This window comes from [Bacteroides] pectinophilus, assembly GCA_025146925.1.
GTDB classification, from domain to species: Bacteria; Bacillota; Clostridia; order Lachnospirales; family Lachnospiraceae; genus Bacteroides_F; species Bacteroides_F pectinophilus.
Map to the genome: position 1 here is coordinate 1,805,344 of CP102260.1, position 57,671 is coordinate 1,863,014.

Consider the following 57,671-nt stretch of genomic DNA (forward strand, 5'->3'; position numbering starts at 1 on the left):
ACAACATCAGTAACCTCATCCTCTATCTTGACGTTCTCCAGTTCTTTTTCGGCCGCCTTAACCGATTCATCAAGATCCGGATAAAAATTACGTATTACCGTCTTCCAGTCTACTGTTCCCTCTTCAACACTGTCAAGAAGTGCTTCCATAGTGGCAGTAAAATTAACATCAACAATAGTAGGGAATGCCTTAAGCATTATGTTGTTGACTGCTTCGCCAAGCTCTGTCACATAAAGGTTCTTATTCTCCTTGGCAACGTATCTTCTTGCAATTATTGTTGTTATTGTAGGTGCATAAGTACTTGGACGTCCTATTCCAAGTTCTTCAAGTGTCTTAACAAGAGATGCCTCCGTATAATGAGCCGGCGGCTGCGTAAAATGCTGCTTCTTATCGAGATTATCAAGCTTGAGCTCTGAGTTCTCATCTATACCGCTTATAAGCTTATTACCTGTCTGTACATCATCATCTTCATCTTTGTATACAGACATAAATCCATCAAACTTAAGCTTGGATGCAGAAACATTAAATCTGTATTCACCGGCCTTAATCCTGACTGCCGTTGTTTCGTATACAGCATCGCTCATCCTGCTTGCAGTAAATCTCTTCCAGATAAGCTGATAAAGCCTGAACTGATCTCTTGACAGAGATTCCTTAACATCTGCCGGAGTAAGTGATATGTCAGTAGGACGGATTGCCTCATGTGCATCCTGTATCTTCTTTTTGCTTCCGTTCTTCTTGTCACTCTGCATAAGATACTTGTCGCCATACTTTGATTCAATATAATCATGCGCCATTACCTGGGCTTCTTCGGCTACACGTGTAGAATCCGTACGCAGATATGTGATTATACCGATTGTTCCCTGCCCCGCAATATCAACACCTTCATAAAGCTGCTGTGCAAGACGCATCGTCTTCTGTGTGGAAAAGTTAAGCAGCTTGGAGGCTTCCTGCTGGAGTGTACTTGTTGTAAACGGAAGCGGTGCCTTCTTTGACTTCTCGCCCTTCTTCACAGACTCAACAGCGAACTGCTCCTTCTCAAGCTTTGCGACAACCGCATCCATTTCTGCGGCGCTTTTTATATCCATCCTGCCATCTGCATTACCATAAAAATGTGCAACAACCGGCTTCTTCTCACCTTTTACATTAAGTACTGCATCAAGCGTCCAGTACTCTTCCGGAATAAATGAATTAATCTCGTCTTCCCTGTCACATATTATTCTGAGTGCGACAGACTGTACTCGTCCCGCACTCAATCCCCTCTTAACCTTCGCCCAGAGAAGCGGACTTATCTTATAGCCTACCATTCTGTCAAGAATTCTTCTTGACTGCTGTGCATTAACAAGATTCATGTCAATCTTGCGTGGTTCCTTAATTGATGCCTTAACAGCATTCTTTGTAATCTCATTAAAACTGATTCTGTTAATGTGCTTATCATCTAACTTCAGTGCCTGGGAAAGATGCCATGAGATTGCTTCTCCCTCACGGTCGGGGTCAGTTGCAAGATATACTTTATCTGCTTTCTTTACCTGCTTCTTGAGGTTAGCAAGAATGTCCCCTTTTCCCCTGATAGTGATGTACTTCGGCTCAAAATCATTCTCTATATCAATGCCCATCTGGCTCTTGGGAAGATCTCTTATATGTCCGTTAGATGCACATACCTCATAATTACTTCCCAAGAACTTCTTAATTGTCTTAACCTTAGCCGGTGACTCCACTATAACAAGATTTTTTCCCATCGCCTATACTTCCTCTCAAATGCTTTGTAGCTGTCCGCTCCGTATTAATCCCCATTATCGCACATCTTCCTCACATAATAATTATGTGACACCTGCTCAATCATATCCTTCAATTCAAGATTAAGCAATATCTCACATACCTTTAATGGTGTAAGATGTGTTTCTTCTATAATAATGTCTATGCTTTTAGGAATTAAACAGATACTACCATACACCTTTTCTTCCTCGCTTGCAAGTACAATATTATTTTTTTCTTTTTTATTAATAATATTAATTCCAAGTATTTCCAGAATATCTCTCGTCTGTGTAACAACATGTGCTCCCTGCTTAAGCAGGTAATTACAGCCTTCACTAAGTACATCCCCTACACGCCCCGGCACTGCCATGATGTCCTTATTCTGTTCCAATGCAGCATCAACGGTTATAAGTGTCCCACTCCGCCTGCGCGCCTCAACAACCACAACGACATCGGCAAGTGCACTTATTATCCTGTTTCTTACCGGAAAATTCCCCGCTGACGGCTTCGTACCTGGCGGATATTCAGATAATATACCGCCATGAATCATTGTATCTGCATATAAGCCTATATTACTACGCGGATAACAGACATCCACTCCGCTTCCAAGAACCGCAAATGTTCTTCCTCCGGCTTCAGCCGATGCCCTCTGTCCGAACGTATCAATCCCTGTTGCAAGACCGCTCACAATCTGTACACCCGCCCTGGCAAGCTCCCGCCCAAACATCTCTGCAATCTGCCTTCCGTATGCAGAACATGCTCTTGCACCAATTATGGCAACACTCGGAGCAGCATCCGGAAGATGTCCCTTATAGTACAGAATATGAGGCGCATCATATATCATTCCAAGTCTTACAGGATAATCTGCCCTGCCGGGATAAGTAAACGCTATCTGCTTTGCCACAAGACTCTCATACTCTCTTCTGACCCATTCAGCATTCCTGCATGCAATAAGATTATCAAAATCACCATGCGAAAATCTTACATTACTTCCCGACATTGCATCCTTAAGCTCCTGCTCTCCGGCATTGTACACTCCGCAGGCACTTCCAAATATTGCCATAAGTTCCGATATCTTGGTGTTACCTATTCCCCTGATATTATTCAGCCAGTATACACAGAATTCTTCATCAACCATTGCGATATGCCACCGCCTCTCCTATGTGTGGACATCTTACGCTGCTGCTTCCTTCCAGATCAGCAATCGTTCTTGCCACTCTTAATATCCTGTAATATCCGCGGGCTGTAAGTCCCATCTTATCCCATATTCTTCCGGCAAGCTCCCTCTCCTCACTTCCAAGTCCGCAGTATCTCTCAAGCTCTCCTGCCGTAAGCTGTGAATTAAGCACTCCTCTTTGTCCCTGAATCTGTCTTGCCTGTATTACTCTTTCGCGCATATCTTCGGAACTCATAACACAATTATGTCCACGCCATACATTCCCGGAATCACTCCTGCCCCGGCTGTTATTATTAAGTGTTATCGCTTCGTGCCTTACAGGCGATACATGCACGCACATATCAAATCTGTCAAGCAGCGGGCGGCTTATCCTCGCCCTGTAATTAAGGATCTGTGCCTCCGTACAGGTGCATCTGCTCCTGTCAGGGTAAAATCCGCACTTACACGGATTCATCGCAGCAACCAGCATAAAGCGTGCCGGGAATCTGTACGTTCCCGAATTACGCACAATAACTACCTCTCCGTCCTCAAGCGGCTGCCGCATAGCGTCAAGTGTGGCACTTCTGAATTCCGTCAGTTCATCAAGAAAAAGAACACCATGTCCCGCAAGTGTTATCTCTCCCGGAGACAGTCTGCTTCCGCCGCCTATCAGTCCGACTGTTGTTATCGTATGGTGTGGACTTCTGTAAGGCGGTTGAGTTATAAGTCCTTCTGATGAATCAAGCAGCCCGGCTATGCTGTATATCTGAGTAACCTCAAGGCTCTCCTCCTCTGTAAGTCCCGGCAGAATCCCTGCAATTCTCCTTGCCATCATTGTCTTACCGCTTCCGGGAGCACCCATATACAGGATATTGTGCATTCCGGCAGCTGCTATCAAAGATGCCCTGACCGCGGCTTCCTGACCGCATACATCAGAATAATCATCATATCCTGCTTCCGCCGCCGTACTGTTATAAGGAACATATTCCCCCTTGTGCAGTGCCGTGTAATCTCCGCTAAGATAATCTATAACAGCCTTCAGCGAATCCGCACCAAGAATATCTATTCCATCAACCACTCTGCACTCCGGCATATTATCAGATGGGATTATACATCTCTTAAGTCCTCTGCGTCTTGCCTCCAGCACGCATGGCAGTATTCCTCTTACTGCCCTCACCGAACCGTCAAGACTCAGCTCCCCCATAATCATCATGTCATTAACCGATGTGCTGTCAAACATATCTTCCGCACACAATGTTCCCACAGCAATTGCAAGGTCATACCCTGTCCCCTGCTTAGGCATATTAGCCGGTGATATATTCACTGTCACACGCCTTGGTCTCGGATTAAGCCCCGAATTCTTAAGTGCAACTCTTACTCGTTCCTTAGACTCCCTGACCTCAGCAGCCAGGATTCCTCCCATATCAAATCCCGGCAGACCATTCTGCACATCTACCTCAACCGCTACAATATCAGGAACAACTCCTCTCACATTCCCACATAAAATCCTGCTAAACAAAAAAACTCCCTTCTTACCATATTCCACTGACAGAAAGCCAATTCACTATGGTAACAAAAGGAAGTCATACAGATACCCGGTTAATATAATTCATGACATCTTAATCCGCCCTGATTGCAATGTCATTTTTATAAGATTAGCATATTCCACGCATTGCGTCAATAAGAAAATAGAAAATGAGACAGCTTATAACAAACATAAACTGTCCCACTCCATTGAAATCAATCATGACCATCTGATTAGTCAAGTTCAAAATAATTACGTCTTATATACAATCCAAACGCCTGACCTACAGCCTTTGAAGAATCCATTACCTCAATTCCTATCTTAAGCCGGTTGGATGTATACAGATTAAGTACCTCTGTCTGTACACCTGCTGCCGTTGCAAGCACAAGAAGGTCTTCATCATACTCCATCTCATTCTGGAGAGTTCTGCCATAATCCTTAAGAATTGTCTCGCCTGCATCATATGTGCCATTGTCATTGGCATCAATATATATCTTAGCCTTTGCAAATGTATCACCTGCTGCAATATCTTCATCAGTAACCTTGAACTTAAGAGGGATTGTATTATCCAGTGATACCGTTCCATCCTCTGCTGTCTTCACTGAGCGTCCGATAATATCATACTTATTATCCTCAACCTCGATACCGTTAAGTATCTTAACCTCAGGAGGTGTTGTAGCTACGATTATCGAACGCACAAGCGTATTAACGAACAGCTGCATCTCCGGTCCGTCAGATTCAATCTTACTGTGTCCCGCACTGGTATATGTCACATTACCCTTTGAATAGATGTAGTAATTGTTAACTGCATCCTGACCGCAGTTATTGAAGTATCTGGCATTACTTCCGCCGTCAGCTCCAAGGGTATACCATACAGTAACATCATTATTATATGCACCGGCAACTTCATTACCATCCAGATCGTACGTAGGGATATGCTCAAGATTGAGCTGGTAGAACTGTCCGTGCGTTGTCTCTACCTGGATAGAATCATCTATCTTGTACGGATATTCTGTTACCTGCCCCCAGTTAAGCTTATTAACCCGCGTAGTATCCTTAGTGCTTCCACTCTTACTTACATCATTGAATGCCGTATATTGACCGCTAACCTTGGATATAAGACTGTTGGTGAATATTCCCGGTCCTTTCATACCGATAGGCTGCGTGAGATTCGTAGTCATGATAGGCTCATTATAATCACTGTTAGATGCCTGATAAGCCATTGTATCATGCGTGAACAATACCGAGTTACCTGCATCTATGTATGCATTAAGGGCATCTATCGCCGGCTGTGTCCTGAAAGGTGTTCCTGCCTTGCCATATGAATCACGGAAACCAACTACTACGATTGAATACTGTGACAGATAATCCTTATTCTTATCATCTGCCATAAGATCCTCAAACTCATACACCTTCATAGGAGTTACATCAAGCCTCATTCCCGTTACACTGCTTGCTGCTCTGAATGAATCGGAGAATGCACTGCCCTTAAGGTTCATGGTTGTCGTGCCTTCATATGTCTCTGCAGCTGTTGCATTATATATCTGCAGAACCTTAACTGTCCTTGTCTCCTGAGCCTTCAGTGCGAAGGAGCTTTCCTGAGCCTCAGTAAATCCGGCTCTTGTCACCTCAATCTTGAACTTAAAGTAACCAAACCATTTTTCAGGAATAGCACCGTTAAGTGTAATAGTGTACTCACTTCCGCTGTTTATCGTGTCAGGTATATCATAATCCGCAAATACCTCTCTCTTTCCTCTTACGGAAACTTCATTGTAAAGAGCATCGGCATTACTGTCAATGTAGAGCTTAATATGACTTCCTGCCGGAATCTTGCTGTCAGCCCTGATTGTAAACCTGATACTATTAACATCCTGCGGTGCGCGGTTAGTGTCATAATCGTACGCTGCCGGTGAAACTATTGTAAATCTCGGTCTTGAAGGATACGTAAGCATCTTCTTAACCTTGAAGTCTGAAGCAGTTGAATCAGAAGCCTCGGATGTAATATTGCTGCTTGCCTTACCCTCGGCGTTAAGTCTTTCATTAAGCTTAACCCTGCTCATCTTATAAATGTTAGAATCCGAGCCATCCCTCTTAGTCCTATCAATTGTGCTTCCGGCATTGTATACATCTGACATCTCGAGAAGCGGAAGCCCTGCCTTAACATATTCATAAAGCTTCTCATACGCCTTATCGGTAAAGTCATTACCTGATGTCTGCTTATTACCGAACTTACTTGTAGAAACTATTGCACCATCCTCTGTTATGACAGTTCCGTTATTCTCTGCATTTCTGCCGTAGTTAGTATTAACGTAATCAGACGGATTGTATGTTCCGATGATAACAAGATCTACGCTTGACACAATATCATCGCTCAGGCCATTAAACGCATTGACTGACATTGACCTGATGTTAATTGTGAAGTCCTTTGACTTCTTATTAATAACATAAGTTCCCTTGCCTGTTCCTTCATCAAATGACTTACTCTTAACTGTGTAATCACCATTAATGCCGAATGTCCTGAGAATCTTGTCAGCGCCGGCTTCGTTGTTAAACTCATTCCTGCCCCATGGCTGAATCTCTATAACTTCGATTGTACTCATAAGGTCATTCAGTGAATACTTACCCATGATATATCTTAATACTTCACGGTATCCATGTTTGCCAAACAAATCATCAATCTTATTAATATCACATGTCGGCCAGTCAGGACTGGCAATACTTTCCTTGTTCTTGAGTGACTGGTCCATAACATTAGTTCCGTGATATGTAAAGAAGTTATTATGAACATACTCAGGTGTTGTTGTTGCATTAAAATAAGGTGCCTGTGGTGCACTTCCGTCTGTTGGATGAAGCGCTCTCCAGAACATCTCTGTTCCCCATTCAACAACAGTTCCGTCATGGCGCTTAACTGTCATTGAGGTCTTAGTCGTCTCAATCGTACCGCCTGAACCTTCATACTGGAACACACCTGCACGGTTCTCATTCTCATCATTAATAAGATCCTCTGCTCCGTATTCCTCCATGAACTGTTCCTGTGATATTGCAAGCTCAAGCATAAGGAACTGATAGAAGCCATTAGTCCTGTCAGCAGGAATACCCGACCAGTCAGTAACAACTGCAAGATTGTCATTAACATTGCGCATGTAAAGATATAACGCAAGGTCATTACTTATATTAAGCGTAGTTGATGTTCCGCTTGTTGAAGTCCAGATATAGTCCTGTGAAAGACCTGTTGCCCTGCCGAGATTATACTGTTTACAGAACTCCGACATCTTCTGGTATGCCCTCAAGTTGCTTGAATCATGTGTCTTGGGATTAAGATATACAAAGTTGGCATTCTTAACATCATCATATGTAAGGTCTGATGCCTTAACCGTCTTAACAACAAGCTTATCGGTCATATCCGAAAACTTAGTCATCATATCGGTATCATCATTATCAGAGAAAATCATATGTGCAAGTACGTTACGGTCTTCAAAATCTCTCAGATTACCATATTCGTCACATATAAAATGTCCGTTAACATAATTCTGTCCGCCATAGAGCTGCGCAGCACTGAAACTGAATGCCTCTCCCATCTGTCTCTTTACATCGGCATTCTCACCACACGCTGCATAGAGCTTGCGCACATCACTTTCCTTGACAGGCATTGAATCACCGCCAACCCAGTATCCGAACTGTCCCATGCATATCTCAGGCACAACCTCAAGCACTACATAAGGATTATCCTTTGTATAATACTTATCATTGAATTCTACAACAGTCGGAATCTCATCCCTGCTGTCATAGCTGTCAGCACGTGCCTGTATCATTCTGCCTACTCCGATTGCAGATACAACAGTGACAAGTGCCATTAATGCTGCACAATATTTTTTTAATTTGATATTCTTCAGCTTTTTACCTAATCTGGACATCTATAACCTCTCATTCCGCTACAAGTATTACCGTAACAGCTATATTAATCATTTACAATGTACTCCGCAAACTGCTCAAGGAACGGGGCATTATCGAATCTGAATCCCTGCATTGTCATCTCGTCAAGGTCGAGAAGATTTCTTACGGATGTAACTCTTGATACAGATCTTGTATACCCGTTAAGTTCCAAAGTAAGTGTAACCTTAATCTGAACCGGATTATTAATCCCGACAACCTTATGCTGCATGGTTCCTTCACGTTCCGCAAGCTCTGTCTTAAGACTCGACTGGACAATCTCAATCTTCATCTCATCCACATTCTTGCAGAGGATACCCATTGTATCCATATTGGCGGTATTATCACCAAGATACAGACAATGATCCCTGACCATATATATTACATTTTTTCCGTCATGAGCAACGTCCTGTGTCTGGAATGTTGCAGCAGGTCTTGAATTGGAAATAACAAGATAGTTACCTTCCATGATGGAATCACTGATGTTGTTCAGCGCAATGTTGGCATCTTCCTGAAGCTGTGTCATTATCGTTGTCTTATTATATTGCTTGATTCCCTGTGAAACAAGCAGTGTAAGTGCAGACATAACTATTGCACCGACTGCAAGTGATATCAGAAGTTCAACCAGCGATATACCCTTGTTATTACCCTTATAACATTTTCTAATCATCCTCATAATGCACATCTCCATATATTACTCAGTGGCAATCTTACCTGTATTCGTCCACAATATCAGTTTGTATGTAAGACCATTGTTTGAAGCAATGTTAAACGTAAACTTAATGGATGTTGAGTCAAGCATGCTTGCGTTAGTTACGCCGCTGACAACCTTGTCAACCGTGCCGCTGCCCGGCTTAAAATATACGAGCACCGAATCCGTATCCGTCACAGTCGTTGTGCCATTCCCCGTAACACTGATTGTTAACTTGGAGCCAAGCTGCTGTTTATCTTTTTCAACAACATTGCCATCAGTATCCCTTCGGTATATCGTAAATGTATACTGTCCGTTTCCTGACGTTCTTTTAAGTTCTCCCCACCATTCACCTGTCTGCGACAATGTATCATTACGCAGCTCTGACACTGCCTGATAGAGATTCTTTGAAGCCTTCTTGGCATCCGCACTTACAAGCATTGTAATCCCATACGTGGCACTCGCAGCCATAATTGCAAGAATTGCGACAACAACCACTAACTCAATAAATGTTACGCCTTTGTTGTTATCTCTCAATTTTCCCTTACTTTTCCTACAAGTCATAATCTTCACTCACCCATCAGCCAATAATTAGTCTACATCCGTTTTCTTCCAGTTATTAAAGTATACAAGCTGGTTATATTTGATACTCTCAATTGATATCTTATCATTGATTGAACCGCCGCTGCCTCCTGAACCGCCTCCGGTTCTTGTGCCTCTGAATACTTTAATGAGCTTATCTGCATTCTCATCCGAGACCTGCTCACATATGCTCTCTATAAGACTTGCCGCACTGATTGTATTAATAACATTTACATCTGACTTAATATTAATATTACCGTTAGATGCATCTGTTGCAAGCGCAATTACAAGTCCGTCAAAATCAGCATTAATATTAACATTACCTATTGAAACAATTATACCGCCCTTGAATCCGCTTGAAGCTGTATATGTATATCCGCCGTTGGCAATGACAATTGCATACTCATTGTTGCCGTATTTTCTTATATTACCGCCAAGACTGGATACACCCTCGCCTGCCGTTGCCTGTGACGCCGTTACTATATCCGGACGGCTTACAACTCTTTCACCTACACTGCTTCCGTAACCCAGTACAGTATTATAGTTAACTGTTCTTCCTGACTGTCCTGTAAACGGAATCGGAATACCTCCCGCAAAATCTGTTGCATTCGTGCTGTAGGATGACATATCAAGTACTGTCGTAAGTGATTTGAATCTGTTCTTAAGGTCATTAGTAACAAGCTGCTGTGCATCATCTGACAAAGGTGCCATAGATACTGCAGCTCCTACAGAAGCATTAGATCCTGTGACCTCCGCACTTACGATAACACCTGATGTTGTTACACTGCCTGAAGCATTGACAAAACCTGTTGTCTGCTGGTCAAGGTCTTTGAGGTTAACCTTTATAAGATTCTGCATATAATTCTTCTGTGCAGTTGCTTTATCTGCATCTGTACCGGAGATTCCGAGACCTGTCAGCTTTGTTTCAAAGTCAGTATCTGAACTCAGAATAAGATACATATAATCCGAAGCCGCCTTGGCATCCTTGAAATTAAGATAGATAAAATACTGTCCGTTAACAGCCTTCGTCACATATGGCATTGAGTCATCAAGAAGTGACTTGGCAAAATACTCATTCTTAAGATAAGTAGCAAGTGTTGTTCCGTTAACTCTTGAAATATCCGAACATGGGTTACCGACAACTGATCCTGCCGCATTATTCACTACTGTAGGCGGAACAAGATAAGCTTCCTGGTCGCCCTTGAATGAAAGTGACTCACCTGTCCTGTAAGGCTCCTCCGTTGTTCCGTCATACACGATATATGAACGTCCCGCAAGATATATGTAAGATGTTCTGAGTGTAAGATTAGAATGTGCCCCATTAACTATGATAGCACTACTCTCATCCTTGTTAAGATCGCTTATACCGCTGTTACTGTATCCGCTGTACTGGCCACCGATACTTACCTTGCTTGATGCACCGTTAATCTTAAGGTCGTTCTTTACAAATGTCTGGCCTTCAAGATTAAGTTCAACGCCATGGCATGGCTGCTCATATCCGCCAACTCTGTAATTCTTTGGAATAATAATATTATTGCACCACAGCTGTGTCGAACCTGAGAATGTAATCTGTGTCTGCTTCTCCGTTGTGACATCACTGTTAGTAATTACCTGCTCTCCGATAAATCTTGTACGGCTGCTGTCACCGAATACGATTCCGCCGCCGCCTGCATATACATTACCGTCGATAAGCACCTGCTTATTGTTATCAATTATAATTCCGTTGTCTGCAATAAGGCTGAATGAACCCATTGCCGGAACATTATTGATGGACTGTGCGCTGGAACTGAAATTAATATCTGATATAGGAAGCATAATACCTATATCATATGTAAGCTCTGACTTATATCCGTCATCTGTAATATATTCAACCTTCACATCATCGGCGTTGAATATATACAGTGATGTACTGCTGTAATCTATAGTATAGCTGCAGGTTCCGACTGATGCCACATAAGGATGTCTGTAAGTTCCTGCCGTGATTGCACTGTTAACCGCATCAATAGTTATATCAACACCAATATATGAATTAATAAGCTTCCTGAACTTGTTAGAGTCAAGAGGCATAGGAGATGTCTCGTTAAAGCTTCCGTCAGTAAGGTCATTTACAACCTTAGCCATATATTTTTTACGGAGTTCAACATCGGCATTGGAAAGTCCGGGGAACGAACTTGGATCCCTGCTGACCGAATAGTTGGTCCATGAAGGGTCGTCAGAGCCGGGAACATCGTTCTTCTGTGAACGTACCATTGTATCCATGACATCCTTATATGCAGCTTCAAGTGCATCCATGCTGACCATTCCAAGTTCTGAATAAATCTCATCAACGGCCTCTTCACATGAGTAAAATGTCTTCTTGGCTTTCTTATCAACTACCTTCATCTTAAGGTTAACCATTGCACCTGCTATCGCAACACTTCCGAGCACAGCGATAAATGCAACGACAATAAGCACAACAACAAGTGTTGCGCCTGAATTGTTTTTATGGAATTTCTTAAAAAAAGAATTATTGCTAAACTTTGATTCTCTCATGGGCTAATTCTCCTTCGTTGAAGTTAGAGTCATATAAGGAGTAGTTCCCGCTGCCGGTTTTCTGCCATTCTCCTCGGCCCAGATATTAACTGTTACTGTGTACAGATATCTCTCTTCGTCCTCATCATAATTCTGTGTTATGCCGTTAGGTTCACTTGAGCCGTCCCAACCGTCAACATCAGAGAACACATTAAGACCATTGTTACGAAGCTTTGTCGTACCCGATGACTGCACACCATTAATAAATATATTAGCTGTATCGAGCTTAATCTGTACATTAGTTCTGAAAGCATCACGATCCGCAATGTCTGAATCATTGGATGCAACGTACTGCTCAATAAGGAATACATTGGCTTCCTTGCCTGCCGGAAGCATTCCTCCGCCATTCTTATGCATATTTATATATACTGAGTCGGTTGAAGTATTACCGCTTGAACCATACTTACGGTCATATGATGTGTAGAAAATATATACATCCTTAAAGCTGTCAGATGCAATATCTATTCCGTTCTGTTCAGGAAGCGTGTATTGTTTGATGAATACATCCCCCTGTGTGCTCTCAACCTTGCTGCCGCTGCTTAGATCAATTATATCGCCATCATTATTAACCCTGTACTGGTCATTGCCATAAGCATCCTTCTCTCTGTAATACTTAACATAGAGTACGGGCTGCTCATTATACTTTGAAGTCGTTGCGTCATATGTGATATTTACATCAACAACAACAACTTTCTTGATACCTGAGAGCTTAGATACATTAGTCTCTGTAGATGTCTGTTCTCTTGCAACCAGATTACCATGTGCGTCAGTTGAAGCCGGATTCACTATTGAAGAACGGCTTGGAAGGATAGTCTTAATACTTGTGTCATATCTGTATATCTCTTCCATAAGCACATAATTTTTCGTATCCCTGACTTCAGCGAATGCAGGCATACTGTAATCATTTACATTCCATGCTGAACCCGCACCTGTTCCTGCAATATCACCTTTGTTAGGGCTAAGAATTGTCTGGACATAATAGTTAATATTATTAGAGCCCTTATAGCATGCAAGACCGTCTGAATCCTTATTAACAGAAGTTCCTGTATATGTAGCCATTGTCAGATCATAGGAATAATGATTATTCGACAGCTTTGATGCCCTGGCATCATACACGCCTGTCGTAGAATCGTTGATAGTAAGCGGGGTAACAATACCGGCATCCGCATTAGCCGCTATTGTATCCCCATTACCTTTGAGAAGCTCATCAATACTAAGAGCTTTGCAGCGCTCGATGACCTTCTGGCCTATTGCATTGGCCTCTTCGACCTTACGGGCGTTAGCATTAATCTTAGATGATGTTGCAAATGTAGTAAGCATTGGCAGCGTCATTATAGCGAGTATAATCATCGCTACCAATACCTCTACGAGTGAAAATCCCTTATTATTCTTATTATTCCTATTACCGGCTTTTAACCTCCGCATTACACGGCTTAATTGTCCGTTAATATGGTGTCTCATACATACTCCCTTGTCTTACTTACTGAAATATTGTTACATTACCTGTTCTGTTAGCAATCTTGACACGGCTGCTCTTTGTATCATCATTGCATACCTTGATATTAAGAGGCATATCAGTATCATTGGTTACGCTGAGGTTAATGCTTCCCGTATCCTGTGAATCAATACGAGGTGAGCTCATGATAAGCATATCCAGAGTATTGCCCGGTTCAAATGACGTACCAGCGTCATAATTAGTAAGTGGGTATGTCTTCTCACCAATCTTATACTGAACCTTATATGCTCCCGCTGTGCCAGAGAATCTTACCGATACATCAAGCTGTGCATTACTGTTGGCAGTAAGTACAGATTCTCTTGTCATATCATTCTTCTTACCCATTATTACAGAATCAACATCTGAGTTAGCTGAGTTAAGGAGAATGTAGTAGTCATAATTACTGAGAATGTAATCGCCGTTATTATCAGCCACATCAATTCTTGTTGAATCAAATACACTTGAATTGAAAATGTTATCAGTTCCAACCGGAAGGCTGAATGTAGGACTTACATGCTTACGCTCACTTCCGACAATTGCATATGTTGCAATTGATGCTGTTCCGGTAACAAGACCGTCTTCTACATTGTATGACATCGATATTGACTCGATTGAATTCTTGCTATAGTAATTATTGATATAATCAATCATCTGCTTCCACTGTGAATATTTGGCCTGATAAGATATCGTCAGTGTAGTCTTGTAACCCTTCAGGTCAGTCTTATATACATTACCGCCTGATGTATTGGATGGGTTAGATGACCTTACCTTCCCGAATGTATACACATTAGCAGCGTCTGAGAATGTAACACCCTTAACCCATGCACCTGTAATCTTCTCTACCTTATTAAGGAAGTCAAGCTGGTCATCCTGATTAGTACTGCTGCTGTAGTTAGCAAATACTGAATTATATATCTTCTTATAATTAGCTGTATCATTCTCGTATTTGGTACGATTCTTAGTCTTCTCGATAAGATCCTTCTGCACCGAATGAAGCTTAGTAGCCTCTGTCTGATACTGTACTCTCATATCAGCGAGCTTCTGATATCCGAGAAGATATGATGCTGCAATAATTCCCGCAGCAACAACAATCATTATAAGCTTTTTATCTCTGTCGCTTATCTCAAGTGACATATTCATATTGCTTAAAAATTTGAATTTATTCTTCATTACCGCACTCCCCCTTATCTGGCTTTAGTTGCACCGGCTGCCTGTGTTGCCGCAGGTGTTGCAGCCGAACCGGTCTGTCTCTGTGCTGACTGTGTTGCTGCTGCCACACTCGGAGATGTTACAGTCTTCTTCTGGCTGGACGCCTTATCTGACTGTGTTGCTGACTGTGTCGGATTGAGTGACGCATCAAGTGTGAATGTACATGTCATTGAGAATGTAATTGACTTAACGCCCTCGTTATCTTCTACTTCTGCTTCACTTCCTATCAGTACATCCTGAACATTCTTAACCGACTTCAATCTCTGGACAAGGAGTGCAAGTGAACTCTTGCTGCTTGTTACACCTGACATTGTAACCTCACCGCTGTTAGAGCTCATACTCTTAATCGTAACATCTGATGGAAGGTTCTGCTCAAGTGAAGTGATAAATCCTGCAAGAGAATCGTTATTGTTATATGTAAGAATCTGGAATGCAAGAGCATCTGCAGCCGTATCCTTAGCTTCATAATATGAATTAACAACACTCTCTATGCCCTTAACCTGATTAACACTTGACTGTGCCGAATCTCTCTCTGCCTTGGCAGACATCATCATTGCAAATGAGCTTACGATAAGAACTACCGAACCGACAATCGATGCACCCAGAATAACCTTGAATATTCTGATATCATCCTTACTCTTAACTTCATCCTGTACCGAACGTGGAACAAAATTAACAGGCTTAAGAAATGCACCTATATTGATGATATATGTTGGAATAGTTACTGCTTCTACATATGTCTTCTTATCCGTAACTATGCCGGCAAGCTCATCAATTGATTCAATAGGAAGCTTAAGTTCATTAGTGAACAGTTCCTTGAATCCAAGCATTGTTGTAGCATTACCGATTATATATGCTTTTTCTATAGGACGGTTGGAATTACGTGTAACATAGTAATCGAGAATACGGTTTACGTTAGTTACAAGATAATTAAGTGACTCCGTTACAGGGTCTCCGTCAAAGCTTGCATGAATAAGCTGCTGATCCTGAAGCATCTTAAGTGCAGGGTCATACTTTATCCTCATGCTGTCCATAAGTGCATTAACGACAACCGACTTACCGTAAGGTATCGTTCTCTGTAACTGAAGTACATTATTATCAAGAATATTAACTATAGTCGCGTCATTCTCGACCTGAATAACGATACTTGGCGAATTATCTACCTGAAGCTTAAGTGTCTGATATGTTGAGTTACCTACATAGTCAATCGCCTTAACTTCAAGTCCGAGTGAACCGGCAAGATCGTAATATGCATTAATCATTGCCTCAGGCATCGCCATTACAAGCACTTTTATCTTAGTATCCTGATTCTCATATTCTAACTTCTCAAGGACTTCAAAGTTGATAATATATTCATCAAGATTAACCGGGAAATATTCTGACGCATTCGTCATAATAATATCTGCAATCTTATTATTCTTAACATTAGGAATAATTACCTCTTTGGTTGCCACCTTAGAAGATGCGATTGAAAATATTGCCTTCGTACTCTCCATTCTGTTCGAGTCAATAGCAACCTTGATAGCCTTTGCAAGTTCTGCTCTGTCTCGTATCGTACCATCATTGTAACATCTCGGTGGTGTTGGAACTGTAACTGCCTTATGAATCGTAGTCAGCTTATTGTTCTTTCTGGACAACTCACAGATTTTGATATATTCATTGTTAATGGATATACTGAGAGTCCTATTCCCTTTATTGGCCATTATGTATCCTCCCTCGCCACTTATAATCAGTGTGGCATATTATTATGTCGGACTTGCGCCCATATTTTTTATATTAACTGTCCGTCCGGACTGCAAAAGATGCTTACTTATAACACATCAGTGCTTAATCCTGACTTATTAATGACAGTATATTTCAGATTCATATACGGAAAATATTCTAAAGACATCTTAACTAGAATATCAGGTTAATATACCATTGTATAAATGTATTTCCCCACAATGCCGCAATCATAATCCCCGCAGCAAGATAAGGTCCGAATGCAAGCATGTGATTATCCCCGCTCATGCGCATTCTCACAGAATGAATAACTGCACCGAGTATGCAGCCAGCCAGAAATGCCAATATAATGCATTTCCATCCAAGAAACAGACCTGCCGCCGCCATAAGCTTAATATCACCGCCGCCAAAACAGTCAGCGCCAATTATAAGTCTTCCGGCATACAGACAAATCAGCATAAATATACTTACAGCAAAAAATCCGATTATGTGTTCCCACAATCCCATCGGATAATCTATTATTGTCTTAATCAGACCCAGCACTCCGATTGTAACATTAAGTCCAAACGGAATCTCATATGTGCGCCAGTCAATAACAGCTATTGCCAGCAGAATAGTGAACAAAAGGCAAGTTAATATGCTGGTCCAAGTTAACCCCAGATTAGCGAATATAAACACATACCCGAACCCATTGGCCGCCTCGACCAAAGGATATTGTGCCGATATTCCGGCACCGCAGTGCCTGCATCTCCCCCTCAGAATAATGTAGCTTACCAGTGGTATGAGATCATACCACTGGATTTGGCTGCCACATGTCATGCAGTGAGACCTGTGTGTTGCGATATTCTCTTTTAACGGAAGTCGGCATATAAGCACATTAGAGAAACTTCCTATGACTATTCCGTAGAGGAATATTATTACATACAGGATAAACTCTGCCAGCATATTATTGTTACCTTTTAATAGAATTTATTACTTAGATACCATAGATACCTTGTTCTTTGCAGCTGATACAGTAGAACCACCAGCATTGTATACACCTACTTCAACTGCACCTGTTGAAAGGACATGAATCTCAAGTGTTCCTGAAGTACCTGACTTTGATGTCATCTTTGTATCACTTGTGATAATTGTACCAAACTCTGTTGAAAGTGAGCCATATGTTCCATTAAATGCAAGATTAGCACCATTTGCGCCAGAAGCAACTGTTACTGAACCTGTTGTAGGAACTGTTGATGAATATACATTCTCATCTGACATTGCTGTTACTACTGCCTGACGGATTGAATCAAGGTTCTGAAGATCCTTTGACTCTCTTGACTTCTCAATGTTGCCAATAAGTGTAGGAGCAAGCACACCTACAAGTACTGCCATGATGGCAATAACTACGATAAGCTCTACAAGTGAGAAACCTTTGTTGTTCTTCTTTGCTTTCTTGAATCTCTTCATAATTAAAATCCTCCATATACCCTTATGTATTTGTTATTTATTATAATCCCCTCACAGGCCGCCGGGTAAACGTCCGGGGAATATAATCTGAATTATCTGAGTGCGAACAGCTTACGCCTGCCCGACTCATCCGTGTAAGTATATGTGCTGTCTCCGGTCACATATTCACACACTATCGGATGACCTCCCTGAGTCTTGGTCACAAGAGTCTCAACCGTGCCATTCCTGCTTATTCTTACGTACACTTCCGCATTCCCTGCCACCCTGCTTACAGGTCTGAATGCGTGGTGTGTGGCAAATCCCAGGGATGTATTAAGATATCCGCTCAAAGCAGAACATCTCTCATCACGTCCTGTCATAAGGTCTTCAAGTGTAATGTCAATTGCATCATCACCGTCCCTTATCTGATTCTCTATCGTGAAGTCATTGTCCATGGCTTCTTTGATAATATCGGCAGCTTCATTGAGCATGTCTATATCCCGCAGTTCTCTTTTATATTCAAGTGAACGCCACCAGAATGTCCCTGCTGCCATAACACACATTAATATAATAAGCAGTACCGCCAATATTGTTCCTATAGCTGATAACTTTCTGTTACCGTGAACATCTTTCATATATTATCCAAGTGTTGAATACAGAGTAATCATCGGCTGGTAGATTGCAAGTACAAGTGCGCCGACTACTACTGCCATTACAATAATAATCATAGGCTCCATAAGTGCCGTTACAGACTGTGTTGCCAGTTCAACTTCCTCATCATAATAATTGGCAACATTGGTAAGCATATCCTCAATGTTACCTGTCTCCTCACCTATACCTACCATATGTACAAGCATAGCAGGAAAAAGTCTTGTAACACCTATCTGCTGTGAGAATCCCATACCGAGTGCAACACCGCTACGGACCTTCTGTAATGCATCCTTGAATAACACATTATCCATAGTTCCGGCTGCTATCTCTATTGCACTGATCATTGGCATACCTGCTGAAAGAAGCGTTGACATTATACGTGAGAATCTCGCACATGCTGTCTTAACTGTAAGGACACCGAATACAGGTATCTTAATCTTAATCCTGTCAATCACATGCCGTCCGGCATCAGTCTTATAGTATGACTTATACGCAAATACAATACCTACTACTATAAGAATCAGCAGCCACCACCTGTCAAGTATAAAGTTACTCATGTTAATTACCATAACTGTCATAAAAGGCATCTCAGCATCAAGGCCTTCAAACATATCCATGAAGTTAGGAATTACGAACATCATCATTGCTATAACAACACCAATCATAACTACAATAAGTATGATAGGATATATCATGGCCTTCTTAACCATGCCCGATATCTTGGCATCCTTCTCGAACTGGATAGCCATTCGCTCAATTGCAGTTTCAAGACTTCCTGATGCCTCACCGGCAGCAACCATGCTGACAAGCAGTGATGGGAATATATCCCCCTCTGACCTCATTGCACTTGAGAGTGTCTCACCCTTCTCAACATTACTCTGTACATTCTTGATTGCAGCCTTAAGCTTCTTATTCTCAGTCTGCTCACTCATCATGCTGAGTGCATTGATAACATTAACACCTGCCTTGATGATACTGGAAAACTGGCGGCAGAACACGCTTAAGTCTCGTACCTTAACACCTTTTTTACCAAATGAGAAATTGATATCCTTATCAAGAGCACTCTGCTTGCCTATGGACATAGGTAACAGCCCCTGGTCCTTAAGGCTCCTGGCAGCGTCTTCTCTTGTCTCGGCTACAATACTACCCTTTTTCTCTTTGCCATCAGCGCCAACGGCTGTATATGAAAAAGTCTCCATTACCTCTCTCCCCTTAACTTATTGAATACTATATCAGACATATAACATAATATTCACAGATTGTTCATAAAAGTATATTAACACACAGCTATTGTTATTTCTAGTACTTTTTATCAAAAAGATGAATATTTTGTTAATTTTTTTGTATCTAATTCACAAACAGTTATTTATTTTCAAATCTCTCACTCTGTGCCTTAATCAGTTCAACATCGTCAAAGTAATTAATCTTCATCGCATCCCTTACTTCATGAAGTGTCTGTGCAGCAGTCTCACGTGCAGCCTCACTGCCCTTCTTAAGGACTTCATATACATATGGTATATCCTTCTGGAATTCCTTGCGGCGGTTTCTTATCGGTTCAAGCTCCTCCTGCATAACATTATTAAGGAACTTCTTAACCTTAACATCTCCAAGCCCGCCTCTCCTGTAATGTTCTTTCATCTCCTCAAGATCGGCATAGTCTGTGCAGTATCTTGCAAAATGTTCAGGTCTGCTGAACGCATCAAGATATGTGAACACTGTATTACCCTCAATCTTACCCGGGTCTTCGATTCTGATATGCTCAGGATCAGTATACATGCTCATTACCTTCTTCTTAATATCCTCAGGCTCTTCTGAAAGATAGATGCAGTTGCCCAGTGACTTGCTCATCTTAGCCTTGCCATCTATGCCCGGAAGTCTTAAGCATGCTTCATTATCAGGAAGGAGGATGTCAGGATCTGTAAGCACTTCTCCATACGTAGAATTAAACTTATGAACAATCTCCTTTGTCTGCTCAACCATAGGCATCTGATCCTCGCCTGCCGGCACCGTTGTTGCTTTAAAAGCTGTTATGTCTGATGCCTGGCTTATCGGATAGCAGAAGAAGCCTGTCGGTATACTCGCCTCAAAATTACGCATCTTAATCTCATTCTTAACCGTAGGATTACGCTGTAATCTTGACACAGTAACAAGATTCATATAGTACATCGTAAGCTCACACAGCTCAGGTATCTGTGACTGGATAAATATTATGGACTTAGCCGGGTCAAGACCACATGCCATATAATCCAGTGCAACCTCAACAATATTCTGTCTTACTTTTTCAGGGTTATCTGCATTGTCTGTAAGAGCCTGTGCATCAGCAATCATTATATATACCTTGTCATAATCTCCTGAATTCTGCAGTTCAACTCTTCTTCTAAGTGAGCCTGCATAATGCCCCACATGAAGTCTTCCTGTCGGTCTGTCACCTGTTAGAATAATCTTGCCCATATCTGTCCTCATTTCTATATATTATTGTATTACATTAACCGGTTTAAGATAACTTCCATATACAAATCCGGTACATCCCCTGTACCTAATAAGAACCCATCCGCCTATATTATCCGCCAGCACTTCACATTCACTGCCTTCCGGAAGCCACCCAGCAATACTGCCGCGGTTGTCCGGAGCTTTTCTTATTGTAAGTGTCGGCTTTGTGCCAACTGCCATGTACAGCGTATTGTAATCCTGATTAAGCATTGGCGAATCCGTAATCTTTTCAGCCACGACTGACGCAGCTGTTGTTGCAGCCTGCTCTTTTGTGTGCTGTGTTTCCTGTGTCTGTCTGGCAGATATCTGTTGCGAAGCGTCGTTCTTAACAGCATCTGTTTCTATTAAAACCTTAATATTGGCATCTGTCGTATTCTCTGATACTACAATATCTTCCACATGTGAGCTTTCTTCCTGAATATATACATCAGCCTGAACCGTCATCTCCTGCTTTGGCATAGTAACAGTCTCATTCTTCAGGAATACAGCTATAGCTGTAATTGCTGCCACAATGTACACAGCGCCTGTCATTGTAAGCAGTGTCTTTCTTCCCATCAGGCATTATCCCTTCGCTGCCTGATCTCATCATGTGTCTTTTCAATCTCTTCCTTAAGGCATCCTTTTCTTTCTCTCAGGCGTTCTTTGCGCTGTATCTGCATATATTCTTCTCTCTCATTAATAAGAGACTGTATGCTGTCCGCCTGTATCATCATAACACGGAGCATTAGAATGCCATGTATGAGAAGAAGCACTATTGCTATCAGTGTCCACTCTCTTCCTGCCCCGAGCATTATTAACCCTGCCACAAAACACACTGCTGCAATCAGAAGTGTTATTCGTTCAGACTTTTCAAACCCCTTAAGCTGCTTCATTATTATCTGAGTGATAACCTCCCATATTTTTTACGAAATTCTTTTCTGGCTCTGCTTCTTGCCGGCGTGCGGTATACAGTACCTACTTTGTTGTATACCCAGTATCCGCCTATTCCACACTTTTCAATAAACTTAGTATAGAAATGGTACAGTTTTATGTATGCCTGTCCACCAACCTCTGTCTTCTTTCCGGCAAGGATGTAATCTATGAGGTCATTATTACTTCTTATATCCTCTTCAAATATTGTATATACCGTGCCCATATCTTTAGCCACATGGGAATCAGAGCCTGCGATTCCCGGCTTATTAAACTTCATTGCAAGAATCCCTGCAAGATTATTACTGAGCAGATTTGTTTTCCCGTTAAATGTCTCTACGAAATCAAAATTCTCCATTAAGTGAGGGTTCTTCTTGCCCTTATGTGTCTTCATGAAAGCATAATATCCGTTACCATAAGGATGTGCCGGTCCTATTATCCCTCCCATTTCATGAACAGCTTTCTGCAGATGCTCAACAGATAAGCCTCTCGCTTCAAATATTCTTGACTTTGCCCCGTCCGGAAGCACAATCAGCATATGACCGCCATTATGTGTATCATACTCAATTCCCCTGAGTACAGTAAAATGCCTGTCCGGTCCCAGGCTTGCTTCTATCTTGTCTCTGACTGTAAGCCAGTTATCATAGCCTCTATATGAATTATGATCTGTAATCATCATACCATCGTAGCCCAGTTCCATAAGCCTGCTGACGTATTCTTCCATCGTAGCAAAAGCATCCAGAGAGCCTTCCTTAGTATGACAATGCATGTCCATCTTCATTATGCCATCCCCTTTGCCTTACAAGCCTTAGCTTGTGTAAAACAAATCCGGACCTGCAACGCAGGTCCGAATCCGTATGTAAATCTGCCTGAAATAAGCAATTACTGTGGCTGCTTGCCAATGTAAGCAAGGATACCACCGTCAACATAAAGAATGTGGCCGTTAACCGCATCTGAAGCTTCTGAAGCAAGGAATACTGCAGGACCTGCAAGTTCTTCCGGCTTAAGCCATCTGTTAGCCGGTGTCTTAGCACAGATAAACTGATCAAATGGATGTCTTGAGCCATCAGCCTGACGCTCTCTAAGAGGTGCTGTCTGAGGTGTCTCGATGTATCCAGGTCCAATACCGTTACACTGAATGTTGTACTGGCCGTACTCTGAACAGATGTTACGTGTAAGCATCTTAAGACCACCCTTAGCTGCTGCATATGCAGATACTGTCTCACGGCCAAGCTCTGACATCATTGAGCAGATGTTGATAATCTTACCATGTCCTCTTTCGATCATTGAAGGAATAACTGCCTTTGATACGATGAATGGAGCGTTAAGGTCAACATCGATAACCTGTCTGAACTGCTCTGCTGTCATCTCGATCATTGGGATTCTCTTAATGATACCGGCATTGTTAACAAGGATATCAATAGGACCGACTTCCTTAGTAATCTTCTCAACGAGTTCATTAACAGCTGCCTCGTTAGTAACATCACATACATATCCGTGAGCATCAATACCTGCTTCCTTGTATGCTGCAATTCCCTTATCAACAAGTTCCTGCTTAATATCGTTGAATACGATTGTTGCGCCTGCCTTTGCCATGCCTGAAGCGATAGCAAAACCGATACCGTAAGATGCACCTGTTACAAGAGCAATCTTACCCTCAAGTGAAAAATTAACTGACATTTTTCAAATCTCCTTTTCTTAATTTTATAAATGAATTCCAATGTATGTACATCAGAAAAACATTATCTTAAGTCCTTAATATCTACTCCGTCCATATCATCGAAGTCCTGATTCTCGCCAACCATACCCCAGATGAATGAGTATGCATGTGTAGCTGAAGCTGAATGAATTGACCAGCTAGGTGAGATTACTGCCTCTTCATTGTGCATAATGATATGACGTGTCTCTGTCGGCTCACCCATATAGTGGAATACTGCTGCATTCTCAGGTACTTCAAAATACAGATATACTTCCATTCTTCTGTCATGTGTATGACATGGCATTGTATTCCATACACTTCCCGGCTCAAGAGATGTAATACCCATCTCAAGCTGGCAGCTTTCTACCTGTCCCGGAAGGATATACTTGCGGAGGATTCTGTGGTTAGCATCCTCAAGTGTACCAAGCTCAAGCTTATTCTGAGGAAGGATGTCCTTCTCAGGGTCAATGAATACTGTAGGGTATGTCTTATGTGCCGGAGCACTGTTGAAATAGAACTTAGCAGGATCTGAAGCATCTGCACTTGCAAATGTAATCTCCTTAGCTCCCATTCCTACATACATACCGTCTCTGTACTTGAACTCATAAGCCTTGCCGTCTACTGTCACAGTACCCTTGCCGCCGATATTGATGATACCCATCTCACGTCTCTCAAGGAAATACTTAGCTCTGAGCTCGGCACCTGCCTCAAGTGTCAGTACCTTATCTGTTGGCATTGCTGCACCAATTATAATTCTGTCAATCTGACTGTAGATTGTCTTAATCTCGTTAGCATTAAAGAGATCCTGCACAAGGAAATCATGTCTCAAGCGTGCAGTATCATATGTCTTCACATCTACGGGATTAGCTCCTGGTCTTACTTCCATCGTATCTTCCTCCTAATAATTTACATTACTTTAAGAATAGCATATTTGAGCAATATTTTCAAGAGTATGCCATTCTTCATTAACCTCATGTCATTATCTATTCCTGTTAATTAAGTCTGTATATCTTAACATCTCTTCCAAATACGGAATCGCATCCGACATACTCTGCCTTATCTGCACCATCTATGCCAGAAAAAAATTCTTCATAGTCACTGCTTTTGTAATCCTTCGTATATTTTCTGTCATCAAAAACTGTTGTTCCAAACAGATTTATCGTGCGGTCATTGCCATCCATCATAGATACATCAAGTATAAGATAAAGTGGATCATTCTTATTGACAGAATCAGAATTATAGTTGCCCTTAAGCGCCGATTCATAATCAGCCAGATAATAATGCTGCGTATTATAAAGTTCACACGTATAGCAAGTAAGAGTCCATGGCTCATTTGTTACAATAATGCAATTTGCATTATTCTCAATTTTTGTTAATGTAACTCCCTCTTCCTGATGTTTAAAATAATACGCATCGGACGCAAGTGCTATACTAAGCACGATAAACACTGCACTCACTGCAACACCTATTATATTTCTAAGTTTTTCCCGCTTTACAAAATATGTAATAATATGCCATACTGCTGTCACTGCAAACACAGCCATAACAGGATATGCCATGAATATATACCTTGTGCAGGTTCTTCCCATCGAGTAAACAGATGTTTTAAAAGCCGCAATCAGAATTACAAATATAACTGTTGTTATAAGTACGACGAGCGTGTACTGAAGGTTCTTAATGCCTTTCGCAATATCAAGCACAATTTTTTTCACCTTGGAAAATATGCTCTTCAACCATTTTTCGTTACGGAACACAAAGCACAGCGGAACTGTTATAAATAAAATTATCCCAGCTGCATAAAGCGCATATACACCTGTCATTGTTTCCCATATTGAATTATGTATTCCAAACAAATCATTAGTCATATATGACCAGTACATCTTGTTCTGCCACATAGCAGGGTACTGCTTATAAGAATAGCTCATAGAACTATAATACTGCGAATCTCCAAACATATGTCTTATCGTTGCCGGGAATATTGCTATTGACATGCCAACGCTCACCGCCATCGTAATCCCATATACCAAAAATCTCTTAAAACGCTTTGAAAAAAGATAATACAGACAGTACATTAACGTAACTATAAATGCAAACGGCAGAAAAAAATGCACCGTAAAACAGCCCAGTAGATTCACAACAAACATTTTAATATATATATACCTGCAGTTTTTTTCCGAATTACAATTTGCATACAATTCATGTGCATAGTAAATAAGCATAATGCCAAACATCGTTGCCGGTGAATATATTCTCAGAAATATTGTTATATTCTGTGCTGCCATTGTAAAACCAAAGAAAAAGCACGCTATAATCCCTGCATTTTCATCCTTAGTCAAACTTTTCGTAAGCTTATATACATATATCTGCATTATTACAAAACATATAATATTAAGTGCAAAGCAATACCACTTCGACCATTTACCGGGAAACATTGCACATATAAAATGCAGCATCATATATCCAAGCGGCGGATTATAATCCTGTGTTGCATTATAATATATTGCCGAATAATTAAATATTTCACTCTTATCAACTGTTATATAATCTCTGAGTAATTGTGATGACTGCCATGAATCCGTATTTTTAGGAACATCACCTATGTCTTCTTTAAATATATGTGTACCTGCAGTACTGTTGGCAAATCCATAATTCCACAACTCATCAGAGTGAAATCCCTGCTTATTGATTCCAAACATTAATGTTATGTATATACATTGCACAAATATAACAGCTGCCAGTATAAGCATGCGTTTGTTTATTTTATTATTAAGCATCACGTTCCTCCCACCATGCATATAATACAGTTTCACAATAATCATATGAATGATGTCTTACAGCAAATTTGTAATTGTCATCATACTTTTTTATAATACGCATTATTTTGTACATATCAATTGCACTGTGATATATACATACTGCAATAAGAGGATGGTTCTTTTGTATTACTTTTTTGGCTCCATATAGCATATTTTTTTCAAAGCCTTCTATATCAGCTTTAATAAAATCAACTTTTGCATCACCAAAGAACTCATCTAATGCATATATTTTGACATTGCCTTCACCATATCTTCCTATCCTGCTCGTCGTTGAAGCAACAGCTGCCGTATTTTCAACAGACACACACCCTGTTATATCTCCCACGCCCGCATTAACAGCAGTTATTCTGTCTTCTGACAGCCCCCACTCTCTATTAAGTCTTCCTATTCTTTCTATTAATGCATTGTAATTTTGTGCATTAGGTTCAAACCCATATATTTCAGAAAAAACCGCTGTCTTTTCCCATATATATTTTTCTATTGAATCCCCAACGAATGCCCCGCAATCAACAAAGACCTCCCCGGGTCTGTTCCTTCTAAACTGTGGAATACCAAAATACTGTCTTTCGCTGTATATATTTTCATCAACAGGTATTCCTTCCATTCTGCATTCAATAATTGTACTGTACACATCCTTGGAACGGGCATCATTAAGATTTTCGTAAACGTCATATATATCCCTGCAATGCTTGCCAAATAAATATTCATCAAACATACTGCATTCAAGATTCTTGTTCCTGCATTGTTTCTTCAGCTTATCACATACATCAGGATTCATTGATAATACCAAAACAACAGGATTATGTGTCATTTCATTGATGCTGTCCGGTGCTACTACTTTTTTCCCCATAAAGCATGTATTCTGCTTACTCGCATTATTATCGCAAAAGCATGCTATATCGACATCCTCACTCTCAATGCACTCTTTGTACAAAACTGCTGTATTCCCCGCTCCAAAAATCACAATGTCCCTGTCTTTAGTTCTCTGAAAAAAATCATACGCCCCTTTTAACTTTCTGCAAAATTCTTCAAAACTGCTCATACTTTCTCCCTCCATGCCTTCTACGGTCATGTATTTCAAATATTCATTTTATCATAGCGCAGTGTCAAAATCCATAAAAATATTTCATCTGTATACACATCTGAACAAGCACTACTAAATGCCTATTATGAATCTCTAGCCATTTTCATGCGGAAGTCTAAGCCTGAACAGCTTTCTCTTAAGCCTCTTCCACCTGAACGGTACAAGCGGATAAAGATAACTCTTGCCTGATATAGTATTGTTAAATGCAAGCATGAGAATCCATATGACAATCCCCGCAGCAAAGCCCCACAGGTCGAAGAATGCCGTAAGAATGAGCGTTACTATTCTCACAAACTTAAGTGCATACCCCATCTCAAAGCTTGCCTGTGAATAAGTTGCAACCGTCACAACCGCCATGTAAAGCATTGCCTCAGGGCAGAACCAGCCGGATGATACGGCATACTCTCCCACAACGATACCGGCAACAATACTCAGCGGTGTTGACATAATTGTCGGCGTATTCACCGCCGCAAGACGCAGACCGTCTATACAGAACTCAAGAAGCAGCAGCTGCAGAAGAACAGGCACCTCTACATTTGCAGAAATCTTAATAAAATCAAGCCATTCCGGTATCCATGACGGATTATTGATAAGAAGGAGCCAGAATGGCGTAAGCAGAACTGTGGCAATTGTAACGATGAATCTCGACCACCTCAGATAAGTTCCCACTACCGGAGGAAAATAGAAGTCATCCGCCTCTTCAAGGACATCAAAGACGCTCGTCGGAAGTATCATTGCCGCAGGCGAATTATCAACGAACACAACCACGTTGCCGTCAAGCACTGCCGCAGCCGCTGTGTCCGGTCTTTCCGAATATTTGAACTTAGGAAATGGATTTATCCAGCTTTTTTCCAAAAGACATTCCGCAAGGCTCTGGACATTCATAGTAAGCGATTCAACCTTTATAGACTCAATACGTTTTTTGAGCTGCTTTACAAATCTTTTATCAACCTTATCCTCTATATAGCAAAGCACAATATCTGAACGTGAGCGTTCCCCAACACCAAGTATCTCCGCCGAGAATAGCGGGTCTCTTATTCTTCTCCTCACCAGCGCCACATTAAATACAAGTGTCTCAACGAAGCCATCCCTTGAGCCTCTCATCACACGGTCTTTCCATGGCTCATCCACACTTCTTGCGGGATATGTTCTCCCATCAATGGCAATCCCGACATCAAAGCCATCTATAAATACACACGTTATTCCCGACAGTATTGCTGTCACAGCCTTGCCAGCGTCATCAATCTTCTCAACTTCCGCATATGGCATTCCGACCTTGAGGAATGTATACACATCCTTTACATCATTCTCTTTCAGTCCCATAAAAAACTGCATAAGCTTATGCATAAGATCTTCCTGCAGGAAGCCGTCAACAAAGAAAAATCCCGCCATCTTCCCACCAATATCGACAGTCCTGTACAGAATATCAAAATTGTAGTCCATTCTCAGCTTTTGCTGCATAAGCTTCACATTATCTGCTGCATTTATGCTAAAATCCCTCATTGTGCCATTCTCCATTTCACTATATGAACTATGTTCATTATATGAACACTGCATGAATTGACGGCATCAGCCGTCTGTGCCGTTTTATATAGAGCTAGTATGCACAATGTCTGTCATTAATATACAAAAAAACAGGCACCATACAAGTGTATATATCTATCACCTGTACAGTGCCTGTAATTCATCATGCAATCATATCAGACTGCACAACAATGTTATTATCATAACAATGTTATTATTATAACAATGTCATATATTACTGCTGGCTCTTCTTAAGGAGTGTCTCGTACTTCTTCTTAGCATTAGCTTCTGCCTCTGAGAACAGCTTCTCTGCTCTCTCAGGATTCTGCTTCTTAAGGTTGATGTAACGGTTCTCTCCCATGATGAAGTCTCTGTATTCCATTGTTGGAGCCTTGCTGTCAAGAACGAATGGATTCTGTCCTTCTGCTTCCCTACGTGGGTCGAATCTGAACAGGTTCCAATATCCTGACTGAACTGCAAGCTTCTCTTCCTCAATCGCCTTAGCCATACCCTTACGGATACCATGGTTGATACATGGAGCATAACCAATTATGATTGAAGGTCCGTTGTAGCTCTCAGCTTCCTTGATTGCCTTAACACACTGAGCCATATCAGCACCCATAGCAACCTGTGCAACATAGATGTAACCATAGCTCATTGCAATTGCAGCAAGATCTTTCTTCTTAACATCCTTACCTGCAGCAGCGAACTGTGCAATAGCACCAAGGTTAGTAGACTTAGAAGCCTGTCCGCCTGTGTTAGAATAAACCTCTGTATCGAATACGAACACATTGACATCCTTATGAGCTGCAAGAACATGATCAAGTCCGCCGTAGCCGATATCATAAGCCCATCCGTCACCACCGAGAATCCACTGTGACTTCTTTGAAAGGAATTCCTTCTCTGCAAGAACTTCCTTAGCCTTATCGCATCCGCACTTCTCAAGTGCAGCAACAAGCTTATCTGTAGCTGCTGAGTTAGCTTCGCCGTCTTCGTATGTTGCATAGTACTCTTCGATAGCTGCCTTAATATCAGTATCATCTGTATTAGCAAGAATATCATCAAGCTTATTCTTAAGTGAGCTGCGGAGTGCATCAGCGCCGAGCTTCATACCAAATCCAAACTCTGCATTATCCTCGAATAATGAGTTAGCCCATGCAGGTCCCTTGCCGGCCTTATTAACCGTATATGGAGTTGAAGGTGATGAACCTGCCCAGATTGAAGAACAACCTGTTGCATTGGCAATCATCATTCTGTCACCACAAACCTGTGTGATAAGCTTAGCATAAGGTGTCTCACCACATCCTGCACATGCACCTGAGTACTCAAGCAATGGCTGTCTGAACTGTGATCCCTTAACTGTAGCAACCTTGAACTTCTCAAGCACATCCGGCTTATCTGATACAGTAAGTCCGTAATCAAAGAACTTCTGCTCATCCATCTGTGACTCAAGTGGAGCCATCTTAAGTGTATCAGCCTTGTTATTGCCAGGGCAGACATTAGTACATGAACCGCATCCTGTACAGTCAAGAACTGATACTGTCATTGCAAAGTAATATCCAGGCATACCTGTCATTGCATGAACCTTCATGCCTGCAGGAGCTGCATTCTTCTCTTCCTCATTCATAACAACAGGACGGATTACAGCATGTGGACATACATATGCACACTGGTTACACTGAATACATGATTCTGAATTCCAGCATGGAACATCTACTGCAACGCCACGCTTCTCATAAGCTGCTGTACCCTGTGGGAATGTACCGTCGATAACATTCTTGAATGTAGATACAGGAAGCTTATTACCCTCACATGCATTGATTGGCTTTTGGATATTGTTAACGAAGTCAAGAACCTCAGGTCTTCCTTCTGTTGCAACAGTAGAAAGATTCTCATCCGTAGCGTTCTTCCACTCTTCAGGAACAGGTACTTCAACAACTTCTCCGGCACCTCTCTCGATAGCCTCAAAGTTCATTCTTACAACATCTTCACCCTTCTTAGCATATGAATGCTCTGCTGCTGACTTCATGTAGCCAATAGCCTCATCCTCAGGAATGATGTTAGCAAGCTTGAAGAATGCTGACTGAAGAATTGTATTGATACGTCCGCCAAGTCCGATCTCCTTACCAAGCTTAATACCATCGATGATATAGAACTTAACATTATGCTCAGCCATATATCTCTTAGCCTGTCCAGGAATGTGATCTGCAACCTCTTCAGGTGACCACTCACAGTTAAGAAGGAATGTACCGCCATCCTTAACATCCTGAACCATGTTATACTTGCTCATGTATGCAGGGCAGTGACATGCAACAAAGTCAGCCTTATCAATCAGGTATGTAGACTTAATAGGTGACTTACCAAAACGAAGGTGTGATGTTGTAACACCACCTGACTTCTTAGAATCATAATCAAAATATGCCTGTGCATACATATCTGTATGGTCACCGATAATCTTGATTGAGTTCTTATTGGCACCTACTGTACCATCTGCACCAAGTCCCCAGAACTTACATGATGTTGTTCCGGCTGGAGCAGTATTAGGATTCTCTGTACGTGGAAGTGAAAGGTTAGTAACATCATCCACAATACCGATTGTAAAGTTCTTCTTCTCTGTATTGTTGTATACAGCGATGATGTCTGCAGGAGTTGTATCCTTAGAACCAAGTCCGTAACGTCCGTTAAGAACTGTAACATTAGCGAACTTAGAATCCTTAAGTGCTGCAAGAACATCAAGATAAAGTGGCTCACCGATTGAACCAGGCTCCTTAGTTCTGTCAAGAACATTGATTACCTGTACTGTCTCAGGCATTACTGCAAGCAGATGCTTAGCTGAGAATGGACGATACAGACGAACCTTGATAGCACCAACCTTCTCACCCTTTGATACAAGATACTCAATTGTCTCATCGATAGTATCACAAACTGAACCCATAGCGATGATAACCTTTGTTGCATCAGGAGCACCAACATAGTTGAATGGCTTGTAATCTGTGCCAATCTTGGCATTAACCTTGTTCATGTACTCTTCTACGATATCAGGGATTGCTTCATAATATGGGTTAGAAGCTTCTCTTACCTGGAAGAAGATATCAGGGTTCTGAGCTGAACCGTGAAGTACAGGATGCTCCGGATTAAGAGCTCTCTTCTTGAATGCAGCAACTGCATCCATATCACACATTTCCTTAAGGTCTTCGTAGTCCCACATCTCAATCTTCTGAATCTCATGTGATGTACGGAAACCATCGAAGAAGTGAACGAATGGAACACGTCCCTTGATAGCTGCAAGATGTGCAACTGCACCAAGGTCCATTACTTCCTGAACACTTGAGCTGCAAAGCATTGCAAAACCTGTCTGACGACATGCATAGATATCCTGGTGATCACCAAAGATTGAAAGTGCATGGCTTGCAAGTGCTCTGGCTGATACATCAATAACGCCAGGGAGCAGCTCACCTGCTACCTTATACATATTAGGGATCATAAGAAGAAGTCCCTGTGAAGCTGTATAAGTTGTTGTAAGTGCACCTGCTGCAAGAGCACCATGGAATGCACCTGAAGCACCACCTTCTGACTCAAGCTCGAATAACTTAACAGTGTCTCCGAAGATGTTCTTTCTTCCCTGTGTTGCCCACTGATCTGTATAATCAGCCATTGGTGAAGAAGGTGTGATAGGATAGATGGCAGCTACTTCTGTGAACGCATAAGATACGTGAGCGGCAGCTGTGTTACCATCCATAGTTTTCATTTTTCTTGCCATGAATGAATACCTCTTTCTTTCTTTATTAATAGAAATTATTCATTTCCGTTAACCTTATTTTATTATCAATAGCCTAAAAAGTAAAGCACATAATGAAAATTTTCGTCAATTTTAATAAATACGTGTCGTATACAAAAAACTTGTTAAACCTTTGTCAAATTTTCCGTTCTTTCTGCATCATTCCGTTTACCAAAACACGTCATGCAGTATACAAAAAAAGCCCGGCCGGCGGACTGCACAATATCCGCCAGCTGAGCCTTCATTATCAATCATTCAGCATTTTTATTATTTATTATCAGCACTTTGTAGTCATCAGAACTACATTTTAGAAATCATCCGCACCCTGAAGAGCATCATATCCTGTCTCGCCTGTACGAATCTTAACAACATCCTCGATGTCATGTACGAAGATCTTGCCATCACCGATGTGTCCTGTGTAGAGAACCTTTCTGGCTGTATTGATTACATCAAGCACAGGAACCTTGGCAACTACCATCTCAACCTTAATCTTAGGAAGAAGGTTCATCTCAACCTCAACACCACGATAGTACTCTGTAGCACCCTTCTGGACACCACATCCAAGAACCTGTGTTACCGTCATACCTGTTACACCAAGGTCGTTCATCGCCTTCTTGAGAGCCTCGAACTTAGCCTGCTTCATGATAATCTCAACCTCAGTAATCTTAGCGTCACTGTTGTTGAGTGAAGCCTTCATAGTAACAGGAACTGACTTTTCAACTGTCTCTGAGCCAAGCTCAATTGTCTCACCGCCATCATCAAGGTCATTTGTTGAGAATGCAAATCCTGCATATGCACTTGCCAGTCCATGCTCTGTTGCATCAAGACCTTCAATCTCTTCCTTGGCTGATACACGAAGACCGACTGTGTTCTTAAGCACTGTAAATATAATTACCATACATACTGTTACCCATGCAAGTACTGATACAACACCAAGTATCTGGATTCCAAGGAATCTGAAGCCGCCACCGTAGAAGAGACCGCCATCTGTTGCAAAAAGGCCGACAGCTATTGTACCCCAGACACCGTTACCACAGTGAACTGCTACAGCACCGACAGGGTCATCAATCTTAAGGACCTTATCAAGAAGTTCTACTATAAGTACTACTATAATACCTGCAACTATGCCTGTTACGGCTGCACCGAACGGATCCATCACATCACATCCGGCTGTGATTGCTACAAGACCTGCAAGTGTACCGTTAAGTGACATTGAAACATCAGGCTTCTTATAACGGATCCATGTAAATATCATTGTTGTACATGTTGCAACTGCTGCTGCAAGGTTTGTATTGTAGAAGATAAGACCTGCGCTTACCATAGCTTCATCTGTATCCATTGCAACTGTTGAACATCCGTTGAATCCAAACCAGCAGAACCAGAGAATAAATACACCAAGTGCTGCCATTGTAAGGTTATGTCCGAGAATTGCCTTAGGCTTGCCGTCCTTTGTGAACTTGCCGATACGAGGTCCAAGGAATGCCGCACCGATAAGTGCTGCACATCCGCCTACCATATGTACTGCCGTAGAGCCTGCAAAATCATGGAAGCCAAGCTGTGCAAGCCAGCCGCCGCCCCATATCCAGTGACCTGATACAGGATATACAATAAGTGAAATCAGAAAACTGTAAATGCAGTATGCACTGAACTTTGTTCTCTCTGCCATAGCTCCTGACACGATAGTTGCTGCTGTTGCGCAGAATACTGTCTGGAAGATAACATATGCATACTTTGGAACTCCTGAAGGAAGAACATCTGCATAACTGCCAAGAGTGAACAGATCAATTGAACCAAACAACGGAGATGTACTTCCGAACATAATACCAAATCCAATTATCCAATATACCGGAGTACCGATACAGAAATCCATAAGGTTTTTCATAATGATGTTACCGGCATTCTTAGCTCTTGTCAGACCTGACTCAAGAATTGCGAATCCTGCCTGCATAAAGAATACTAATGCGGCGCCTACAAGCACCCAGATTGTGTTTACTGAACTAAATTCCATAACATAATCCTCCCTGTTTCATATTTATTTGAATGCTGCTCACACATCACTCTCCCACCCTTGGCCTTCAGGCTTCTGGAAATGCACACCTGCCGCGTAGCAGCCGCGGTCATAATCTGCATAAAAAAATGCGTGCAACTTTCCGAAGAAAATTACACGCATTTGTGTTCGCTTTATTCATGTTTATGCACATATAATACATATCCATTTTTAAAAAATATTGAAAAAATCGGACATCATTTTATTGACTTTTAATAAAGTGTTTAGTATTCTTAATAAAACTTCATTTTATAATCACAAAAGCCACATAGACTTGCACTTATGCATTATTCCGCCAAACCGCATATTGCATGGACGCTGTCCGTGTGCAGAAAGCAGTGCATGTATTGAAACAGGAATTAAAATCAGAAGCAGTCATTGAATTCATGGCTTCACAGCCATTCGTCTTCTATCAGCTCAGCCCTATTGCAGATATCACATTTTCAGATGAAGCATTGGAATGTTACGTTGATTTCCGCAGCTCAGATGCATCTGCAATTGCCGGTTCTGTTATACGTTTTATCCCGGATGAGCATGTCATACGCATAACAGCTGATAATCACAGAGAACCCGTATTTATACATACGCTCAGCTCGCCGTCTGATATCAGTCTTGCAGAACTAATGCCGGGTTCCCATATCACAATAACACTGATAAAGCCAGAACATTTCTTCACATCAGATGCTGCCGGGCCTTTGTGCGATATGATGTCGATAATACGTGACAGCCGCGGTGCAGCTTCAGTGGCATTCCTTGCAGATGAATTCGTATACTCAACACGCCATATAACGCGTCTGTTCGACAGGTATCTCGGATACAGTCCCAAGTCCTACTGCCGCATGACCCGCCTGCACTGTGCACTTCGTGAGATACAAAAAAATCCCGGTCAGAGTAATTCTTCATTCATTGAGAATCTCAATTACTCAGACCAGGCTCATTTTCAGAGGGACTTTAAATATTATATGGGAATTACACCCCGCCAGTACATTCACATATTGCGCTTGTCTATATACTGAATCATTCCGGGTCCCAGCTTCTCTGTAGGCCGTGCAATAAATCCGTGTCCTGTATAGAACGTCTCACGTCCCTTGGCACACATAAGATCAAACATCATCTCTGTGCCGTCAGCTGTTATTCCGGCAACATACTCCTTAAGCATACCGAGTATAGTGCTTCCGACTCCGTTATGCTGCGTATTGGGAACTACTATCAGATCCTGCACATAACATATTACTGCTCCGTCACCTACAATTCTTCCCATTCCTGCAGGCTCCCCGTCAATATATGCCGTCACAATGTACAGACTGTTATCAATCGCTTTCTGCGCCTGAGCCCTTGTGAGCTTCTTCCATCCGACACGCTCCCTTAGTCCCAGATATGTGTCCACATCAAGCGTATTCTCTCTATATTCTGTCATTATATATACAAATCCTTGTCATTATATTATTTGAGTGTAATCTTAACCGGGCTCACTCCCTGTCCGCTTAATGACAATGTAAGACTCGATATCTCTTCTGCATTCTTCTCTGATATCATGAATAATACAACAGCCTTATAGTCTTCTCCGGGTGCTATTGTAACATCCGAAAGCGTGTTAAGGTCATTCTTAAGCATAGTTGCGTATTCTGCCACGCCTGCGCCGCCATTAACCGAAAGCTTCATCACGACACCAAGCGGTGCAGTATTGCAGACAATATTACTTCCCGTTGTATTCTTAAGATTGAATTCAACAGCCACAATGTCCTTTCCTGAAATTGCCCTTACAGACAGTGTATCGCTTTCCTCAGGATAATTCTTACCTACAGTGTAACCCGAATATGATATTGTAATCCCGTCAAGATTCATCGCAGCTGCAAGATCTGACATAGACCCCGTTGTCGCAGAGGATGTCGGCTTCTGTCCATGCTGTGTGGCAGACTGTGTAGCTTTCTGTCCTGACTGCGTTGTCTGCTGGCTTCCCGTTGCTGCGCTTCCGGTCGGTCTCTCAAAATTAGTTATATTGTCATTAACTTTTATGTACTTCCATTCATTCTCATAAGAATACTTCATCAGCGTTCCGCCGATATATTCTGCAATAAGGTCATTCTGTTCGGATGTTACCTTCACACTGCTGCCACAGCCGCCGAGCATAAGAGCTGCTGCCGTAAGCGGTATAACCGATGCCTTAAGTGCGGCTTTTTTAATTGTATTTGTTTTCATACAGGAATCCTCATTCTAATCCGTAAAGCTTAATAACCATACTATAATACAAATCTTTCCATACTTTAAATATTATACCATCAGTTATTCATTTTTGCAATCCAGTTCAAACCAGAACTCAACTCCGTTAGAATGGTTAATCACCCCGTATCCGCTGTTGTTTGACTCCATTATTGCCTTTACGATAGAAAGTCCGATTCCGTTACCGCCGTATTCTCTTGTTCTCGCTTTGTCGACCTTATAGAACTTGTCCCATATCTTAGGTATATCCTCTTCCGGAATATTCTTTCCGGTATTAAATACAGATACTCTTACGGCATCCTCATTCTTTTCTATAGCAACCTTTATAACCTTATCAAACTCGCAATGATTAATGGCATTGCTGAAATAATTAGTTACGACCTCCTCAATTTTGTACTCATCCCCCCACACATATACAGGTTCCTTCTGGTCAAATATGACATTTATCCCATTCTGTGATGTTCTTATGCCATTATTGCTGATAACCGACTGTATAAGCTCCGTCACATTGAATCTTTCAATAACAGGCTCCTCATTCCACTCCATCTGGTTAAGTGTAAGAAGCTTCCTGACCATGTCATTCATCTTCGATGCCTCATCCATAATTACATCACAGTAAAAATCCATACTCTCAGGATCGTCGCTTATCCCCTCCTTAAGTCCTTCAGCATACCCCTGTATCAGTGCTATAGGTGTCTTAAGTTCATGTGAAATGTTAGACAGAAATTCCCTTCTGCTCTCGTCTATCTTATTCTTATTCTCTATATCTTTCTGCAGCTCAATATTAGCGCTCTTAAGCTGTGATATGTTGCGCTCAAGCTTCTCTGACATTGCATTAATGCTGTTCCCCAGAAGCCCTATCTCACTCTTATCGTTGCCTGTATATCTGGCTGTAAAATCCATCTCAGCCACCCGCTCAGCAATATTGCTTAGCTCTTTTACAGGCTTTGTTATATAACTTGAAAATACATACGCAACCACTATGCTTGTGCAGCCCACCGCAAGTCCTACATATGCAATAAATCTGTTTGATATCGCAATGCTCTCTTTTATGCTCTGCACAGGCATTCTGAGCATCGCAATATAGTTCTCCGAATTACATCCGGCATAGCTTCCCCATATTTCAATATAATAGTCTCCCATCTTCTTGTCATATGCCTTCTGCACGGTATAATTCTCTTTTTTCTCGATTATATCGATTTTTTCTGAAGGCTTGGCAAAGATACTGTCAACCATTCTGTCCCTGTCATCTACTCCGCCCTGATTCTTTGATGAGTATATGGTATTCCATCCACTGTCAACTATAAAAAGCGATACACCAACAGGATTAGTCACCTTCTCTATTCTGTTACTCATCTCTGATGCATCAATCTCACAATTCTCATACTTTGCAAGAATCTCTCCCACTTCATTATACGCATGCACAATATCACGTTTCTTCTCGTTACTGTAAAATCTCGTTATAAATGTGCTATTTATCGCAAGTATGAGCAGCACAAGTCCTGTGACCATCGCTGCCAGCAGAATCATTATCTTAGTCTTAAGTGAATGATGCATATTATCCGTAACCTCCGTGTCCGCTTTATGCTTATATTTATCCTGATTTTTCACACTATACGGATATAATATTCCCCCGATGTGAACTTAATGTGAATAATGCTGACAGGGAGAACGGAATTCATTCCGCCTCCCTGTCAGCATTAACATTAATTATGTATCTACTTATAATCCATAACCAAAAACATCGGTTTAATTGCTACAACCTCGTCATACTCTTCCTGTTCAACAACCACACTTGAATTAAGTGCCTTAAGGTCTTCCTTAAGGATCCTGAGTGCCTCAGGAATCGTATCAGCCCTGCCTTCCCTAAGTATCTCCTGCATTCTCTTAAGCACTACAGGATGTGCGTAACATGCAGGGACCGGAAAATCAGGATACTTTTTAATATATGATTCCATGTCATCGACTGCTTTTAACAGACGTCCTTCAATATACCTTCTGTTATTATGTGATGTTGGAAGAACACTGGCACCGGAAAACAGGAATATCGCTGCAAGTCCGAACAACAGAAAATATACTCCGAGCCCGGCCTGTGTTGCCATGGCATATATTCCATATACAAATGCTGCCACTCCCATAATGGTTATCGCAAGTGCCACCCACTTATATGCCGGATTACTTCTTTCATATACTCTCTTTTTCTTTGCTGACTGGCTGAGATTAAGATACAGATCAGACTTTCCATGCAGATATTTTTCAGCTTTTTCGAGCATTGCTATATCAGCCTTTGCCTCATCCGATATATCTCTTTCCTGCTGTTTAAGAGCAAGCCTTCTCGCCTTCTCATCAAGCTTTCTCTGCGCTTCGACACTATGTACCGGGATATCCGGGAATTCCTGTTCAATATAAGCAATCAGTCTGTCGACATCTTCCTCATGCTTAAAATTGCACTGTTTTTCCCTGCCGTCATCATATTCAACCACAAGGTAGGGCAGAGAGCCGAACACTCCCTTGCCTGTGAATCCTCCTTTGCTCATAGCAACTCTCTTAAAGATCCTCGATACAGAACTGATAGGTACATAATACTGTCTGTCTATATAGAAACTGTTAAGATATATTGCCTTCTTTCCTACTCCGCATGGTCCGAACTTTCTGCATGCTTTCTTATCACTGACAAGTTCTTCTTCCCGGAGGGCGGTGCTGCCCAGCCTCTGTGGTTTAAATATCATACACTCATCTCCATTCTGCCAACGCTGTTATGTAAATTAATGTAAATAATTATTGATTCATCTCAAATCAGTTCTTAGCAGGCTTTGGCTGCTTCTTTGTTGCATATATGAATATTCCGAGGAACAAAGCAGCAAGAACAAGTCCTACCGGATAAGCTATTGTTGTTGAAAGATGGAGACATTCAGGTGCGCAGAAGAAATATGTCATTGAAACTGCACTCATGAATGTTGCAGGAACCGCTGTAATCCAGTAGTTCTTCTTCTCACGGAACAGATACATGCTGGCTGTCCAGAGAACTATCATTGCAAGTGTCTGGTTAGTCCAGCTGAAATATCTCCATACAATTGAATAATCCAGATGTCCTACAAATGCGCCGACTGCAAGAAGAGGAACGCAGAGGATAAGTCTCTTGGAGAACTTATTCTGGTCAATCTTGAACCAGTCTGCAAGAACAAGTCTTGCACTTCTGAATGCCGTATCACCTGATGTTATAGGGCATACAATAACACCAATCATTGCAAGTGCAACACCAACGCTGCCCATCGTCTTGATGCAGACATCATATATAGCTGCTGACTGTCCGCTTGCAAGAACTGCACTAAGTCCTGTGCTCAAGCCGCCGCTTACTTCATAGATTGCGCATCCTGCTGCTGCCCAGATAAGAGCTATAACACCTTCTGCAACCATTGCACCGTAGAATACGAAGTGACCCTGCTTCTCAGACTTCATACAACGTGCCATAAGAGGTGACTGTGTTGAATGGAAACCTGATATAGCACCACAGGCAACCGTTATGAACATGAAGCTCCATACAGGAGTTCCCTTTGGATGCATGTTGTAGAAATGTGACCATATCTCAGGTATTGTGAATTCCGGATGAATGAATATACCGAATATAACACCTACCGCCATAATGATAAGGCAGATACCAAACAAAGGATATATACGTCCGATAATCTTATCAATTGAGATAAATGTTGCAATGAAGTAGTAAGCAAGTATTATCCAGAGCCACATCTCTGAACTTGTTAACATTCCTGTCACTCCGCCATTCTTAAGAAGAGTAACTATAAGTCCCGCAGGTCCGACAGCGAATACCGTACCAACCATAACCAGAAGCACGACACTGAATACACGCATTACATTCTTCATTACTCCTCCGAGATAGATACCACATACCTCAGAGATGGATGCACCATCATTACGTTCCGAAAGCATACCTGAGAAGTAATCATGCACACCACCTGCAAATATTGTACCAAATGTAATCCATAAGAATACTACAGGTCCCCAAAGTGCACCCTGCATTGCACCAAATATTGGTCCAAGGCCTGCGATGTTAAGCAGCTGTACAAGGAACAGCTTCCACTTTGGCATTACTACATAGTCTACGCCATCATTAATTCTTACTGCCGGGGTCTCTCTGTCATCCGGTGCGAATGTATTTTCTACAATCTTACCATAGACAAAATACCCTCCAATAAGTAAAGCAAGACAAATAAAGAAACTAATCATAAGAAACACCTCCGATCGAGTATTTTATTTATGCACACATTATAGTACAATTATAAAAATTTTCAATACTTTTTCGACATTTTTTGGTAATTTTTGCGATTTTTTTCTTTACTTGTCCTGTTTCTTTATCCAAACCACACAATTATTATATTTTACACCATTTATCTTACAATTATTTTACAAATATCATACAAATCAAAGCTTTATACTTCAAATTTGTAGCCCATACCCCAGATTGTCTTAATGTATTCTCCCTTCTCTCCCATCTTCTTGCGGAGCTTTTTGACATGTGTATCTATTGTTCTTGCATCTCCAAAATAATCATAATTCCACACATTATTAAGAATCTTCTCTCTTGAAAGTGCGATTCCCTTATTATCTATAAAATACTCAAGCAGCTCAAATTCCTTGAAACTCAGGTCAATCTTCTGACCGTCTATCTTAACTACATGAGCCGACTTATCCATCTCAATTCCGCCAATCTCAATAATCTCTCCGGCATCCTTGGAATATACTCTTCGTATTATTGCATCAACTCTTGCAGTAAGAATCTTCGGGCTGAACGGCTTGGAAATATATTCATCAACTCCGAGTTCAAAGCCCTGAAGTTCGTCACGTTCCTCACCTTTGGCTGTAAGCATTATTATAGGCACTTTTGAATTACGCCTTATCTCCGCGCAGACTTCCCATCCATCCATCTTAGGCATCATCACATCAAGTATTATAAGCGCAATATCTTTGTCTTCGTAAAATATATCAAGCGCTTCCTCTCCGTTGGCTGCCTCTATAACATCATAATTGTTCCTTGCAAGGAAATCATGAACAAGCTTCCTCATTCTGCTCTCGTCATCCACAACAAGTATCTTCATCTTATCCATATCTAACTCCATTCCAATTTTTTAATTGTTCTGTATTTTTGAATTTTACTTCATATTATTGTCGGAAATGTGAAGTTCCTTCTCTTTTTGTTCAATTACTTTCTGTCTCCGGTCAAGTTCTTCCTGCCATGACGAATATTTGTCCTGAAGCTTTGTCTCATAATTGAGTATATTGGGATTGGAGCTTGTCGCAGTTATAGCAATCATAACAATTATAATAATAACAAGTGCGACATTAATTATTACTGACTTGTTAAAACGGCTCTTATACATGAACACTTCACGCTGAAGTTCCTTAACTTTTCCTCTGCTGCTAAGCGCTTCCCTTCTGTCATCCATTGCCTGCTGTGTCTCAACATTAATCGGTATCGGTCTTATCTGTCCATTAGGCACTGCCTTGCTCTTGTAAAGCTGCTGCTGGAGCTTCTTAATGTAATCCATCCCGACAGGAGACCTGAATAACTGCTTATCCAGTATATTGTTATAAAGCCTGTACACCTGTCCTATATCATTATAGTCAGCCTTTGATGAAAGATACTTTATTGCCTCAAGTTCTTCCTTTGCAGCATCAGCCTCTTCTTTTGTCTCGAATGTATATCCGCCAACCACAAAGCCCTTTGAATTCTGTTTAACGTCCGTGTTTCCCATAGCTGTACCCTCCATCCGGCATTGCATCATCACATATCAGCATTGCATCATCACATATTATAAACCCACACATAGTCACATATAAAAAATACCGGGCAAATAAGCGTCTGCAGACCATCCTTTTGGTCATGCATCCGTTGTCTTCGCCCGGTCTCCCACAAATGAACAACAGCCTGCTAAGACTGCCTAACCCCTTTGGTTATTCTATTGTTCTTTTGTAAATACAATTTTAACATTTTTCAGGAGTAAAATCAATGCTCATTTGTGCAGTTTTTATAAATTAAGTATTAATTAAACAGTAATTTTGTGGAAAGTCTTCTTACCCTTCTTAAGTACAAGTCCTTCACCTGCGAATCTGTCCTTTGCAATTACCGCGTTAATGTCTGCAATCTTCTCTCCATCGAGAGTAATACCGCCCTGTTCAACCGCTCTTCTTGCTTCTGAACGTGATGCAACAATTCCTGTCTTGTGAACAAGTGTAACAATATTAATTGCGCCGTCCTCAAAGTCAGCATCCTCAAGCTTTGTAGAAGGCATATTAGATGTGTCACCACCGCCTGCGAACAGTGCCTTGGCAGCAGCGTCAGCCTTCTGTGCCTCTTCCTCGCCATGTACAAGCTTTGTAAGCTCATATGCAAGAATCTCCTTAGCCTTGTTAAGCTGTGAGCCTTCCCAGCTCTCCATCTTCTCAATCTCCTCAAGAGGAAGGAATGTAAGCATCTTGAGACACTTGATTACATCAGCATCGGCTACATTTCTCCAGTACTGGTAGAACTCATAAGGTGTTGTCTTATTGGCATCAAGCCATACTGCGCCTGACTGCGTCTTACCCATCTTCTTGCCCTCTGAATTAAGGAGCAGATTAATTGTCATTGCATATGTGTCTTTACCAAGCTTTCTTCTGATAAGCTCTGTTCCGCCAAGCATATTGCTCCACTGGTCATCTCCGCCGAATTCCATATTACATCCGTACTTCTGGTACAGCATATAGAAATCATAACTCTGCATTATCATGTAGTTGAACTCAAGGAAGCTTAAACCTCTCTCCATTCTCTGCTTATAACATTCTGCCGTAAGCATTCTGTTTACGCTGAAATGCGGTCCAACCTCACGAAGCACATCAACATAGTTCAGGTTCATAAGCCAGTCTGCGTTATTTACAAGAAGCGCCTTGCCGTCTGAGAAATCAATAAATCTTGCCATCTGCTTCTTAAAGCATTCAACATTGTGGTTAATCGTCTCAACCGTCATCATCTGGCGCATATCAGTACGTCCCGAAGGGTCACCTATCATGGCTGTACCTCCGCCAATCAGTGCTATCGGCTTATTGCCTGCCATCTGAAGTCTCTTCATAAGGCAGAGTGCCATAAAGTGTCCTACATGGAGGCTGTCCGCCGTAGGGTCAAAGCCAATGTAGAATGTTGCCTTACCGTTATTGATAAGTTCCTTAATCTCATCCTCATCTGTTACCTGCGCGATAAGTCCGCGCGCTACAAGTTCATCATAGATTGTCATGTCTTAGTCCTCTTCCTTTTTTAATTCTAAAAAGAGCCCTATCCAAAAGGACGAGGGCTCTTCCCGTGTTACCACCTTTATTCACATACAGCTCACGCTGCATATCTTATCAAGTATTGATTGATGTACATTCATACTCAAAGCAGGTTAACGTCTGCCATTCCGTCTTTACCTAGTTAGTATATACTGATATCGCCACCGTTATTGTCGGTTATTATCAGCTATCATCCAATACTGTTCAGTAAAGCTGCTCAGGGAGGTATTCATTCCGTACTTTCACTGCGCCTCTCATCAACCGGCTGCTTTCTGTTGCTTCCGATGCGAAATTACTTATTCCCTTCATTGCATTTGTTTATTCAGATATTTTGCATTATACATAATAGGGCTGATTTCGTCAATAGATTTTTACATATCACTTTCAAGCAATAATCTCTTCCAATTATCAGGAAATCCCATTGTTACAATATTAACACATTCATATTTATCAAATAACAGCTCAATATCATCAACAAATGCCTTCCAATGCGCATCTGTTATCAATAAATGCTTGAGACACAAAAGCACTCCATATATTCTGTTATTACTTATCCCTGACTGTGTATATTCTTTGTATAAGATTGGTGTCTTAGTTAACTTTGCATTATACAGCCGTCCATAATGCGCACAAATATTTCTTACATATGCAATGCTTTCAAGCCAGCTTTCAAAATATGTATATCCAACACCAAATGTCTTTGCAACAGCCTTCTTATCCTTGTTAATCATATTTTTATAAAACTTTGATAATGTTCCAAAGCTAAATAACTCTACAATTGCATAAATTGGTAATTTGCCACCCTCATAATGTTCTCGAAAGTTTCTGACAAATGGTGACTTTGAATTTCTTCCAATTTCCAATCTCATATCATTCAAAAATTCAGAATGATATATATCATCTGCGAAATTTTCACATTGTAAATATCCCAACGCTCCATACTGCTCTGCAAAATAATTTGATACACGGCATCTGACGTTTATTTCAACTTTTTCAATTTGAGGAAATACAAGCTGCCTAAAATTCGCATTAAACAAATATAAGCTGACTATTTCTTCAAATGTTGTATCTTGATTATAGCATCCGTTTTTTTGTTTCAAATTAAGACTATACGCTTTTATTAATCTGAAATATGAAATATCGTTAAGTATTTTCCTTGCATATGCCTCATCACTGACAATCAATCCAATGTTTTTTAAATTTGCAATCTGTTCATCAATTGTCATAGGCGGCTGATGTTTCTTCAAATCCCCCATGCATTATCCCCTCATAATTAAAAGACCCAACATGGTCCGCATCGTTGAGAGGCGTGTTGGGTTCTGTTAATAATTATTATATGCAATTTTACAGATAAAATCAACATAATTTTATATCTAAATATTTCATCTAAATATTTCATCCTAAATATTTTATTTACATGCTTTACAAATGGTCAGTCTCATTTTCCTTCTCATCTGATCTGCGCAGCAGATATTTCCTCGTTGCAAACAGACATGCAATTGCAACCACACTTATAAGTGTCTCAACAGGTGAATAATGCTCAACTATCATCTGACGTGCCGTTGCAAACAGAAGTACCTCGATAACAGAGCTTGCTGTATGTCTGCAAAGCATCTTAATAAACTCCGTCGCAACCGCAAGCATAAGAAGCCTGTTAAGGAAATATCCGAGTGCATCAGCATTATTCCACGAAATGTCCGGATTAATGAGATCCATTGCAACACGTGCAATTCCAAGTGCAATAATAATAAATATTATAAGTGATATTACTATCTCTGCAATATACGAAAAATTATATATTCTGTCCTGTATTTTTTTACGCATGGCAATCCTCCGTTCATATATTAAGTATTCATATCATTATGCTTTCTTATTCGTGCCGCAGCAGCCATTACAACAAGGATTGCCGCAAGCCCTCCTGAAGTATCTATCAGAACATCTGTAAACTGTCCGCTCCTTCCCGGAATAAACAGCTGATGTATCTCATCTGAGGACGCATATAAAAATGTTACCGCAAGCCCCATAACATACAGCATTGCGCCCCGCTGCCCCCATGCATAAAAGCCAATCAGCACAAAACAGGTAAATACCGCATACTCTGTCATATGTGCGCATTTTCTTATCGGGAACTGTAAATCCTCTATCATCCTCTGCCGTTCATAATCATCCTCCGGCGAAACTATATTAACTTTTTCAGCAGTCAGGACAATGCATTCAGCCACACGGTTACTCAGCCCCTGTGATTCATTGCCGTCCTGTCCCGAAAAGCTGCCAATCATGACCGCCATTACTATTGCAGGAATCCATGCTGCAATTCTGATTAACCACTTCATATATATCCCCATCCCACAGGCATAATCCGGCTGCAGGCATATCTGCAATCCGGTCCTCTGCCTGCGTAAAAAAATGTGCATAAAACATGTATCTGCATGCTTTATGCACATTCTGTATCGTTATACCGGTCAGATATTATACTGACTGTACTCTTATCATGTTAGTAAGACCGCGTCTTGAAGATGTAGGTGATGTAGCAACACCGCCTGTCATAACTACTGTATCGCCCTCTTCAATGTAACCAGCATTCTCAGCAACATCAATTGCATGCTGGAAAATCATGTCTGATGAACGTTCCTGAGCAGTCTTAAGCGGACGTACACCCCAGTAAAGCTGCATCTTACGAAGTACATCCTCATTAGGTGATGCACCGATGATTGTCTGTGCAGGCTTAAGCTTTGAGATAAGTCTTGCTGTGAAGCCTGACATTGTAGGACAGATAATTGCCTTAGCATTAAGGCTTGCCGCCGTACTTACTGCTGCATTGCTGACAGCGCTTGAGATTCCTCTTCTGCTGTGAAGCTTTGCATTCTCAAGAAGATGGAGGTCAAGATGCTGCTCTGTTGTCTCAGCAACCTGTGCCATCATCTTAACAGCCTCAAGAGGATACTTACCCTGAGCAGTCTCACCTGAAAGCATTACTGCATCTGTTCCGTCATAGATAGCATTGGCAACATCAGTCACCTCAGCTCTTGTAGGACGTGGATTACGCATCATTGAGTCAAGCATCTGTGTAGCTGTGATAACAGGCTTATAAGCTGCGTTACACTTCTTAATAATCATCTTCTGGATATGAGGAACATCCTGTGCAGGAATCTCAACACCCATATCACCACGGGCAACCATGATGCCATCGCTGACCTTGATAATCTCATCGATATTGGCAATACCCTCTGCATTCTCAATCTTGGCAATTACAGGAATGTCACAGTCATGTGACCAGAGAATCTCCTTAATCTCCTGAATACATGCAGCATTACGAACAAATGATGCTGCGATGAAATCATAACCCTGCTCGATTGCAAATAAGATATCATCCTTATCCTTATCTGTGATAGCAGGAAGGCGTATGCTTACGTTAGGTACGTTAACACCCTTCTTCTGTCCGAGAAGTCCGCCATTTATAACCTTACATACAATATCTGTTCCGTTAACTACTTCCTCAACATGAAGTTCGATAAGACCATCATCAATAAGTATTACGTTGCCCTTGCTTACATCAGCAGGAAGACCCGAATAAGTAATAGATACTTCATTCTCATTACCGACAATATTTCTTGTTGTAAGTGTGAACTTCTGACCATCCTTGATATCAAGCTTAATATCGTCCTTAAGGACACCTGTACGGATCTCAGGTCCCTTTGTATCAAGAAGCATAGCGATTGGAATTCCAAGCTCGTCTCTTACGCTCTTGATTATGTCCACTCTGCCCTTCTGCTCCTCATGATCACCGTGTGAAAAATTGAATCTTGCGATATCCATTCCGGCAAGAGCCATCTGCTTAACAAGCTCTCTGTCATTGGTGTTCGGACCCATTGTACAAATGATCTTTGTCTTTTTCATGTTATATAATTCCTCCAAACAGATATAATTTCTTGTAATTTGTAACATATTTAGAACATACCAAATACTTATATATGTTATACGTTGAATACGTTCCCTGTCAACTCATTTTTGAAAAAATTTGCTGATTATAAACCGATTTTCTAATTATTGCCATTCCTGACATGCACATGTGTGTAAAGATGGTCACTGCAATACTCGTAATTGCCATCGCACTTTGAGCAGAATCTGAACTCGAGATTCGGCGCATCCAGTTCGGTTCTGTGACATACCGCACAGTAGTGCCTTGCCTTCACCGGATTTATCTTCTCAAATCTTCCGTTCTGACTGTCACCTGCCGTACCATGTCCCTGCTGTACCTTCATTGCCTTGCGGAAGGCCTTCTGTCCTCTTGTTCTTGATGACTTTCTTGTCATAAGCCAGAATACAAGGAAATTAAGCATAGAAACAAGTGCTGCCGTTGCATTCACATAAGCGCTGCTGCATATTGATGCAAATGTTGACGAATACGGCAGAAGTCCGAGTGAAACAAACCCGCGCAGCAGCGACTGTGCCAATGCCGGACTCGTCTGTGCAAGCACTCCGAGAAGCGGTGACAGATATCCTATGATAATCGTAAGCCCGATATATATTCCATCAAAATACGCCAGCCACTTTATCTTTATCGGAATTATAAAGAACAAAAGTACCTGTGTATCCGGAGCTATCATTGCAAATGCCATAAAAAGCGCAAGATTGATATAATATGTGCTCAATGTAAGATTAACACCGAATATAAGGTATATAATGATTGCCGCAGCCACATTAAGAAGTACACCCATAAAGAAATATACATTAAATCTGAATGAACCCCATACATTCTCAAGGACGGTTCCTATCATGTAGTACATATACAGTGAGAAGAATATCCAGAAAAAGCTTGTCGACGGCGGCTGAATGATAAATGTTACTATACGCCATATCTGCCCGTGAAGTATCGCCTGTGCATTAAGTGAAAGATATGCATCATATACATTAGGGAAGAATGCTTCAAGGATAAATCCGAATGCATAAAGTGCAATGATATAATACATCAGGTTCTTTATTGCGTACCTGCCGTATTTGCGTTCCAGTTTGTCAAACCAATTCATACTGTTATTGTCTCCCATTTATAAAATAATAGTCATTTTAATATTATACGACCTGCATGCTGCTACGTCAATAAAGGGCAGGCAGGCAATAATTTCAAAATTTCAATAAACTAATAAACATTTGATAAACATTTGACTTTAACTTGCTAATTTCGACACCGAGTAATATAATGAGAAATATTGCATAAATCAGGATTTCGTTTCCTATTTATTATGGGAGGTTATTTAATGAATTCAATCAGCAAAACATACAGACTCGGTATCGACATCGGTTCAACTACCGTCAAGATTGCCGTAATCGATGAAGCTAACAACATTATGTTCTCTGATTATGAGCGGCATTTTGCCAATATCCAGGAGACACTGCAGGGACTTCTTACCAAAGCAGTCAGTGAGCTTGGTGAATTTGATGTATACCCTGTAATTACAGGTTCAGGCGGACTTACTCTTGCCAAGCATCTTGAAGTGCCTTTCACACAGGAGGTCGTTGCTGTATCTACTGCACTGCAGGACTATGCTCCGCAGACAGATGTAGCCATAGAGCTTGGCGGCGAGGATGCCAAGATAATATATTTCACTAACGGAATTGACCAGCGTATGAATGGTATCTGCGCAGGTGGTACAGGCTCATTCATTGACCAGATGGCTTCTCTTCTTCAGACTGATGCAAGCGGTCTGAATGAATACGCCAAAAATTATAAGTCAATATACCCTATTGCCGCAAGATGCGGTGTATTCGCCAAGTCAGACATACAGCCTCTTATCAACGATGGTGCTACTAAGGAAGACCTTGCAGCATCTATATTCCAGGCTGTAGTCAACCAGACAATAAGCGGTCTTGCATGTGGTAAGCCAATCAGAGGCAATGTTGCATTTCTTGGCGGTCCTCTGCATTTCCTTTCAGAGCTTAAAGCTGCATTTGTAAGAACACTTTCTCTTACTCCCGAGCAGACGATAGCTCCTGACCATTCACATCTTTTTGCAGCTGTCGGTTCTGCCATGAATTATAAGGAAGACGTATGTGTTCCCGTAGAATCAATAATAAAGAAGCTTGCAGGCAAGATTAAGATGGATTTTGAAGTTGCCCGCATGGAGCCTCTCTTTGAAAATGAGATTGACTACGCAGACTTTACCGCAAGACATAACGTACATAAGGTTAAGACCGGTGACCTTGCTGCATATGAAGGCAACTGTTATCTCGGTATTGATGCAGGTTCAACAACAACCAAGGTTGCACTTGTCGCTGAGAACGGAGACCTTCTCTACTCCTTCTACAGCAGTAATAACGGTAATCCTCTTGCCACAACAATAAAGGCTATCAAGGATATTTACAGTAAGCTTCCTCCACGCGCCAAGATTGTGCAGTCTTGTTCAACAGGTTATGGTGAAGCGCTTATTAAGGCTGCCCTTCTTCTTGATGAAGGCGAGGTTGAGACTGTTTCCCATTACTATGCAGCCGCATTCTTTGATCCTGACGTTGACTGTATCATAGATATCGGCGGTCAGGACATGAAATGCATCAAGATAAAGAACCAGACTGTAGACAGTGTCCAGCTTAATGAGGCATGTTCTTCAGGCTGCGGTTCATTTATAGAGACATTTGCGAAGTCACTTAATTATTCAATTACGGATTTTGCACAGGAAGCTCTCTTTGCCGAGCATCCTATTGACCTTGGTACACGCTGCACCGTATTCATGAATTCAAAAGTTAAGCAGGCTCAGAAGGAAGGTGCATCAGTTGCCGATATATCTGCCGGTCTTGCTTACTCAGTAATAAAGAACGCTCTTTATAAGGTTATCAAGATTGCCGACCCTAAGGATCTCGGTTCACATATCGTTGTACAGGGCGGTACTTTCTACAATGATGCCATTTTAAGAAGCTTTGAGAAGATTACCGGCGTCTCCGTAATCCGTCCGGATATTGCCGGTATTATGGGTGCTTTCGGTGCTGCCCTTATCGCCCGCGAGCGTTATGACGGAATCTCTGATTCCTCAATGCTTAGCATCGATAAGATTAATGCACTCACAGTTGAGACAAGAATGACAAGATGTAAGGGCTGTACCAACAACTGCCACCTTACAATCAACAGATTCTCCGGTGGCCGCCAGTTCATCACAGGCAACCGCTGTGAACGCGGACTCGGTCATGAGAAGAATAAGGAGAATATACCTAATCTCTTTGATTATAAGCTTCACAGGCTGTTTGATTATGAGCCGCTTACTGCCGATAAAGCTCCACGTGGTGTTGTAGGTATTCCGCGTGTTCTTAATATGTATGAGAATTATCCTTTCTGGTATACATTCTTCACACAGCTCGGATACCGTGTAGTACTCTCACCTGAATCAAGCCACAAGCTCTATGAGCTCGGTATTGAATCAATTCCAAGTGAATCAGAGTGTTATCCTGCTAAGCTTGCGCACGGACATGTAACATGGCTTATAAGACAGGGCGTCAGGTTCATCTTCTATCCTTGTATTCCATATGAGCACAAGGAGATTGAGAATACCAACAACCACTACAACTGCCCAATCGTTACTTCTTATGCCGAGAATATAAAGAATAACGTAGAGGAGCTTGTAACTGAGCACATAGATTTCCGTAACCCATTCCTTACATTCGAGAGCCTTCAGGTTATGTCAAAGCGCCTTGTAGAAGAATTCAGGGCTGAGATACCTGAGAAGGAGATTAAGGCTGCCGCCAAGGCTGCATGGCTTGAGCTTCTTCAGGCAAAAGACGATGTCCGCAGGAAGGGTGAGGAGACTCTTGAGTACCTTGAGAAGACAGGCAGGCGCGGAATAGTTCTCGCCGGCCGTCCTTACCACATTGACCCTGAGATTAACCACGGTATCCCTGAGCTTATCAATTCATTTGGTATCGCAGTGCTTACAGAAGATTCAATCTCACACCTCGGCAAGGTTGAACGTCCTCTTATCGTAATGGATCAGTGGATGTATCATTCAAGACTTTATGCTGCTGCAAGTTATGTTGCAACTAAGGATAACCTTGACCTGATACAGCTTAACTCATTCGGCTGCGGTCTTGATGCCGTAACCACAGATGCAGTCAATGACATCCTTACTAAGGCAGGCAAGATTTACACCGTCCTTAAGATTGATGAGGTTAACAACCTTGGTGCTGCCAGAATCCGTGTACGTTCACTTATCGCAGCACTCCGTGTACGTGATTCCAGGCACTACAAGAGACACATTGAATCCCCTGCTTTCAAGCGCGTGGAATTCACACCTGAGATGCGCAAGAACTATACTATTCTCTGCCCTCAGATGTCACCTATACATTTTGACCTGTTAGGCCCGGCACTTTCATCATGCGGATATAATTTTGAAGTGCTTGACAATGATAACAAGTCATCTATTGACGTTGGACTCAAATATGTTAATAATGATGCCTGCTACCCTTCACTTATGGTTGTAGGCCAGATAATGAGCGCAGTCCTTTCCGGCAGATACGACCTCACAAGGACTGCCATAATCATAACACAGACTGGCGGAGGATGCCGTGCATCCAACTATATCGGATTCATCAGACGCGCCCTCATAAAGGCCGGACATCCTGAGATTCCTGTAATATCACTCAGTGCGCAGGGGCTTGAGACTAACTCAGGTTTCTCATACGACTATATGATGCTTAAGAAGGCCATGATGGCAGTTGTGTACGGCGACGTATTTATGAACGTCCTGTACCGCACACGTCCATATGAGGCTGTTCCCGGCTCAGCCAACGCTCTCCATGAGAAATGGAAGAACATCTGTGTCGAACAGCTTGTAAAAGACAAAGTAAGCATGCGCGAATATAAGAAGAATATATATGCGATTGTGAAGGATTTTGACGAACTTCCTCTTCTTGATATCAAGAAGCCCCGCGTAGGCATCGTAGGTGAGATTCTTGTTAAGTTCCTTCCTTCAGCCAACAATTATCTTGTTGATCTGCTTGAATCAGAGGGTGCAGAAGCTGTAATGCCTGACCTTATGGGCTTCCTTCTCTACTGCTGTGAGAATGCCAACTTCAAGCATAAGTATCTGGGAACGCCTGCCAAGTCAGCAATAATTAACAACTTTGTTATTACATTCCTTGAATGGTTCCGTAAGGATGCCAAGGCTGCGCTCCAAGCAAGCAGGCGCTTCACAGCTCCGTCAACTATTAAGGAGACATCAGCTGCTGCCAAAGATATCGTATCATTAGGCAACCAGACCGGTGAAGGATGGCTTCTTACAGGTGAGATGATAGAGCTTATCCATAACAATGTGCCTAATATTGTCTGCTGTCAGCCATTTGCATGTCTTCCTAACCATATTGTAGGTAAGGGTGTTATCAAAGAACTCCGTGCAGCATATCCTGATGCCAACATAATCGCAGTGGATTATGATCCGGGTGCAAGTGAAGTTAACCAGCTTAACAGAATTAAGCTTATGCTCTCGACAGCACAGAAGCAGCTTAATCAGCAATAATCTGTCACATATAAAAAATGTGGATATTCAATCCGTTATCATTGATTGAATATCCACATTTTTATTTTATCTCTTTTTCTTCATCTTATCAAGATAACGCATCTCTTCCCCGCCTCTATGCGTAGGTTTCTCTCCGACATCCTCCATCCACATGACGCCGTTAACCGACTTGGCTATCTTAAGCATACAGTCAGGGCAATATCTTCCATACCTGATATCTGTCCCGCACTTCTGGCACTTTATATATGTATCCGAACCATCAGGTATCTCTATCCTTCCCTGTCTTAAGAGCATATTAACATATTCAAGCGATACCCCCGTCTCGTCGCTTATAATAATCGCCGGCTGTGGTCCTGCTTTTTCAAGGAATTCCTTCACCCTGCCAAAATCCGACAGTTCAGTTCTTCCACACTTAGGACACTTAAACTGTTCTCCGAACATATACTTCATATTAGTTCCACAGTCAGGACATATCTTAGTACGTTCATATCTCTGTGCCTTAATCTTTCGTTCATCTGTCTCACCACTCCCGGCAGACTTTGATTTTGGCAAAGCCATAACAATCAACCCCTTCCATCATCCATTAAGATTAAGATTCTTATATCTGTCATAATTAATATTCTTATGGTCACCTTCATTAAGATTGACATTGCGGTATCTGTCACTTTTTATCCTGTCTGCGCTGCCATCAGAAAGTCCTCTTATTGCATCACCCTTCCTGTCATCAGCCGCATTCTGTGCCTTACCTCTTAAGTCTCCGTAACCTACAATCTTTCCCTGCTCAAGAGTCACTTCTTTCTGCTTAAGAATCTGCTTACGCTGTCTCTCATTAATATATCTTGAGAGTGCCACAACCTTATTATTAAGCTTGCACCCATACAGCACCTTCTCCTCGCCATATACGACCTTACGTACAACAAGGCCTGTAAGTGACATGCTGGCACCGTCATCGCTGAATACCAGTCTTACTATAAGACCATCTGAATTCTCTATGTCATCCTTTGCAACAATTGAAAATCCCGACTCACTTATATCCTGTACCATTACATCGCTTGCTTTCCTGTTGGCACCTATCTGTGCAACACCCTGAAGTCCGAGCGGAAGCCTGAATGCACTTCTTCTGTTCTCTTCAAGTCCGGTTGTAACCGATGTAATTCTATATAAAGTATTCTTCTTATATACAGTTGTCTCAACTCTGATTCTCCGCCATACTACCGGTGGATGATTCTGCCTGTTAAGGACCAGATTCACAACGATTCTGTCTGATGCAAAGCTTAAAACCTTATCCTGTACTCTTACCGGTGATGCGTATATGCCTCCCCCATCAGCTGCATCTACCATATCTGACTTGAATTCATATCGCGCCCCGTTAATGATAACTTCAAGAGTTATCTCCTCCCCCTGACGTATCTCAGTCAGTTTCATCTGGCGTCCACCTTTCTCATCCTTTTACGACTATAGTATCATTTATCTATAAATATATCACAATTGTTTCAATTGTTCAACAAAATAAAATACCGCACAAAAGACTGCACAATAGTCTTTCATGCGGTATGCAGATACTAAAAATCATATGTCTGCTTCAACGGCATATTACTCTTCATCATCCTCAGCCGGTGCATCCCAGTTATGGTATACATTCTGAACATCATCATCCTCATCAAGAAGCATAAGTATTCTGTTCATCTTCTTGATATCCTCTTCTGATGTAAGCTCAACATAATTCTGCGGAATCTTTGTTACCTCGGCTGATGCCATAGGTATCTTCTGCTCCTCAAGAGCCTGACGTACTGTCTCAAAATCGTCAGGAGCAGTTGTTATCTCAAAGCTGTCATCTTCCTCTGAAAAATCATCAGCGCCTGCATCAAGTGCTATCATCATAAGGTCATCTGCATCCATATCGCATTCTTCCTTAGATACGATTATAAGTCCCTTATCATCAAACATGAAAGATACACAGCCCGGAGTACCGATGCTTCCGCCGCCCTTTGTAAATGCGCTTCTGATATTAGAAGCAGCACGGTTACGGTTATCTGTAAGCGCCTCGACAATAATTGCCGAACCGCTTGGACCATAGCCTTCATATACAACTGACTCATAATTAGACGCATCTGAACCTGCAGCCTTCTTAATAGCACGCTCAATTGTATCGTTAGGCATATTGTTAGCCTTAGCTTTGGCAACAACAGTTCTTAACTTACTGTTATTGTTCACATCAGGGCCGCCCTCTTTAACTGCAACCATGATTTCCTTACCGATTCTTGTAAATATCTTTCCCTTTGCTGCATCATTAGCAGCCTTCTTATGTGCTATATTAGCAAATTTTGAATGTCCTGACATAAAACAAACTCCTCAAACTACTTATTAAAGATTAGCCTTAATCTTCTCAATCATATCTGCATATTCAGCATCTGTAAGATACTTTCTGTCCGGGTTCATAAGGAACACACCGCCCCATTCAAACTCGTCCTTATACTTAGGAGTGAGGTGGAAATGCAGATGGTGGCCTGTGTCACCATAAGCGCCATAATTCACCTTATCCGGATGGAAGGCTGCCATAATTGCTCTGGCAACTCTTGCAACATCCTCAAAATATGCAGCTCTCTCTTCAGCTGTAAGCTCATTCATATCACCTACATGCTTCTTATGTGCAACAATACATCTTCCCGGATGACTCTGCTCTTTGAAAAGATATACCTTAGATGTCTCAAGCTCACAAATCTTAATTCCGAACTTTGCTACAAGTTCTCCCTCAACGCAATATGCGCAATTGTTATCTATCATAACCATTCTCCTTTTAACTCTTTATATTATTCAGCAGGGCAGTCCTTGATGCTGAAGCTTATTCTTCCCATCTTGTCCTTGCCGAGGCATATGCAGCGGACTGTATCACCAAGTGTAAGCACATCCTCAACATGATTGATTCTTTCCTTGGCAATCTTAGAGATATGTACCATACCTTCCTTACCAGGTGCGAATTCGATAAATGCACCGAACTCCTTGATGCTTACAACCTTACCTTCAAATATCTGTCCTTCTTCAAAGTCTGTAACGATAGTATTGATATACTTCAGTGCCTTCTGCATTCCTTCGCTCTCAACACCACAGATAGATACGAAGCCGTCATCGTTAATATCAATCTTAACGCCTGTCTCTTCAATAATCGCATTGATTGTCTTACCGCGCTGGCCTACAACGTCACCAATCTTTGCAGGATCAATCTTTGTCTGGATAATCTTAGGAGCGTACTTGCCAACCTCTTTACGTGGCTCCGCAATTGCAGGCTTCATACATGTATCCATGATGAAAAGTCTTGCTTCTCTTGTTCTTGCAATAGCCTCTTCAACAATCGGTCTTGTAAGTCCGTGAATCTTGATATCCATCTGAATAGCTGTGATACCTTCTGTAGTACCTGTTACCTTGAAGTCCATATCGCCAAAGAAATCTTCAAGTCCCTGAATATCAGTAAGTACGATATAATCGTCGTCTGTGTCTCCCGTAACAAGACCACATGATATACCTGCTACCATTCTCTTAATAGGTACACCGGCTGCCATAAGTGACATACAGGAAGCACA

Annotated in this window: 45 protein-coding genes and 1 other annotated feature (2 of these 46 only partly in view); of the genes, 2 read left to right on the forward strand and 43 right to left on the reverse strand. The window is 41.6% G+C overall.

Features of this window, described 5'->3' with window-relative positions:
- From topA to NQ488_08615, 25 genes are all read right to left on the reverse strand, one after another.
- Positions 1-1,736, reverse strand: partial view of a type I DNA topoisomerase gene (gene topA / locus NQ488_08495; protein ID UWN94626.1) — the 5' portion only. Its footprint begins 343 nt before the window's first position; 1,736 of the gene's 2,079 nt are visible here — the first part of the coding sequence; it begins with the start codon at positions 1,734-1,736; the stop codon falls past the left edge of the window.
- A gap of 44 nt (positions 1,737-1,780) precedes the next feature.
- The gene (gene dprA, locus NQ488_08500) at positions 1,781-2,890 is read right to left on the reverse strand and encodes a DNA-processing protein DprA (GenBank protein UWN94627.1); all 1,110 of its coding nucleotides are present in this window, start codon (positions 2,888-2,890) and stop codon (positions 1,781-1,783) included.
- Entirely contained in the window at positions 2,883-4,427 is a 1,545-nt protein-coding gene (locus tag NQ488_08505) for a YifB family Mg chelatase-like AAA ATPase (GenBank protein ID UWN94628.1), read from the reverse strand. Before NQ488_08505 ends, dprA begins: the two co-directional genes overlap by 8 nt.
- A gap of 239 nt (positions 4,428-4,666) precedes the next feature.
- Complete coding sequence (locus NQ488_08510) at positions 4,667-8,347, reverse strand: DUF5057 domain-containing protein (GenBank protein UWN94629.1); 3,681 nt, start codon at positions 8,345-8,347, stop codon at positions 4,667-4,669.
- 44 nt (positions 8,348-8,391) lie between these two features.
- Positions 8,392-9,039, reverse strand: a complete 648-nt coding sequence (locus NQ488_08515; protein ID UWN94630.1) for a prepilin-type N-terminal cleavage/methylation domain-containing protein — start codon at positions 9,037-9,039, stop codon at positions 8,392-8,394.
- An 18-nt stretch (positions 9,040-9,057) separates the two neighbouring features.
- Positions 9,058-9,618 (reverse strand): prepilin-type N-terminal cleavage/methylation domain-containing protein, encoded by a 561-nt coding sequence (locus NQ488_08520; GenBank protein ID UWN94631.1) that lies wholly within the window; start codon positions 9,616-9,618, stop codon positions 9,058-9,060.
- A gap of 27 nt (positions 9,619-9,645) precedes the next feature.
- Complete coding sequence (locus NQ488_08525) at positions 9,646-12,168, reverse strand: hypothetical protein (GenBank protein ID UWN94632.1); 2,523 nt, start codon at positions 12,166-12,168, stop codon at positions 9,646-9,648.
- A gap of 3 nt (positions 12,169-12,171) precedes the next feature.
- Positions 12,172-13,668, reverse strand: a complete 1,497-nt coding sequence (locus NQ488_08530; protein ID UWN94633.1) for a type II secretion system GspH family protein — start codon at positions 13,666-13,668, stop codon at positions 12,172-12,174.
- A gap of 19 nt (positions 13,669-13,687) precedes the next feature.
- Entirely contained in the window at positions 13,688-14,872 is a 1,185-nt protein-coding gene (locus NQ488_08535; protein ID UWN94634.1) for a hypothetical protein, read from the reverse strand.
- Positions 14,873-14,886: 14 nt separating this feature from the next.
- Positions 14,887-16,614, reverse strand: a complete 1,728-nt coding sequence (pilM, locus tag NQ488_08540) for a pilus assembly protein PilM (GenBank protein ID UWN94635.1) — start codon at positions 16,612-16,614, stop codon at positions 14,887-14,889.
- A 193-nt stretch (positions 16,615-16,807) separates the two neighbouring features.
- Positions 16,808-17,578: a prepilin peptidase gene (locus tag NQ488_08545; GenBank protein UWN94636.1), complete on the reverse strand. Its 771-nt coding sequence runs from the start codon at positions 17,576-17,578 to the stop codon at positions 16,808-16,810.
- 27 nt (positions 17,579-17,605) lie between these two features.
- Positions 17,606-18,082 carry a type II secretion system GspH family protein gene (locus NQ488_08550; GenBank protein ID UWN94637.1) on the reverse strand — a complete coding sequence of 159 codons (477 nt, stop codon included), beginning with the start codon at positions 18,080-18,082 and terminating at the stop codon, positions 17,606-17,608.
- Positions 18,083-18,174: 92 nt separating this feature from the next.
- Complete coding sequence (locus tag NQ488_08555; protein UWN94638.1) at positions 18,175-18,696, reverse strand: hypothetical protein; 522 nt, start codon at positions 18,694-18,696, stop codon at positions 18,175-18,177.
- Positions 18,697-18,699: 3 nt separating this feature from the next.
- The gene (locus tag NQ488_08560; protein UWN94639.1) at positions 18,700-19,911 is read right to left on the reverse strand and encodes a type II secretion system F family protein; all 1,212 of its coding nucleotides are present in this window, start codon (positions 19,909-19,911) and stop codon (positions 18,700-18,702) included.
- A 163-nt stretch (positions 19,912-20,074) separates the two neighbouring features.
- On the reverse strand, positions 20,075-21,163 hold the full coding sequence (gene trpS / locus NQ488_08565) for a tryptophan--tRNA ligase (GenBank protein ID UWN94640.1): 1,089 nt from the start codon (positions 21,161-21,163) through the stop codon (positions 20,075-20,077).
- Positions 21,164-21,184: 21 nt separating this feature from the next.
- Positions 21,185-21,757 (reverse strand): SH3 domain-containing protein, encoded by a 573-nt coding sequence (locus tag NQ488_08570; protein ID UWN94641.1) that lies wholly within the window; start codon positions 21,755-21,757, stop codon positions 21,185-21,187.
- Complete coding sequence (locus NQ488_08575) at positions 21,757-22,074, reverse strand: hypothetical protein (protein UWN94642.1); 318 nt, start codon at positions 22,072-22,074, stop codon at positions 21,757-21,759. Before NQ488_08575 ends, NQ488_08570 begins: the two co-directional genes overlap by 1 nt.
- A 2-nt stretch (positions 22,075-22,076) precedes the next feature.
- Complete coding sequence (locus tag NQ488_08580) at positions 22,077-22,892, reverse strand: PHP domain-containing protein (protein UWN94643.1); 816 nt, start codon at positions 22,890-22,892, stop codon at positions 22,077-22,079.
- 101 nt (positions 22,893-22,993) lie between these two features.
- Positions 22,994-23,791, reverse strand: coding sequence for a gluconate 5-dehydrogenase (locus NQ488_08585; GenBank protein ID UWN94644.1), 798 nt, complete (start codon positions 23,789-23,791; stop codon positions 22,994-22,996).
- Between the two features lie 62 nt (positions 23,792-23,853).
- The gene (gene kduI / locus NQ488_08590; protein ID UWN94645.1) at positions 23,854-24,696 is read right to left on the reverse strand and encodes a 5-dehydro-4-deoxy-D-glucuronate isomerase; all 843 of its coding nucleotides are present in this window, start codon (positions 24,694-24,696) and stop codon (positions 23,854-23,856) included.
- A 106-nt stretch (positions 24,697-24,802) separates the two neighbouring features.
- Positions 24,803-26,584 carry a hypothetical protein gene (locus NQ488_08595; protein UWN94646.1) on the reverse strand — a complete coding sequence of 594 codons (1,782 nt, stop codon included), beginning with the start codon at positions 26,582-26,584 and terminating at the stop codon, positions 24,803-24,805.
- The gene (locus tag NQ488_08600; protein ID UWN94647.1) at positions 26,577-27,668 is read right to left on the reverse strand and encodes an FkbM family methyltransferase; all 1,092 of its coding nucleotides are present in this window, start codon (positions 27,666-27,668) and stop codon (positions 26,577-26,579) included. The genes NQ488_08595 and NQ488_08600 overlap by 8 nt, the downstream gene beginning before the upstream one ends.
- A 135-nt stretch (positions 27,669-27,803) precedes the next feature.
- The gene (locus NQ488_08605; protein ID UWN94648.1) at positions 27,804-29,213 is read right to left on the reverse strand and encodes a spore germination protein; all 1,410 of its coding nucleotides are present in this window, start codon (positions 29,211-29,213) and stop codon (positions 27,804-27,806) included.
- 256 nt (positions 29,214-29,469) lie between these two features.
- Positions 29,470-32,994, reverse strand: a complete 3,525-nt coding sequence (gene nifJ / locus NQ488_08610; protein ID UWN94649.1) for a pyruvate:ferredoxin (flavodoxin) oxidoreductase — start codon at positions 32,992-32,994, stop codon at positions 29,470-29,472.
- 325 nt (positions 32,995-33,319) lie between these two features.
- Entirely contained in the window at positions 33,320-35,020 is a 1,701-nt protein-coding gene (locus NQ488_08615; protein ID UWN94650.1) for an ammonium transporter, read from the reverse strand.
- A 386-nt stretch (positions 35,021-35,406) separates the two neighbouring features.
- Here NQ488_08615 and NQ488_08620 point away from each other — a divergent pair, with 386 nt between their 5' ends.
- Complete coding sequence (locus NQ488_08620) at positions 35,407-36,075, forward strand: helix-turn-helix domain-containing protein (protein ID UWN94651.1); 669 nt, start codon at positions 35,407-35,409, stop codon at positions 36,073-36,075.
- Here NQ488_08620 and NQ488_08625 read toward each other — a convergent pair.
- The 13 genes from NQ488_08625 to NQ488_08685 all read right to left on the reverse strand — a co-directional run bounded on the left by NQ488_08625 (position 36,048) and on the right by NQ488_08685 (position 49,626).
- Positions 36,048-36,476, reverse strand: a complete 429-nt coding sequence (locus tag NQ488_08625; GenBank protein ID UWN94652.1) for a GNAT family N-acetyltransferase — start codon at positions 36,474-36,476, stop codon at positions 36,048-36,050. The two genes, NQ488_08620 and NQ488_08625, sit on opposite strands and share 28 nt — an antisense overlap.
- Positions 36,477-36,502: 26 nt before the next feature.
- Complete coding sequence (locus tag NQ488_08630; GenBank protein UWN94653.1) at positions 36,503-37,258, reverse strand: hypothetical protein; 756 nt, start codon at positions 37,256-37,258, stop codon at positions 36,503-36,505.
- An 84-nt stretch (positions 37,259-37,342) separates the two neighbouring features.
- A complete protein-coding gene (locus NQ488_08635) occupies positions 37,343-38,836 on the reverse strand; it encodes a HAMP domain-containing histidine kinase (GenBank protein ID UWN94654.1) in 1,494 nt (497 codons plus the stop codon).
- Between the two features lie 161 nt (positions 38,837-38,997).
- The gene (locus NQ488_08640) at positions 38,998-40,008 is read right to left on the reverse strand and encodes an ATPase P (protein ID UWN94655.1); all 1,011 of its coding nucleotides are present in this window, start codon (positions 40,006-40,008) and stop codon (positions 38,998-39,000) included.
- Between the two features lie 67 nt (positions 40,009-40,075).
- Positions 40,076-41,524, reverse strand: a complete 1,449-nt coding sequence (locus NQ488_08645) for a carbon starvation protein A (GenBank protein UWN94656.1) — start codon at positions 41,522-41,524, stop codon at positions 40,076-40,078.
- Positions 41,525-41,727: 203 nt separating this feature from the next.
- A complete protein-coding gene (locus NQ488_08650) occupies positions 41,728-42,402 on the reverse strand; it encodes a response regulator transcription factor (GenBank protein ID UWN94657.1) in 675 nt (224 codons plus the stop codon).
- Between the two features lie 45 nt (positions 42,403-42,447).
- On the reverse strand, positions 42,448-43,050 hold the full coding sequence (locus NQ488_08655; protein ID UWN94658.1) for a hypothetical protein: 603 nt from the start codon (positions 43,048-43,050) through the stop codon (positions 42,448-42,450).
- Positions 43,051-43,341: 291 nt separating this feature from the next.
- Positions 43,342-44,565 (reverse strand): tyrosine--tRNA ligase, encoded by a 1,224-nt coding sequence (tyrS, locus tag NQ488_08660; protein UWN94659.1) that lies wholly within the window; start codon positions 44,563-44,565, stop codon positions 43,342-43,344.
- Positions 44,566-44,608: 43 nt separating this feature from the next.
- Positions 44,609-44,917, reverse strand: a binding site (T-box leader).
- 53 nt (positions 44,918-44,970) lie between these two features.
- A complete protein-coding gene (locus NQ488_08665) occupies positions 44,971-45,855 on the reverse strand; it encodes an Abi family protein (GenBank protein ID UWN94660.1) in 885 nt (294 codons plus the stop codon).
- Between the two features lie 166 nt (positions 45,856-46,021).
- Positions 46,022-46,423, reverse strand: coding sequence for a phosphate-starvation-inducible PsiE family protein (locus NQ488_08670; protein UWN94661.1), 402 nt, complete (start codon positions 46,421-46,423; stop codon positions 46,022-46,024).
- Positions 46,424-46,443: 20 nt separating this feature from the next.
- Entirely contained in the window at positions 46,444-46,932 is a 489-nt protein-coding gene (locus tag NQ488_08675) for a VanZ family protein (GenBank protein ID UWN94662.1), read from the reverse strand.
- A 136-nt stretch (positions 46,933-47,068) separates the two neighbouring features.
- The gene (gene pyk, locus NQ488_08680; protein ID UWN94663.1) at positions 47,069-48,496 is read right to left on the reverse strand and encodes a pyruvate kinase; all 1,428 of its coding nucleotides are present in this window, start codon (positions 48,494-48,496) and stop codon (positions 47,069-47,071) included.
- 143 nt (positions 48,497-48,639) lie between these two features.
- Positions 48,640-49,626, reverse strand: coding sequence for a rhomboid family intramembrane serine protease (locus NQ488_08685; GenBank protein ID UWN94664.1), 987 nt, complete (start codon positions 49,624-49,626; stop codon positions 48,640-48,642).
- Positions 49,627-49,854: 228 nt separating this feature from the next.
- Here NQ488_08685 and NQ488_08690 point away from each other — a divergent pair, with 228 nt between their 5' ends.
- A complete protein-coding gene (locus tag NQ488_08690) occupies positions 49,855-54,093 on the forward strand; it encodes a 2-hydroxyacyl-CoA dehydratase (GenBank protein UWN94665.1) in 4,239 nt (1,412 codons plus the stop codon).
- A 66-nt stretch (positions 54,094-54,159) separates the two neighbouring features.
- On the opposite strand, the gene NQ488_08695 is transcribed toward NQ488_08690, so the two are convergent.
- From NQ488_08695 to NQ488_08715, 5 genes are all read right to left on the reverse strand, one after another.
- Complete coding sequence (locus NQ488_08695) at positions 54,160-54,651, reverse strand: hypothetical protein (GenBank protein ID UWN94666.1); 492 nt, start codon at positions 54,649-54,651, stop codon at positions 54,160-54,162.
- Positions 54,652-54,669: 18 nt separating this feature from the next.
- A complete protein-coding gene (locus tag NQ488_08700; GenBank protein ID UWN94667.1) occupies positions 54,670-55,518 on the reverse strand; it encodes a PilZ domain-containing protein in 849 nt (282 codons plus the stop codon).
- 168 nt (positions 55,519-55,686) lie between these two features.
- Positions 55,687-56,433 (reverse strand): YebC/PmpR family DNA-binding transcriptional regulator, encoded by a 747-nt coding sequence (locus NQ488_08705; GenBank protein UWN94668.1) that lies wholly within the window; start codon positions 56,431-56,433, stop codon positions 55,687-55,689.
- A 24-nt stretch (positions 56,434-56,457) separates the two neighbouring features.
- Positions 56,458-56,877: an HIT family protein gene (locus NQ488_08710; GenBank protein UWN94669.1), complete on the reverse strand. Its 420-nt coding sequence runs from the start codon at positions 56,875-56,877 to the stop codon at positions 56,458-56,460.
- Between the two features lie 26 nt (positions 56,878-56,903).
- On the reverse strand, positions 56,904-57,671 hold the 3' portion of the coding sequence (locus NQ488_08715; GenBank protein UWN94670.1) for a polyribonucleotide nucleotidyltransferase. The gene runs 1,323 nt beyond the window's last position; the window shows 768 of its 2,091 coding nt (coding positions 1,324-2,091); its start codon lies off the right edge, out of view; the stop codon is at positions 56,904-56,906.

Excerpts from the sequence above, each read along its gene's own strand:
- NQ488_08675 (UWN94662.1), bottom strand. The coding sequence starts at position 46,932 with ATGAAGTGGTTAATCAGAATTGCAGCATGGATTCCTGCAATAGTAATG.
- NQ488_08545 (UWN94636.1), bottom strand. The coding sequence starts at position 17,578 with ATGCTGGCAGAGTTTATCCTGTATGTAATAATATTCCTCTACGGAATA.
- NQ488_08530 (UWN94633.1), bottom strand. The coding sequence starts at position 13,668 with ATGAGACACCATATTAACGGACAATTAAGCCGTGTAATGCGGAGGTTA.
- NQ488_08550 (UWN94637.1), bottom strand. The coding sequence starts at position 18,082 with ATGAAGAGATTCAAGAAAGCAAAGAAGAACAACAAAGGTTTCTCACTT.
- NQ488_08690 (UWN94665.1), top strand. The coding sequence starts at position 49,855 with ATGAATTCAATCAGCAAAACATACAGACTCGGTATCGACATCGGTTCA.
- NQ488_08700 (UWN94667.1), bottom strand. The coding sequence starts at position 55,518 with ATGAAACTGACTGAGATACGTCAGGGGGAGGAGATAACTCTTGAAGTT.
- trpS (UWN94640.1), bottom strand. The coding sequence starts at position 21,163 with ATGGGCAAGATTATTCTAACAGGTGACAGACCGACAGGAAGACTTCAT.
- NQ488_08510 (UWN94629.1), bottom strand. The coding sequence starts at position 8,347 with ATGTCCAGATTAGGTAAAAAGCTGAAGAATATCAAATTAAAAAAATAT.
- NQ488_08535 (UWN94634.1), bottom strand. The coding sequence starts at position 14,872 with ATGAAGAATAAATTCAAATTTTTAAGCAATATGAATATGTCACTTGAG.
- NQ488_08665 (UWN94660.1), bottom strand. The coding sequence starts at position 45,855 with ATGGGGGATTTGAAGAAACATCAGCCGCCTATGACAATTGATGAACAG.
- kduI (UWN94645.1), bottom strand. The coding sequence starts at position 24,696 with ATGGAAGTAAGACCAGGAGCTAATCCCGTAGATGTGAAGACATATGAT.
- NQ488_08655 (UWN94658.1), bottom strand. The coding sequence starts at position 43,050 with ATGGGAAACACGGACGTTAAACAGAATTCAAAGGGCTTTGTGGTTGGC.
- pilM (UWN94635.1), bottom strand. The coding sequence starts at position 16,614 with ATGGCCAATAAAGGGAATAGGACTCTCAGTATATCCATTAACAATGAA.
- NQ488_08640 (UWN94655.1), bottom strand. The coding sequence starts at position 40,008 with ATGATATTTAAACCACAGAGGCTGGGCAGCACCGCCCTCCGGGAAGAA.
- NQ488_08570 (UWN94641.1), bottom strand. The coding sequence starts at position 21,757 with ATGGGAAGAAAGACACTGCTTACAATGACAGGCGCTGTGTACATTGTG.
- NQ488_08605 (UWN94648.1), bottom strand. The coding sequence starts at position 29,213 with ATGAGGGATTTTAGCATAAATGCAGCAGATAATGTGAAGCTTATGCAG.
- NQ488_08710 (UWN94669.1), bottom strand. The coding sequence starts at position 56,877 with ATGATAGATAACAATTGCGCATATTGCGTTGAGGGAGAACTTGTAGCA.
- NQ488_08585 (UWN94644.1), bottom strand. The coding sequence starts at position 23,791 with ATGTCAGTTAATTTTTCACTTGAGGGTAAGATTGCTCTTGTAACAGGT.
- NQ488_08670 (UWN94661.1), bottom strand. The coding sequence starts at position 46,423 with ATGCGTAAAAAAATACAGGACAGAATATATAATTTTTCGTATATTGCA.
- tyrS (UWN94659.1), bottom strand. The coding sequence starts at position 44,565 with ATGACAATCTATGATGAACTTGTAGCGCGCGGACTTATCGCGCAGGTA.
- nifJ (UWN94649.1), bottom strand. The coding sequence starts at position 32,994 with ATGGCAAGAAAAATGAAAACTATGGATGGTAACACAGCTGCCGCTCAC.
- NQ488_08635 (UWN94654.1), bottom strand. The coding sequence starts at position 38,836 with ATGCATCATTCACTTAAGACTAAGATAATGATTCTGCTGGCAGCGATG.
- NQ488_08685 (UWN94664.1), bottom strand. The coding sequence starts at position 49,626 with ATGAATTGGTTTGACAAACTGGAACGCAAATACGGCAGGTACGCAATA.
- NQ488_08575 (UWN94642.1), bottom strand. The coding sequence starts at position 22,074 with ATGAAGCAGCTTAAGGGGTTTGAAAAGTCTGAACGAATAACACTTCTG.
- pyk (UWN94663.1), bottom strand. The coding sequence starts at position 48,496 with ATGAAAAAGACAAAGATCATTTGTACAATGGGTCCGAACACCAATGAC.
- NQ488_08600 (UWN94647.1), bottom strand. The coding sequence starts at position 27,668 with ATGAGCAGTTTTGAAGAATTTTGCAGAAAGTTAAAAGGGGCGTATGAT.
- NQ488_08705 (UWN94668.1), bottom strand. The coding sequence starts at position 56,433 with ATGTCAGGACATTCAAAATTTGCTAATATAGCACATAAGAAGGCTGCT.
- NQ488_08580 (UWN94643.1), bottom strand. The coding sequence starts at position 22,892 with ATGAAGATGGACATGCATTGTCATACTAAGGAAGGCTCTCTGGATGCT.
- NQ488_08555 (UWN94638.1), bottom strand. The coding sequence starts at position 18,696 with ATGAAAGATGTTCACGGTAACAGAAAGTTATCAGCTATAGGAACAATA.
- NQ488_08645 (UWN94656.1), bottom strand. The coding sequence starts at position 41,524 with ATGATTAGTTTCTTTATTTGTCTTGCTTTACTTATTGGAGGGTATTTT.
- NQ488_08595 (UWN94646.1), bottom strand. The coding sequence starts at position 26,584 with ATGCTTAATAATAAAATAAACAAACGCATGCTTATACTGGCAGCTGTT.
- NQ488_08695 (UWN94666.1), bottom strand. The coding sequence starts at position 54,651 with ATGGCTTTGCCAAAATCAAAGTCTGCCGGGAGTGGTGAGACAGATGAA.
- NQ488_08515 (UWN94630.1), bottom strand. The coding sequence starts at position 9,039 with ATGAGGATGATTAGAAAATGTTATAAGGGTAATAACAAGGGTATATCG.
- NQ488_08615 (UWN94650.1), bottom strand. The coding sequence starts at position 35,020 with ATGGAATTTAGTTCAGTAAACACAATCTGGGTGCTTGTAGGCGCCGCA.
- NQ488_08560 (UWN94639.1), bottom strand. The coding sequence starts at position 19,911 with ATGGAGACTTTTTCATATACAGCCGTTGGCGCTGATGGCAAAGAGAAA.
- NQ488_08625 (UWN94652.1), bottom strand. The coding sequence starts at position 36,476 with ATGACAGAATATAGAGAGAATACGCTTGATGTGGACACATATCTGGGA.
- NQ488_08525 (UWN94632.1), bottom strand. The coding sequence starts at position 12,168 with ATGAGAGAATCAAAGTTTAGCAATAATTCTTTTTTTAAGAAATTCCAT.
- NQ488_08630 (UWN94653.1), bottom strand. The coding sequence starts at position 37,258 with ATGAAAACAAATACAATTAAAAAAGCCGCACTTAAGGCATCGGTTATA.
- NQ488_08520 (UWN94631.1), bottom strand. The coding sequence starts at position 9,618 with ATGACTTGTAGGAAAAGTAAGGGAAAATTGAGAGATAACAACAAAGGC.
- dprA (UWN94627.1), bottom strand. The coding sequence starts at position 2,890 with ATGGTTGATGAAGAATTCTGTGTATACTGGCTGAATAATATCAGGGGA.
- NQ488_08650 (UWN94657.1), bottom strand. The coding sequence starts at position 42,402 with ATGGATAAGATGAAGATACTTGTTGTGGATGACGAGAGCAGAATGAGG.